This window comes from Zhongshania sp. (assembly GCF_029212375.1).
Lineage (GTDB): Bacteria > Pseudomonadota > Gammaproteobacteria > Pseudomonadales > Spongiibacteraceae > Spongiibacter.
Map to the genome: position 1 here is coordinate 51,545 of NZ_JARGNU010000013.1, position 57,671 is coordinate 109,215.

Annotated in this window: 49 protein-coding genes and 1 pseudogene (1 of these 50 cut by a window edge); 11 read left to right on the forward strand and 39 right to left on the reverse strand. The window is 52.4% G+C overall.

The features are described from left to right. The 6 genes from P1U47_RS13445 to leuC all read right to left on the reverse strand — a co-directional run. The coding region (locus P1U47_RS13445; RefSeq protein WP_301029577.1) for a FimV/HubP family polar landmark protein at positions 1 to 2,182 on the reverse strand (2,182 nt) is incomplete at its 3' end. A 138-nt stretch (positions 2,183 to 2,320) separates the two neighbouring features. Further along, entirely contained in the window at positions 2,321 to 3,286 is a 966-nt protein-coding gene (locus P1U47_RS13450; protein ID WP_301029579.1) for an Asd/ArgC dimerization domain-containing protein, read from the reverse strand. After that, positions 3,286 to 4,404, reverse strand: coding sequence for an aspartate-semialdehyde dehydrogenase (gene asd, locus P1U47_RS13455; protein ID WP_301029580.1), 1,119 nt, complete (start codon positions 4,402 to 4,404; stop codon positions 3,286 to 3,288). The genes P1U47_RS13450 and asd overlap by 1 nt, the downstream gene beginning before the upstream one ends. A gap of 73 nt (positions 4,405 to 4,477) precedes the next feature. Beyond that, positions 4,478 to 5,560, reverse strand: a complete 1,083-nt coding sequence (gene leuB, locus P1U47_RS13460; RefSeq protein ID WP_301029582.1) for a 3-isopropylmalate dehydrogenase — start codon at positions 5,558 to 5,560, stop codon at positions 4,478 to 4,480. Between the two features lie 46 nt (positions 5,561 to 5,606). After that, a complete protein-coding gene (gene leuD / locus P1U47_RS13465; protein WP_301029584.1) occupies positions 5,607 to 6,257 on the reverse strand; it encodes a 3-isopropylmalate dehydratase small subunit in 651 nt (216 codons plus the stop codon). Positions 6,258 to 6,267: 10 nt separating this feature from the next. Next, positions 6,268 to 7,704 (reverse strand): 3-isopropylmalate dehydratase large subunit, encoded by a 1,437-nt coding sequence (gene leuC / locus P1U47_RS13470; protein ID WP_301029585.1) that lies wholly within the window; start codon positions 7,702 to 7,704, stop codon positions 6,268 to 6,270. 127 nt (positions 7,705 to 7,831) lie between these two features. Between leuC and P1U47_RS13475 the strand changes: the two genes are divergently transcribed. Continuing rightward, complete coding sequence (locus P1U47_RS13475; RefSeq protein ID WP_301029587.1) at positions 7,832 to 8,710, forward strand: LysR family transcriptional regulator; 879 nt, start codon at positions 7,832 to 7,834, stop codon at positions 8,708 to 8,710. A 4-nt stretch (positions 8,711 to 8,714) separates the two neighbouring features. Here P1U47_RS13475 and P1U47_RS13480 read toward each other — a convergent pair whose 3' ends face one another. The 5 genes from P1U47_RS13480 to P1U47_RS13500 form a co-directional block, all read right to left on the reverse strand. Beyond that, positions 8,715 to 9,314, reverse strand: coding sequence for an NTP transferase domain-containing protein (locus P1U47_RS13480; protein WP_301029588.1), 600 nt, complete (start codon positions 9,312 to 9,314; stop codon positions 8,715 to 8,717). Beyond that, on the reverse strand, positions 9,314 to 10,294 hold the full coding sequence (locus tag P1U47_RS13485; RefSeq protein ID WP_301029589.1) for an XdhC family protein: 981 nt from the start codon (positions 10,292 to 10,294) through the stop codon (positions 9,314 to 9,316). The genes P1U47_RS13480 and P1U47_RS13485 overlap by 1 nt, the downstream gene beginning before the upstream one ends. 76 nt (positions 10,295 to 10,370) lie before the next feature. Next, the gene (locus P1U47_RS13490; protein ID WP_301029590.1) at positions 10,371 to 12,893 is read right to left on the reverse strand and encodes a TonB-dependent receptor; all 2,523 of its coding nucleotides are present in this window, start codon (positions 12,891 to 12,893) and stop codon (positions 10,371 to 10,373) included. A 342-nt stretch (positions 12,894 to 13,235) separates the two neighbouring features. Then, positions 13,236 to 15,614 carry a TonB-dependent receptor gene (locus P1U47_RS13495; RefSeq protein WP_301029592.1) on the reverse strand — a complete coding sequence of 793 codons (2,379 nt, stop codon included), beginning with the start codon at positions 15,612 to 15,614 and terminating at the stop codon, positions 13,236 to 13,238. Positions 15,615 to 15,820: 206 nt separating this feature from the next. Then, positions 15,821 to 16,294, reverse strand: coding sequence for an NAD(P)H-dependent oxidoreductase (locus P1U47_RS13500; protein ID WP_301029594.1), 474 nt, complete (start codon positions 16,292 to 16,294; stop codon positions 15,821 to 15,823). 91 nt (positions 16,295 to 16,385) lie between these two features. Between P1U47_RS13500 and P1U47_RS13505 the strand changes: the two genes are divergently transcribed. After that, a complete protein-coding gene (locus P1U47_RS13505) occupies positions 16,386 to 16,826 on the forward strand; it encodes a VOC family protein (protein ID WP_301029595.1) in 441 nt (146 codons plus the stop codon). A 31-nt stretch (positions 16,827 to 16,857) separates the two neighbouring features. On the opposite strand, the gene P1U47_RS13510 is transcribed toward P1U47_RS13505, so the two are convergent. The 23 genes from P1U47_RS13510 to ttcA all read right to left on the reverse strand — a co-directional run bounded on the left by P1U47_RS13510 (position 16,858) and on the right by ttcA (position 39,341). Beyond that, positions 16,858 to 17,463, reverse strand: a complete 606-nt coding sequence (locus P1U47_RS13510; RefSeq protein WP_301029597.1) for a transglycosylase SLT domain-containing protein — start codon at positions 17,461 to 17,463, stop codon at positions 16,858 to 16,860. Next, positions 17,463 to 19,487 (reverse strand): NAD-dependent DNA ligase LigA, encoded by a 2,025-nt coding sequence (gene ligA / locus P1U47_RS13515; protein ID WP_301029599.1) that lies wholly within the window; start codon positions 19,485 to 19,487, stop codon positions 17,463 to 17,465. Before ligA ends, P1U47_RS13510 begins: the two co-directional genes overlap by 1 nt. A 47-nt stretch (positions 19,488 to 19,534) precedes the next feature. Next, on the reverse strand, positions 19,535 to 20,503 hold the full coding sequence (gene zipA, locus P1U47_RS13520; protein WP_301029601.1) for a cell division protein ZipA: 969 nt from the start codon (positions 20,501 to 20,503) through the stop codon (positions 19,535 to 19,537). A gap of 154 nt (positions 20,504 to 20,657) precedes the next feature. Beyond that, positions 20,658 to 24,170, reverse strand: coding sequence for a chromosome segregation protein SMC (smc, locus tag P1U47_RS13525; RefSeq protein ID WP_301029603.1), 3,513 nt, complete (start codon positions 24,168 to 24,170; stop codon positions 20,658 to 20,660). A gap of 143 nt (positions 24,171 to 24,313) precedes the next feature. Continuing rightward, positions 24,314 to 25,537 carry a c-type cytochrome biogenesis protein CcmI gene (gene ccmI / locus P1U47_RS13530; protein ID WP_301029604.1) on the reverse strand — a complete coding sequence of 408 codons (1,224 nt, stop codon included), beginning with the start codon at positions 25,535 to 25,537 and terminating at the stop codon, positions 24,314 to 24,316. Then, a complete protein-coding gene (locus P1U47_RS13535) occupies positions 25,534 to 26,037 on the reverse strand; it encodes a cytochrome c-type biogenesis protein (protein WP_301029606.1) in 504 nt (167 codons plus the stop codon). Before P1U47_RS13535 ends, ccmI begins: the two co-directional genes overlap by 4 nt. Then, positions 26,034 to 26,591, reverse strand: a complete 558-nt coding sequence (locus tag P1U47_RS13540; protein ID WP_301029608.1) for a DsbE family thiol:disulfide interchange protein — start codon at positions 26,589 to 26,591, stop codon at positions 26,034 to 26,036. Before P1U47_RS13540 ends, P1U47_RS13535 begins: the two co-directional genes overlap by 4 nt. Beyond that, positions 26,578 to 28,566, reverse strand: coding sequence for a heme lyase CcmF/NrfE family subunit (locus tag P1U47_RS13545; RefSeq protein WP_301029609.1), 1,989 nt, complete (start codon positions 28,564 to 28,566; stop codon positions 26,578 to 26,580). Before P1U47_RS13545 ends, P1U47_RS13540 begins: the two co-directional genes overlap by 14 nt. Then, entirely contained in the window at positions 28,563 to 29,066 is a 504-nt protein-coding gene (gene ccmE, locus P1U47_RS13550; RefSeq protein WP_301029664.1) for a cytochrome c maturation protein CcmE, read from the reverse strand. The genes P1U47_RS13545 and ccmE overlap by 4 nt, the downstream gene beginning before the upstream one ends. Before the next feature lie 13 nt (positions 29,067 to 29,079). Then, entirely contained in the window at positions 29,080 to 29,268 is a 189-nt protein-coding gene (ccmD, locus tag P1U47_RS13555) for a heme exporter protein CcmD (RefSeq protein ID WP_301029611.1), read from the reverse strand. Between the two features lie 26 nt (positions 29,269 to 29,294). Further along, a complete protein-coding gene (locus P1U47_RS13560) occupies positions 29,295 to 30,050 on the reverse strand; it encodes a heme ABC transporter permease (protein WP_301029665.1) in 756 nt (251 codons plus the stop codon). Between the two features lie 88 nt (positions 30,051 to 30,138). Continuing rightward, the gene (ccmB, locus tag P1U47_RS13565) at positions 30,139 to 30,825 is read right to left on the reverse strand and encodes a heme exporter protein CcmB (RefSeq protein WP_301029612.1); all 687 of its coding nucleotides are present in this window, start codon (positions 30,823 to 30,825) and stop codon (positions 30,139 to 30,141) included. After that, complete coding sequence (ccmA, locus tag P1U47_RS13570) at positions 30,825 to 31,568, reverse strand: cytochrome c biogenesis heme-transporting ATPase CcmA (RefSeq protein ID WP_301029614.1); 744 nt, start codon at positions 31,566 to 31,568, stop codon at positions 30,825 to 30,827. The genes ccmB and ccmA overlap by 1 nt, the downstream gene beginning before the upstream one ends. 42 nt (positions 31,569 to 31,610) lie before the next feature. After that, on the reverse strand, positions 31,611 to 32,471 hold the full coding sequence (locus P1U47_RS13575; RefSeq protein ID WP_301029616.1) for an Hpt domain-containing protein: 861 nt from the start codon (positions 32,469 to 32,471) through the stop codon (positions 31,611 to 31,613). Between the two features lie 123 nt (positions 32,472 to 32,594). After that, positions 32,595 to 32,984 (reverse strand): response regulator, encoded by a 390-nt coding sequence (locus P1U47_RS13580; RefSeq protein WP_301029667.1) that lies wholly within the window; start codon positions 32,982 to 32,984, stop codon positions 32,595 to 32,597. Between the two features lie 86 nt (positions 32,985 to 33,070). Continuing rightward, positions 33,071 to 33,916, reverse strand: a complete 846-nt coding sequence (locus P1U47_RS13585) for a MinD/ParA family protein (protein ID WP_301029618.1) — start codon at positions 33,914 to 33,916, stop codon at positions 33,071 to 33,073. After that, complete coding sequence (locus P1U47_RS13590; protein ID WP_301029620.1) at positions 33,906 to 34,466, reverse strand: hypothetical protein; 561 nt, start codon at positions 34,464 to 34,466, stop codon at positions 33,906 to 33,908. The genes P1U47_RS13585 and P1U47_RS13590 overlap by 11 nt, the downstream gene beginning before the upstream one ends. A gap of 28 nt (positions 34,467 to 34,494) precedes the next feature. Next, a complete protein-coding gene (gene fliN, locus P1U47_RS13595) occupies positions 34,495 to 34,926 on the reverse strand; it encodes a flagellar motor switch protein FliN (protein WP_301029622.1) in 432 nt (143 codons plus the stop codon). A 42-nt stretch (positions 34,927 to 34,968) separates the two neighbouring features. Beyond that, a complete protein-coding gene (fliM, locus tag P1U47_RS13600) occupies positions 34,969 to 35,916 on the reverse strand; it encodes a flagellar motor switch protein FliM (protein ID WP_301029623.1) in 948 nt (315 codons plus the stop codon). 138 nt (positions 35,917 to 36,054) lie between these two features. Beyond that, entirely contained in the window at positions 36,055 to 36,396 is a 342-nt protein-coding gene (locus P1U47_RS13605; protein WP_301029624.1) for an Hpt domain-containing protein, read from the reverse strand. 62 nt (positions 36,397 to 36,458) lie between these two features. Then, on the reverse strand, positions 36,459 to 37,469 hold the full coding sequence (locus tag P1U47_RS13610; RefSeq protein ID WP_301029626.1) for a FliG C-terminal domain-containing protein: 1,011 nt from the start codon (positions 37,467 to 37,469) through the stop codon (positions 36,459 to 36,461). Further along, positions 37,469 to 38,119, reverse strand: a complete 651-nt coding sequence (locus tag P1U47_RS13615) for a hypothetical protein (protein ID WP_301029628.1) — start codon at positions 38,117 to 38,119, stop codon at positions 37,469 to 37,471. The genes P1U47_RS13610 and P1U47_RS13615 overlap by 1 nt, the downstream gene beginning before the upstream one ends. 319 nt (positions 38,120 to 38,438) lie before the next feature. Further along, entirely contained in the window at positions 38,439 to 39,341 is a 903-nt protein-coding gene (ttcA, locus tag P1U47_RS13620) for a tRNA 2-thiocytidine(32) synthetase TtcA (protein ID WP_301029629.1), read from the reverse strand. A 331-nt stretch (positions 39,342 to 39,672) separates the two neighbouring features. On the opposite strand from ttcA, the gene P1U47_RS13625 reads away from it, so the two are divergent. Both P1U47_RS13625 and P1U47_RS13630 read left to right on the forward strand, forming a co-directional pair. Then, complete coding sequence (locus tag P1U47_RS13625) at positions 39,673 to 40,653, forward strand: malate dehydrogenase (protein ID WP_301029630.1); 981 nt, start codon at positions 39,673 to 39,675, stop codon at positions 40,651 to 40,653. A gap of 193 nt (positions 40,654 to 40,846) precedes the next feature. Next, the gene (locus P1U47_RS13630; protein ID WP_301029631.1) at positions 40,847 to 41,512 is read left to right on the forward strand and encodes a nitroreductase; all 666 of its coding nucleotides are present in this window, start codon (positions 40,847 to 40,849) and stop codon (positions 41,510 to 41,512) included. 24 nt (positions 41,513 to 41,536) lie between these two features. Here P1U47_RS13630 and P1U47_RS13635 read toward each other — a convergent pair whose 3' ends face one another. The 3 genes from P1U47_RS13635 to P1U47_RS13645 all read right to left on the reverse strand — a co-directional run bounded on the left by P1U47_RS13635 (position 41,537) and on the right by P1U47_RS13645 (position 44,582). Beyond that, complete coding sequence (locus P1U47_RS13635; protein WP_301029633.1) at positions 41,537 to 42,016, reverse strand: response regulator; 480 nt, start codon at positions 42,014 to 42,016, stop codon at positions 41,537 to 41,539. Between the two features lie 247 nt (positions 42,017 to 42,263). Further along, positions 42,264 to 43,316 (reverse strand): aldo/keto reductase, encoded by a 1,053-nt coding sequence (locus P1U47_RS13640; protein ID WP_301029634.1) that lies wholly within the window; start codon positions 43,314 to 43,316, stop codon positions 42,264 to 42,266. A 51-nt stretch (positions 43,317 to 43,367) separates the two neighbouring features. Then, on the reverse strand, positions 43,368 to 44,582 hold the full coding sequence (locus P1U47_RS13645; protein ID WP_301029635.1) for an MFS transporter: 1,215 nt from the start codon (positions 44,580 to 44,582) through the stop codon (positions 43,368 to 43,370). Between the two features lie 109 nt (positions 44,583 to 44,691). Here P1U47_RS13645 and P1U47_RS13650 point away from each other — a divergent pair, with 109 nt between their 5' ends. Next, positions 44,692 to 45,594, forward strand: coding sequence for a LysR family transcriptional regulator (locus P1U47_RS13650; protein ID WP_301029636.1), 903 nt, complete (start codon positions 44,692 to 44,694; stop codon positions 45,592 to 45,594). A gap of 23 nt (positions 45,595 to 45,617) precedes the next feature. On the opposite strand, the gene P1U47_RS13655 is transcribed toward P1U47_RS13650, so the two are convergent. Then, positions 45,618 to 46,904 carry an MFS transporter gene (locus tag P1U47_RS13655; RefSeq protein ID WP_301029637.1) on the reverse strand — a complete coding sequence of 429 codons (1,287 nt, stop codon included), beginning with the start codon at positions 46,902 to 46,904 and terminating at the stop codon, positions 45,618 to 45,620. 262 nt (positions 46,905 to 47,166) lie between these two features. On the opposite strand from P1U47_RS13655, the gene P1U47_RS13660 reads away from it, so the two are divergent. Beyond that, entirely contained in the window at positions 47,167 to 49,014 is a 1,848-nt protein-coding gene (locus P1U47_RS13660) for an autotransporter assembly complex family protein (protein ID WP_301029639.1), read from the forward strand. Further along, positions 49,011 to 52,892, forward strand: coding sequence for a translocation/assembly module TamB domain-containing protein (locus P1U47_RS13665; RefSeq protein ID WP_301029641.1), 3,882 nt, complete (start codon positions 49,011 to 49,013; stop codon positions 52,890 to 52,892). Before P1U47_RS13660 ends, P1U47_RS13665 begins: the two co-directional genes overlap by 4 nt. Positions 52,893 to 52,898: 6 nt before the next feature. Here the strand turns inward: P1U47_RS13665 and P1U47_RS13670 are convergent. Beyond that, a pseudogene (locus tag P1U47_RS13670) lies at positions 52,899 to 53,690 on the reverse strand (SDR family oxidoreductase). Positions 53,691 to 53,816: 126 nt separating this feature from the next. On the opposite strand from P1U47_RS13670, the gene P1U47_RS13675 reads away from it, so the two are divergent. The 4 genes from P1U47_RS13675 to P1U47_RS13690 all read left to right on the forward strand — a co-directional run. Then, positions 53,817 to 54,743 carry a lysylphosphatidylglycerol synthase transmembrane domain-containing protein gene (locus tag P1U47_RS13675; RefSeq protein ID WP_301029643.1) on the forward strand — a complete coding sequence of 309 codons (927 nt, stop codon included), beginning with the start codon at positions 53,817 to 53,819 and terminating at the stop codon, positions 54,741 to 54,743. Positions 54,744 to 54,851: 108 nt separating this feature from the next. After that, a complete protein-coding gene (locus P1U47_RS13680) occupies positions 54,852 to 55,913 on the forward strand; it encodes a glycosyltransferase family 2 protein (protein ID WP_301029645.1) in 1,062 nt (353 codons plus the stop codon). Further along, on the forward strand, positions 55,910 to 57,481 hold the full coding sequence (locus P1U47_RS13685) for a glycosyltransferase family 39 protein (RefSeq protein ID WP_301029647.1): 1,572 nt from the start codon (positions 55,910 to 55,912) through the stop codon (positions 57,479 to 57,481). Before P1U47_RS13680 ends, P1U47_RS13685 begins: the two co-directional genes overlap by 4 nt. Further along, positions 57,478 to 57,671 carry the 5' end (the start) of a phosphatase PAP2 family protein gene (locus P1U47_RS13690; protein WP_301029649.1) on the forward strand. 694 nt of this gene lie beyond the right edge of the window, so only the first 194 of its 888 coding nucleotides appear in the window; the start codon lies at positions 57,478 to 57,480; its stop codon lies beyond the right edge, outside the window. Before P1U47_RS13685 ends, P1U47_RS13690 begins: the two co-directional genes overlap by 4 nt.

A 57,671-nucleotide genomic window follows, 5' to 3' on the forward strand; every position in this document is an offset into this window, starting at 1 on the left:
AGTCAAAATCGCCATCAAGTTCCAAATCCACAGTATTGACCGCGGGCTTATCGTCTTCAGCGTCTAGCCAATCGCTCACCCCATCAATTGCCGACATTGACTCTTTAACACGGGCAATCGCTGCAACATCGCCTAAGCTTTGCAGACCAGTATAGGCTTCGATAAAACTTTCGCGGTCGCGGGTATCTAAATAAATATCAGCCAGTTTTACCTGTAGGTCGGCGTTATCTGGATCTTGGCTAATTGCGGTTTTTAATAAGCTCGCCGCTTGATCGTAGCGGCCATAGGCCACATAAATATCTGCCTCAGCGACGATATCGCCGGTTTGCGGCTGCACGGCTTCACTGTCATCGCTTTCGGCGGCAAATAAATCGATATCGCTTTCGAGTTCTTCTGCCACCTCAACCTTGGTTTCAATGCCAGCACCGTCAACATCAGCGCTTTCAACATCGATATCGTCAAAGTCAAAATCATTGGCACTGAAAGTTGGTTCCTGTTCATCATTCAGTTCAGTGGCATCGGTATTTCCAATATCGAAATCAAGCGCCTCTGGCTCGGCGGCAAACACATCGCCCTCGGTCGCAGCTCCTGCAGCCAGACTTGCTTCAAACGCAGCCAAATCAGCTTCTTCGTCACTGTGAGCTGTCTTTCTACGAATAATCAGTACCAGCAACGCCAGTACCGCCAAACCAAGACCAATGTATTTCACCAAACCATTACTAAACCACTCCTGAGCGGTGGCAGCCATGGTGTCGGGCGTTACAGCCGCTGATTCTGGCTTGATTTCAGCTATAGGCTCAGCAGCCGCTTCCACGGAGCTGTTGGCAATCTCAGCCACACCCTTATCGGCGGCCAAGTTCGTGTCTGCAACCATTGCCGAGTTAGCCTCAGACGAAGGCGCCTCGGATTCAGGCGACGTCGCAATACTGGCGTCGTCGCTCTGCACATTCATATCTGCGCTTTGGTTAGGCACAGGCACTGCGTCTACACCTGCTACGCCGCCCTGCAAGGCGGCCAACTGGCTATTCTTGAGGGTAATCAGACTTTGCAAGGTGCGGATTTGCTTTTCCATCTCCACAACGCGAGTTTGCATGGCCTCGTTTTCTAGCAAGGTCTTATCGAGATTTTCTTGCTCTTCACGCACTTTTTGGCGCAATGCCTCTACATCATTGCTTGCAGAGGCATCACTTCCCGCACTGCCAACAGAAAATTTAACGGCCTGATCTTGCGCTGCAACAGGACTGCGACCAGATTTATCGGTGGCATCAAGTTGCGGGGCACTGGCCGAAGCCATCGTGGTTTTAGTTTCAGCAGGCGCTTTTTTATCTGGCGCCGAGCGTTTAACTTTTTCGCCGCGCCACTCCCGAGCTTGCGCTCTAATTTCATTAACCGCTTGGCTCTGATTAATTTCTTGAACTTCTGCTTCACTGGGGATACGCAACACATAGCCCGACTTTATACGGTTAACATTGCCGCCGACAAAAGCCTTGGGGTTTTTCTTTAATAGTGCCAGCATCGTTTGCTGGGTTGTTACATAGGCGCTGGGCCTCAGTTTTTGGGAAATTTTCCACATGGTATCGTGATGCTGAACACGGTATTCAGTGGCGTCCTTCGATTTTGGCAACATTTGCTGTTGGGCAACATCGCGAACTTGCGGCGCTTCGCGACTCGCTATGCCAATACTTCCGCCCTGCTCTCGCTGACTAGGCTCTGCCAGCGGTGTGGGCTTTGTGACTTTGGACGCGCTAGCAACACTTACACTAGACGCTGAGGATGTGGGCGCAAACACCGGCAAATCGAGTAGAACCGTGTATTCACGATTCATCTTTCCGTTCGGCCAGCGCACCTCCACAATAAAATCGAGATAGGGTTCTTGAACTGCTTTTTCGGTAGTGACAATAATTCGGCCGCGGCCACCGCGCTGCAATTCAACATGAAATTGCAGCGCGCTGAGAAATTGGCTGCGCTCAACACCGGCATTTTCGAATGCGCTAGCATCAGCTAGCGCAATCCGAATTTGCTCAACGTCGAGTTCACCGACATCTCGCAGGGGAATTTCGGCTCGAAAAGGCTGATTCAAGGCCGACTCAAGGCTTAGCTCCCCTACGCCGAGCGCGCTCGCAATGCCGCTGTGCAAGGCACCCGTTACCAGTACCGCAGTTGCAAGCCTCTTACTAACCATATCGTCACCGTCTGTGTCTTAGCGCTCAGTTCTCAGCGGCTAAACTGAAATACTGCCTTCATATTAAGTAAATCTACCTACCGAATACCACTGAGTGTGAAGATCTTTACATCTCCAAATCACATGCGTAGATATTAGCTAGATGTTGATTTTAATCAAGATTTTAAGCAGTTCAATAATGTTAAACACCGCACCTTTACGGAGATTATCACCGACAACAGTACAACGAAAGGCCGTTTCATCACGTCTATCGTAATAAAGTTGGTCTACATCGATACAATCGCTGCCTTGCAAGCACACTGGTGAGGCTTGCTCAGCGTCTTCGTTTGGAAATAAACGAAAGCGCGCATCCTCACTTAAGCAGCCGCGCAGTGCAGACAAATCAGGCCGCTCCTCACACGCCACGCGCAACATAATAGTGTGGCCATAAAACACTGGCACCATCATCACATTAGCAATTACATCAACGTCGGCGCCCAATAGCCGCATAAGATTGTGCTCTAACTCGGCGGCAGCGCGATCGGCAGACTGGGGCAGTACATTAAAGGCAATCTGCTGACCCAGCGCCGTTGTATCAGGGGTTTGGCCGCCGAGCAGGCGCGCAGTCTCAGCCGCTAGCGCTTCGATACCATCGCGGCCCGCCACCGAAACCGCCTGGGCAACGCTAATATCAACACGTTTAATGCTGGCCGGTGCCAATTGCTGCAGCAGCGCAGCCACATGACTGCTGGCAGCATCTGCAATTGCGAATAGCTTACCCACCGCAACCTCAGCACCCTCGCAGAACATAGCCACATCATCGCGCTGCGCCAAGGTATCGGTGGCATCTAGCACCACAATACCAGCGTCGCAGGCGGCGTCCACCAAAGCGGCATCGCTGCCAACCTCGGGGAGAAAAATGGCCAAATCTAGGGCGCTAAAATCAGCTGTGTCTGGCGCTTTTACCGCGACCGGACGACCGCGAAACATCGCAGTTTCGCCCTCGGCATCCGCCGCAAACACGCTTGCAGTTTCGATGCCAAGCTCCAAGCCAGATAAGGCTTCTAACAGCGACTCACCTTCAAGGCCAGTGGCACCAAAAATCGCAATGCGCTTAAACGCCATTACTTGATATCTCCAAGCAAAATTCGCAGCATACGGCGCAGCGGCTCGGCAGCGCCCCACAGCAACTGATCGCCAACGGTAAAGGCCGACAAATACTGATCGCCCATGTTCAATTTACGCAAACGGCCAACGGGCACATGAAGCTTGCCGGTGACTGCGGTCGGCGTCAGTTTGGCAAGGGTTTCAGCGCGGTCATTAGGCACAACCTGCACCCAATCATTGGCGCTGGCCAAAATGCTTTCCACTTCGCTAATCGCAACGTTTTTATTGAGTTTAATGGTCAGGGCCTGGCTGTGGCAGCGCATGGCGCCGATACGCACGCAGTTCCCGTCAATGGCGATAGGCGACTGCTCGCGACCAAGAATTTTATTGGTCTCGGCTTGGCCCTTCCACTCTTCGCGGCTCTGGCCGTTTTCTAGCTGAGTATCAATCCACGGCAGTAAGCTGCCCGCCAAGGCGTGACCAAACTGTTCTTTAGGAAAAGCATCGCTGCGCATCATCTCGGCAACTTTACGGTCGATATCGAGAATATTGGAGCGCGGATCGGCCAACTCGTCGGCAACGCAGTCCCGTACAGTGCCCATCTGGTTAATCAATTCACGCATATTTTGTGCGCCGGCGCCGCTAGCCGCCTGATATGTTTGAGCGCTAACCCACTCCACCAAGCCTTCACGGAATAAGCCGCCAACAGCCATCAGCATTAAGCTCACGGTACAGTTGCCGCCGATAAAGTTTTTAACGCCGCGGCTCAAACCGTCTTTAATCACGTCGAGGTTAACGGGGTCGAGGGTGATAATAGCGTCGTCTTTCATGCGCAGTGAAGAGGCCGCATCAATCCAGTAGCCGTCCCAACCGCCCTCACGCAGCGCAGGGAATACGGCTTTAGTGTAATCGCCGCCCTGACAGGAAATGATAATATCCATTTGCCGCAATTCAGCCACGTCATTGGCGTCTTTTAAGGCCTCGATGTCACGGCCAATCGCAGGGCCCTGACCGCCGACGTTGGAGGTAGTGAAAAATACCGGTTCAATGCTGTCAAAGTCTTTTTCATCTAGCATCCGACCCATCAATACTGAGCCAACCATACCGCGCCAACCTACAAATCCTACTTTTTTCATAATGACTCCAAAACTGTTTTGCAATCGACGACACCGCCGACGCTAATCTCTACCCAGAAACAGACCGTGCGTTTTAAAGCGCAGCGATAACGGCATCGCCCATTTCTACGGTGTTCACAAGGGTGCTGCCCGGCGAGAAGATATCACCAGTACGCAGCCCCTTGTCCAGCACTTTGCTCACGGCGTCTTCAATCGCTTGCGCCGCATCCGGCTCTGCCAGCGAATAACGCAACATCATCGCCACCGACAAAATCGTCGCCAATGGGTTTGCTTTATTTTGTCCTGCAATATCTGGCGCCGAACCGTGACAGGGCTCGTACATGCCGCGACCATTCACATCCAGCGAGGCAGACGGCAGCATGCCAATTGAACCGGTGAGCATGGCGGCGGCGTCAGACAAAATATCACCAAACATATTACCAGTAACCACTACATCAAACTGCTTGGGTTCGCGAATCAACTGCATGGCGGCATTGTCGACATACATATGACTCAGCTCAACATCGGGGTAGTCCTTGGCCATGTCGTCCATCACTTCTCGCCACAGCATGGTTACTTCCAAAACATTAGCCTTATCGACGGAGCACAGGCGACCACCGCGCTTTTGCGCCGCTTCAAAGGCCACCTTACCAATGCGCCGAATCTGCGACTCGTTATACACATAGGTGTTATAGCCTTCGCGTTCGCCATTTTCTAAAACCCGAATACCACGAGGCTGACCAAAATAAATACCGCCGGTCAGCTCTCGTACGATCAATATATCCAAACCAGCAACCAGCTCGGGCTTCAGCGACGAGGCATCCGCCAACTGCGGATACAAAATCGCGGGGCGCAAATTGCCAAACAAATCCAAACGCCGACGAATTTCTAACAGCCCGGCTTTCTCTGGGCGATCTGCCGGTGGCAGCTTATCCCACTTAGGACCACCCACTGCACCCAGTAGAATTGCATCAGCGCGGGCGCACAGTTCAAAGGTCGCCTCGGGCAACGCACTACCGTGGGCATCAATAGCAGAACCGCCCACTAAGGCGTGCTCTAAATTTAAACCCAACTCAAAACGGGCATTGACGTTTTCTAAGACCTTAACGGCTTCTGCCATGATTTCATGGCCAATCCCGTCGCCAGGTAATACTGCAATTGTTCTTTGTGTAGACACCTTATACTCCTTTTAAAATAGCTTTTACTGTTGCTAAACCAATTTATTAAGCGATGTGCTCACGAAACAACCACGGCGACGTCGTCATCAACTTGCTCTCATAGGCGCGAATGTCATCGGCGTCTTGCAGCGTTAAACCAATGTCGTCCAAACCGTTAACAAGGCAGTGCTTGCGAAACTCATCCACCTCAAAGGGAATGGATTCGCCTGCTGGCGTAATTACCGTCTGCGCTGGCAAGTCTATTTTGAGCTTATAGCCTTCATCGGCATACATTGCAGCAAACAGCTCAGCCACTTTGGCTGCGGGCAAAACAATCGGCAAAATGCCGTTTTTAAAGCAGTTATTGAAGAAAATATCGGCAAAGCTCGGCGCAATCACGCAGCTAAAGCCGTAATCTTCTAATGCCCAGGGCGCGTGCTCGCGACTTGAGCCGCAACCAAAATTTTCCCGCGCCAACAAAATTTCGGCGCCTTGATAGCGCGGCTGATTCAGGGGGAAGCTTGGATTTAGCGGGCGCTGACTATTGTCGCGACCAGGCTGGCCTTCATCAAGATAACGCAGCTCATCAAACAGATTAGGACCAAAACCACTGCGCTTGATCGACTTTAAAAACTGCTTGGGAATAATCATATCGGTATCTACATTGGCGCGATCCATTGGCGCTACAATACCGTCTAACACTGTAAATGCTTTCATAGCCAATTCCTCAAATCCAGTCCCGAACATCAACAAAATGACCTGCTACTGCGGCGGCTGCCGCCATGGCGGGGCTCACCAAATGGGTGCGACCGCCAAAGCCCTGACGGCCTTCAAAATTGCGGTTGGAGGTCGAGGCGCAGTGCTCGCCAGCGCCGAGCTTATCGGCATTCATGGCAAGGCACATTGAGCAGCCTGGCTCGCGCCATAACAAACCCGCCTCGATAAAGATTTTATCTAAACCTTCTGCCTCGGCCTGCTTTTTCACCAGACCGGAACCAGGTACAACCAAGGCCTCTTTCACATTGGCAGCCACTTTTTTACCGCGCACAACAGCGGCTGCTTCGCGCAGATCTTCGATACGCGAATTGGTACAAGAACCAATAAATACACGATCTAGCTTAATATCGGTAATCGCCTGGCCCGCTTTTAAGCCCATATACTCCAGCGCCCGCTCGCAGCCGCTGCGCTTGGCAGGGTCAGTGTAATCGTTGGGGCTAGGTACAATGCCATTGATCGGCAACACCATTTCTGGGCTAGTACCCCAGGTTACTTGGGGCAGAATATCGGCGCCATTAAGCACGACCGTGGCATCAAATACAGCGTCATCATCGCTGTGCAGGGTGCGCCAGTACTTAACCGCTTCATCCCACTCTGCAGCGCTGGGCGCAAAGGGGCGACCGTTAACGTAGTCGAGGGTAATATCGTCTACCGCAACCATACCGACACGGGCGCCGCCTTCAATCGCCATATTACAGATAGTCATACGACCTTCCATAGACAGCTTGCGAATCACCTCGCCACCAAACTCAATTGCATAGCCAGTGCCACCCGCCGTACCGATTTTACCAATAATGGCCAGCACCACGTCTTTTGCGGTTACGCCGGGACCCAATTCACCGTCGACCCGCACCAGCATGTTTTTGCTTTTCTTTTGAATCAGGCACTGGGTGGCAAGGACGTGTTCTACCTCTGAGGTACCAATGCCGTGGGCCAATGCCCCTAGCGCGCCATGAGTAGCCGTGTGGGAATCGCCACACACCACGGTCATGCCTGGCAGAGTTGCGCCCTGCTCGGGACCAACCACGTGCACAATGCCTTGGCGCACGTCATTTATTGAAAATTCGGTGATGCCAAATTCGCTGCAATTCTCATCTAAGGTGCGCACTTGGATACGCGACACTTCGTCGGCAATGGCCTCTACCCCGCCGCTGCGCTCAACCGCTTCGGTGGGCACATTGTGGTCTGGCGTTGCCAAATTTGCCGTTACCCGCCACGGGCTACGCCCAGCTAAACGCAGGCCTTCAAACGCCTGTGGCGAGGTAACTTCGTGTACCAAATGACGGTCGATATACAGCAGCGCCGTGCCATCGTCGCGCTCTTTGACCAAGTGAGCCGCCCACAATTTGTCGTAAAGTGTTTGTCCTTTCTTATCCTGACCAGCCATATCCTGTCCCGCCGTACTGACTAAAAGAGTAATTTCAGAGCTGCAATATTACGCAGGCACATCAAATAACACAAATTCATATTTTTCATTATTTGCATTCCATACGGGAATGCAAATACAATTCGGCATGGATACCGAATCTCTCAAAGCCTTTCTCGCTGTAGCCGAGCAGCAGTCATTCTCGCTGGCCGCGGAGCAGCTGCACATTACCCAACCCGCCGTGAGCAAGCGCATTGCCGCGCTAGAGCGGCAATTAAGCTGCAAATTATTCGACCGCATTGGCCGCAACATCCATTTAACCGAGGCCGGTCGCGCGCTCATGCCCCAGAGTCGGCGCATACTGCAAGACATTAAGGAGGCGGTGCGCAGCATTCACGACCTGCGCGGCTCCGTTAGTGGCCGCCTGTCGATGGGCATAAGCCACCACATAGGCTTACACCGCCTGCCGCCAGTATTGCGCGAGTTCAGCCAGCGCTATCCCGAGGTAAAACTCGATATCGACTTTATGGATTCGGAACTCGCCCACCAGCGCATTTTGCATGGCGAGATGGATTTAGCGGTAATCACCCTGTCACCGAGCGACGACCAACAATTGCAGTCGATCCCGATATGGGAAGATCCGCTGTCTGTTACCGTGGCCAAGGATCACCCTCTGGCCAAGTTCAACACCGTGAGCGCCGACATGCTCAGCCAACACACCGCGCTACCGCCGGGCTTAAACACCTACACGGGGCAAATTATTAAGGACTTGTTCGACCAGCAAGGCCTGAGCATGAACATTGGCATGTCGACCAATTATTTGGAAACCATCAAGGTGATGGTCAGCATTGGCTTGGGTTGGAGTATTCTGCCCCTCACCCTACTCGACGACACCGTAGTGGCGCTGCAATGGCAGGGCCAGGCTTTGTCGCGCACTCTGGGCTGCGTACACCACCGCAGCCGCAGCTTATCGAATGCCGCCGACGCTTTCATTGAGCTACTGCTGGCAGAGCGCGCACCAAAATAAGGACTTATTCCGGCCGCAAGCGCGGCTTCAGGCTGAGTAATAGCTCCGCCATTTGCGCTGGGGTATCCGCGTCTTGGTAAATCCCTTTGTCGCCCACAGCGACTTCTTCAACAAATTTAGCCTGACTTGTTAATACCGACTTTGCGCCAACATCGCCACGCAACTCGCACAATTGCGGCCAGAAGTTGCGACCAAAACCAACTGGGTGGCCCCGCCGCCCCGCGCACACCGGCATCACAATATTGTTTGGCTTAAGGATTTTTGCGACTGCAAGCAGTGACTCTATACGCAACAGCGGCAAATCCACCGGCAGAACTAATACGCCCAGCGCCGACGACGTTAAACGTAAATGGGTAAGCCCATCGGCAATGCTATGGCCCATGCCCAAACTGGCATTGACCGATAAAATGCAGGGCGCATCGATACGATCAGAAACATCGTCACCCGCGTCAATGACCACCGAAACATCGAGACCCGCTTTGCGCGCCCGCCGCACCAAAGCGTTAACCAATACCCCGCCGTGGGGCAGCGGTGCAAAACGTTTATCTGCCTCGCCAAAGCGTCGGCTTTTTCCCGCCGCCAGAATCAGTATGGGCAAACTCATTAGCTTATTGGTGCCTCGAGGTCAGCCCGCCTCTTCAGCGCCCGCAATTGCGTTAACTCGGCCATAATCGCCAAGGCGATTTCCATGGCAGATTTACTGCCAATTGGCAGCCCAACAGGAGCATGTAATTGCTGCAATTGCTGATCACTAATATCTAAAGCCTTTAAACGTACACGGCGTTTATCGGATGTGCGCTGCGAGCCTAAGGCGCCCACATAAAACAAGCGCTGGGTTAGCGCCTGCATCAGCGCCATATCGTCGATGCGCGGGTCGTGAGTTAAGGTCACGACAGCCGTAAAACTGTCGCCATGCTGACTAACCGCATCGTCGGGCATATCGGCCAATAACTCTGCACCGCTAACCGACCACTGACTGCGACGATCTTCACGTGGATCGCAGACCATAACGCGGTAATCCATCGCCAAGGCAATTTCCGCAATGCAACGAGCTAATTCATTCGCGCCGATTAGCAATAACTGAAACCGCGGACCAAAATCTTGCTGCAGGCTATTGCTATCAATTTGCAATGCTTGGCAACTATTTATCGTCATTAGCTGCCAGTCACCCGTCATTAAAGTCACCACACGACGAATGGGCTGCCGTGCAGCCAAGGCATTATTTAATTCCGCAAGCTGCTCGCAGCGAATTTTATCGGGCGACAAGGGCTCCAATAAAATATGCATGCGCCCACCGCAGGGCAAACCAAAACGCTCGTTTTCTTCGGGGCTCACGCCGTATTCCAATAGCTCTGGCCCTGCGCTGGCCAACTCGCCGGCTTGTAATTTGGCGAGTAACTCATCTTCTATGCAACCACCAGAAAGCGAGCCATGCACATTACCATCCACGTCTAAGGCCATCATTGATCCCAGCGGCCGAGGGGAAGCACCGAAGGTTTTAACCACGGTACACAACCAGCCAGACTCACCTCGTTGCAAGAATGCTGATGCCGCCGCAAGTACTAATTGATCTATTGTTTTCACTAAGTAAAACCTGTTTGTAAAGGCAAAAAAAACGCCGCTTGCGCGGCGTTATATTCTTTCATCCCTTAGGACAAAATCAATACCAGCGGTAAGTCGCTTGCAAAGCTATAGTACGCGGTGCGTCGATAAAGCCGTAATGGCCTATCGAGCCAAAAGTACTATAGGACAACGGCGTGTCATTTGAATAAGAAATGGTCGTTTCATCGGTCACATTCTTAACCAATATCGCCGCATCCCATCCTGCAGTAACATCAGCCAAAGAGAAACGTAAATTCGATTTTACGTAGGCGTCCTGCTCCTGACTAGGATCTAAATTCTGTGAAGAATTATAGGCGCCAGTGAAAACAAAGTCTGCACCGCCACGGAACTCAATATCCTTCGACACCATTGTGGTATAAACAAAGGTTAAGTTTCCAGAGTAATCGGCGACATACTGATTCGTTTGCCCCTTGTAATTACAGTAGCCCCTATCCTCCTCCATGCTGTCTGCAACTTGTCCCTGATAGCATTGACCATTTTTGAAGTCGGTAAATTCAAAGTCTAGAAACGCTAGCGCCCCCGTCATCATTAAGTTTTCAGTTAGCGCCATACGGCCGTCGAGCTCAAGCCCCATAGTCGTTGCAGCACCCGCATTGCCAACGTTGAAACCCAAAGTGCCGTCAAAGATACTCACCTGAAGATCGTCATACTGAGTGTAAAACGCAGCAACATTCAGCTCTGCAGCACCGTCAAGTAAGGTGGTTTTGGCACCGGCCTCAAAGCTGGTCGCCTGCTCATCGTCATACTCAAAACTACCCTTGATGACCAAGGTTTCACCGCCGGTGTTTTGAAGAGGGCGAATTACATTAAGCTCTGGCGATGCATTTGAACGCGCATCGAAACCACCAGACTTGTAACCGACACTCGCGGTGGCATAGAGCATTACGTCGTCGCTCCAGTCATGTTGTATATTCAACGAGGGCGCCAAGTTACCACCAGAACGTTCACCACTTAGATCATGACGCTCGGCTGAGAAGTTCTTTGCTACAACCGTATCAACTTCACCTTCGGCACGAATTTCACCCGTGGTGATATCCGTAAAATTGAGCGAACGCGAACCATCTTTTTCTTCATAGGAATAGCGCAGACCCAAGGTTGCACGGGTCAAATCAGTCATATTCCAAGTCGCTTGAATAAAGCCGGACAAAAGTTTGGTGTCTGAGGTGAAGTTACGCGGTGTACCTAAGTTTCTAATTTCATCGCCCGCATCACCAATACCACCGGCAGGTAAATTGACATTGATTAAACTTAGATCCGGGCCACCAAGAACGTCAAATGGCGGCCGTTCGCCTCGGGCGCCGCCTTCTAGCACATCGGCGCCATTTAACAATTTGGGCAAAATATCGCTTTCAACACGAATACTGTCGAAGAAATCCAAGGAACTCTGCTGGTAAAAAGCACCGGCTATAAATTCAAAGTTTTCGCCCACTGGTGATACCCAGCGAATTTCTTGGCTAAATTGCGAGTATTCTTCTTCGGCAGCAACGCTAAACACCGACGCACCGGTAAAGTCACAATCGCACAATTCTGCCGTTTCATAACCCAGAATACCGGTGATGAAGGTAAAGGTGTGTTCGCCCCAAGCGTAATCAACATTTAACGTCACATTATGGGTGTCGTTGTAGCTAAAATCGCCGTTTGAAGAGCGCTTGTAGTCTTGATAGTTATTGAGCACTGATGAGTCTGCGTCAACCGTACCTAAAAGCCCGCCTGGGCCGATTTCGAAGTTATCTAGGATCTGAGCGTAGGTCTTGCCGTCAAAGGTTGAATCTGTAGACGGATTATCGTTGATGATCTCAATCTGGCGACCATTTACGTCAAACTGGCCAACTTCCAGCTTCAGCGCAGCGGTCAAATTTGCGGTCGCGTCCCACTCAAAAATAGCGCGAATGGTTTGCTCGTCGCGCTCGGGCTCATCCCGGTTTAGCGTGAGATTTTCCATGTAACCGTCGGTAAGACGCTTTCGAACTGCCAAACGCGCACCCACAGAGTCAGTCAGTGAGCCAGAAAGCACCAAGTCTAGCACTTGCTCATTAGTCTCAACCTCGTAAGTGCCCGAAACCATTCCCTCAAATTCTTGGCTGGGACGCGCTGAAATTAAGCTTAATGCCCCTGCAATACTGTTTTTACCAAATAGAATATTTTGTGGTCCGCGCAGTACTTCAACCCGCGCCAAATCCAAGAAAGGCGCTCGACTCAATTGCGCACGCCCATAACTCACACCATCGAAATACATACCAACAGACTGTTCAAAGCCTGGGTTGATACCAGAACCGATACCGCGAATATAAATATTGGTACCAATGCCAGTTTCCGACATGGTCAAGTTGGGGACATAGGCTTGTAGATCTTCTACTTTGCCGATCCCCGCCTCCATCATTTTCTCACCCGACACCGCATTAACCGATACCGGAACATCTTGTAGGCTTTCGGCGCGCAAAGTGGCCGTAACGATTACCTCTTCGAGCACTCCTGCCGCCTGAGTTTGCGCAGAGCACAAGACGACAGCGGCCGCCAAGGCAGATAAACGGAAGTCAAAAATGGTGTTTTTCAAGGTCATAAGACCTCCAGATGCAGTGGGTTTTTTTTATATGTCGCCGCCTGATATTCGACCAAGCAAGCTACCTTCTTTTCAAAGTAGTCGACATTATACGATTATGCCAAAATGTTTGCATTGAAAACATATCGCATTTTGGCATTTGGTTCAATCAATTAGAATTTTTAATCCATATAGCGACCATAAACACGAAAAATAATCACCTCACTCGCCTATTCAAACTAGACATCGAAGGCATGGAGCCAAATAAAGGGTATCCACAAAAGGGGCAAAAAAAATGCCGCATGTGCGGCATAAAAACGGTGAGATGTTGTAGCTAGCACTAAGCGCTAGCTACATTGCCGATTACCAGCGATAGCTCGCTTGAACAGCCACGCTGCGGGGACGCTCAATAAATGCATAATGACCAATGCTACCAAAACTACTATTGGCTAAGGGCACATCATTCGAGTAAGAGATGACGTTTTCATCCGTCAGGTTTTTACCCACCAAGGCTAGCTCCCAACCCGATTTTACATCTGCAATCGCCAAGCGCGCATTCACCTTCACATAGGCATCTTGCTCTTGGCTAGGGTCCAAGTTCTGCGAGGAGTTATAGCTGTCTGTAAAGACAAAATCGGTGCCAGCCCTTAACTCCATAGCATCACCAAATTCACGGGTATACGTGAAGGTCACATTACCTGAGTAGTCAGCTACGTACTGGTTGCTTTTACCAGTGTAGTCGCAATAGATACCGTTATCCGGCGTCTGCCCTTGGTAGCACTGACCGTTTTTAAAATCAGTAAATTCAAAGTCGAGGAATGCTAGCGCTGCACCCATCATCAAGCGGTCGGTAAGTGCAAAGCGGCCATCAAGCTCGATACCCTTGATCTCTGCTGCACCGGCGTTGCCCACATTAAAGCCCAAAGTACCATCAAAAATACTTACCTGAAGATCGTCGTACTTAGTGAAAAAGCCGGCAATATTTAATTCGCCGCGACCATCCATAAAGCTGGTCTTAGCACCAACTTCAAAGCTAGTTGCCTTTTCCTCATCGTATTCAAAGGAACCATCGAGCGTGCCACCTGGCGAGGCATTGGAGCGCGCATCAAAACCGCCTGATTTATGCCCAATACTCAAGGTTGCATAGGCCATCACATCATCATTAACGTCATATTGAACATTTAAAGACGGCGCTAGATTGCCCCCACTTTGCTTACCTTTGAGATCGTGACGTTCAACCTTAAACACGCTGGCGAGCACAGAATCGACCGTACCCACAGCACGCTCATTGCCGCTCAAGTCGGCAACGGTCAGACTTCTGCTACCCTCTTTGTCTTCGTAAGAATATCGAAGACCGAGAGTGGCTCTCAAGCGATCCGAGGCATTCCACGTAGTTTGCCAAAACACCGACCACAACTCTGCGTCGCTGGTAAAATAACGAGGTGTCGTGGTATTTGAAATTGCCGCCATCGACGCCCCCGCCGCGCCAGAAGAGGTCGGCTCGCCAGCTGCCCCCCCATAAAGATCGTAAACTTTTGAATACACAGCCTTAGGAATAATATCGCTGTCAATCACTATCGCATCGTAGAAATCTAGCTCACTTTTTTGATAATACATACCGCCGATATGCTCAAAGGTGCCGCCAGCGGCAGAAACCCAACGAATTTCCTGACTGTATTGATCGTAGTCTTCTTCAAACGGCACGCTAAATACTGGCGCGCCAGTAAAATCACAATCGCAAAGTTCAGCAAACTCGTAATGCAATAAGCCTGTAATAAAGGTAAGCGTACTCTCACCCAAGGCGTAATCCACATTTAAGGTTAGGTTTTTAGTGCGGTTATTACTGTAATCGCCGTTCGAAGAACGCTTGTAATCCTGCTTGGTATTTAATACCGACGAATCCGCACCAAAGGACGCGTTCAATGCCTGCCCGTACGTCGCCCCACCAAGTAGCGCAGAGGGCTGATCGTTTACAATTTCCACTTGACGACCCAGAACGTCAAATTTACCCAGTTCAAATTTAAGCATCGCGGTTAAATTTTCGGTGGCGTCCCAATCAAGAATCGCTCGAATAGTCCCTTCATCTCGCTGCGGTTCATCACGATTCAAAGTCAGGTTTTCAATATAGCCGTCCATCTCGCGCTTGCGCAGCGCTAATCGACCGCCAAGGGTGTCGGTGATCGGGCCAGACACCATAAAATCGACAACTTTTTCGCCGTGATCGGGCTCATACAAACCGGAAATCATGCCCTCATTTTCTTGCCCAGGGCGGGCAGATATCAAACTCAAAGCACCGGCGATACTGTTTTTGCCGTAAAGAATATTTTGCGGACCGCGCAACACCTCAACCCGCGCTAAATCAAGAAACGGCGCGCGGGTAAGCTGACCACGGCCATAGGAGATACCATCAAAATACATACCTACCGACTGTTCAAAGCCTGGGTTAATACCCGAGCCAATACCACGGATATAAATATTGGTGCCGATACCTGTTTCTGACATGGATAAATTAGGTACATAGGCTTGTAAGTCTTCAATCTTATCAATGCCCGCCTCGGCCATTTTTTCGCCAGACACGGCATTTACTGAAACCGGCACGTCTTGCAGGCTTTCAGTACGCAGGGTCGCGGTAACTAGGACTTCCTCCAAAGCGGGTGCAGCCATCGCCGCGGTGTTTGCACACAAACCCACAGCCATTGCCAAGGGCATAAAATGACGGTTTGATTTGGAATGATTTCTCATCAAAGACTCTCCCAAAGAGATTTATTTTAATAATTTCAGCTCAAATAGCATCGCATTAATAGCGAGCACATTGGGGCTAATACACAGTCTAGTCTGGAATCTGAGAATGTAAAATGTGAATAACCCCTATAACCCCCCATGAATGGCACAAGACATGCTACGAATAGTAGGTCGTTTTAGATCAAGCAGATAATTAGTGAGTTGTCTTAGAAAATTCCGAGTTCGAGGCCCGCAGCAAAACCGGCGCCGAGCTCTTCAGCTTGCTCAAATGCCCTAGGTCCAGGCTCGCCGCAACAGATAACGGGCTCGCTAACACAGCGCCAAGCGTAGCCCTTGGCAATTTTTTCAAATTGGCGCAGGGCATTGCTCCCATCATTACCCGTACACATAAATACGCCATAGGGACGGTGAAGCTCGCGGGCAATTACGGGGTAAAACGTGCGATCATAAAAATCTTTCATGCCCCCCGCTAAGCTGCCAAAATTTTCGGGCATAAAAAATAAAATACCATCACACCACATTATGTCGCGGGTGCCCGCCTCCGCCGCACGCAGCAAGCGCAGCTGCACACTTGGCTCGGCTGCGAGCGCAGCGGCTTGGGCCGCATAAGCTAGACGCTCGTTTCTACCCGACTGGCTGTGGTATACAATTAATAAATGTTTTGATTCAGAATCCGACACAAAGCACACTCGCTAGCCCAAACAAGGGCAATGAAAACACAGCCGCCGTCAATTTACACCTAGACATAAGCAAAGCCACGGAAGCGATACCATGAAATATTTACACACTATGGTTCGGGTAAAAGACCTCCCGCAATCCATGCACTTTTACTGCGATTTACTGGGGCTAAAAGAAATTCGCCGCTACGAAAGCGAAAAAGGTCGATTTAGCCTCATTTATTTGGCCGCAGCCCAAGACGTCGAAACTGCGCAGAGCGCTGAGGCGCCAATGATTGAATTAACCTACAACTGGGATCCAGAAGAGTACGACGGTGGCCGCAACTTTGGCCATCTCGCGTTTTTAGTTGACGATATTTACGCCAGTTGCCAAACCCTGCAAGACGGCGGCGTGTGCATAAACCGGCCGCCCCGCGACGGCCACATGGCTTTTGTGCGTTCTCCCGACAATATATCTATTGAATTATTACAACGCGGCGAGGCGCTCGCCCCGCAAGAACCTTGGCTCTCAATGCCAAATACCGGCGAGTGGTAAAACCAATTAAAGGAAAATGACGCACTAGGGATTAAAAAATCCCGAAGAACCAGCCCCCGCTTTTCAAATCCTTTTCGCAGCGGGCGAGCTGGGCAGTGTAAGTTTGGGCGCGGGACGTCACTTTGCCAGCCACCCGCTTCAACCACGGTTTATTATTGAAGCTGCGTTTTTTGAAGCCACCATGACCTTCATGATATGCCATATACAAGCTATAACTGTCGTTTGGATTAATACCGACCATTTTATTACTGACATTGTTATACCAGCCAATAAAGTCGATGGCATCGCTAAAATCGTCGCGATCCGCGCCCCAATTCCCAGATTTATCCACATACCACGCCCAAGTTGAATCCTTGGCTTGGGCGTAGCCGTAGGCGTCAGACATACGGCCAGCAGGAATAAAACCCAGCCAGTATTTCTTGGGCGGCTTGGCTTTGGCAACAAAGCCCGATTCCTGGTACATGATCGACATCATGATAGGAATCGGTGAATTCCACTTTTTAGACGCCGATTTTGCATCGCCATACCAATCGTCTTTTTCGCGAAAAATAGCGCAAATATCACCGGGATTACGCGGTGGCGAAGTACTGCATGCGGTCACCGACAACAGCAGTAATGCCACTAAAATAGCCTTCATTACTGCTCACCATTATCAGCAAACACTTGCAGCAATTGCTGTTCATCAATTACCTTCACACCCAGCGCTTCAGCCTTAGCGAGCTTGGAGCCCGCGCTAGTGCCCGCAGCAACGCAATCGGTTTTAGCCGAAACACTGCCCGCAACCTTGGCACCCAAGGCTTGCAATTTTTCCTTGGCCTCACCTCGCGTCATCGACTCAAGATTGCCGGTCAGCACCCAAGTTTGCCCCGCCAAAGGCTGAGCGCCGCCCTCGCGCCGCGCCGCCGGCCAATTCACACCGCGCTCCTGCAACAGCGCGATTACCTCGCGATTATAGTCGCTGGCAAGAAATGCATGGAGGTGACTGGCGACAATTGGGCCAACATCGGCCACCGCAATTAAGTCTTCTTCACTCGCTGCCATCAAGGCTGGCAACTCACCAAAGTGATTTGCCAAATTAAGCGCGGTGGCCTCTCCCACTTCGCGAATACCTAAGGAATACAAAAAGCGTGGCAGCGTTGTTGCGCGCGCTTTAAGCAGTGCGGCGAGTAAATTCTCTGCGGATTTTTGGCCCATGCGCTCTAGGCCCGCTAACTGCTCGGCCGTTAATACGAATAAATCAGCTACCGTTTCCACGATGCCGGCATCGACCAATTGTTCAACGAGCTTGTCGCCCAAGCCTTCGATATCCATGGCTTTACGGCTGGCAAAATGTTTTATAGCCTCTTTGCGCTGCGCGCCACACACCAAACCGCCACTGCAGCGCAGCACCGCCTCGCCAGGCGCACGTTCCAAGGCACTCGCGCACACGGGGCAAAGGTCCGGCGCAATAATAGCCCGCGCAGTCGCTGGACGACGCTCCACCACCACTTGCACAATTTGGGGAATTACGTCACCGGCGCGACGCACCACCACGTGGTCGCCAATCATTACCCCTAAACGAGCGACCTCATCAAAATTATGCAGCGAGGCATTGCTCACCGTAACGCCACCAACAAAAACCGGTTCCAGCTTAGCGACTGGCGTCACCGCGCCGGTACGGCCAACTTGAAACTCCACATCGCGCAGTTGCGTAATTTCTTCTTGAGCTGGAAATTTATGAGCAATCGCCCAGCGCGGCGCTCTCGACACAAAGCCCAAATGTTCTTGCAGGGCGAGTGAGTCGACTTTAAAAACAATACCGTCAATATCGTAGGCTAGGCCATCACGCCGCGCTAAAAGGTCTTGATAATAGGCAACACAGCCTTGTATCGAATCCACCACCCGCAATTCTGGACTAACTAAAAACCCCCAGTCGCGCAGCGTTGCAAGCCCTTCACTATGGCTGTGAAACCAAGCTTCACCGTCACCGAGGGCAATGCCGTAGCAACTCATTTCCAGCGGACGAGTAGCAGTAATACGGCTATCTAACTGGCGTAAACTTCCCGCCGCGGCATTGCGCGGATTAACAAACACCTTGCCATCACTGCTGCGGGCCGCGTCGTTGATTCGTGCAAAACCCGCGCGAGGCATATAAATTTCACCCCGCACTTCCAATTCTTCAGGCCAGCCAGTTCCGCGTAATTTAAGCGGGATTGACGCGATGGTTTTGACATTTTGAGTAATATCCTCACCCACTCGACCATCACCGCGAGTTGCGCCCCTAACTAACACCCCATCAACATAAAGCAAGCTCACTGCGATGCCGTCTAATTTAGGTTCACAGGCATAGCTGAGTTCGGCGCTATCTTTTAAGCGGGTTTTAATACGCTGATCGAAGTCGAGCAATTCCGCCTCAGAAAACACATTATCCAAAGACAGCATGGGCGTTTCGTGGCGAACCTGACTAAACGCCGCCAGTGGTTCAGCACCAACCCGCTGACTTGGCGAGTCGGCGCTTTGCCATTCAGGATGGGCTGCTTCTATTTCTTGCAGCTCCCGAAATAAGCGATCGTACTCCGCGTCTGGGATAGTGGATTCGTTGAGAACGTAATAGTGGTAGCTATAACTATGAAGTTGTTCGCGAAGCGCATTTAAGCGCTCGCGCAGGGAGGGTTCAGCCATTCAAGACGCCGTTGTTATAGTGGATTGTATACAGCGCCCGCCGGCCCTTACATCAAGGTTAGTTGGCGGCGCTCAAAATCACGGATTCGCTGTTTATAGTGCTCTAGTGTTTGCTTGGTCGCGACACTGTGGGTTTGATCACGCAGCTCGCCTTCTAAATTATTTACCAAACAACGCGCAGTTTCGGCCATGGCTTCATAGGCCTTCATGCTGTCTTTGGGGCCAGGCAGATGCATAAAGAAAACCACACCTGGAGTGGTGAATTCATCAATCTCATCTAGATCAAAATTGCCAGGCTCAACCAAATTAGCCACACTGAATTGAATTTCACCGGTGCCGTCGGCATTTTCGTAACGATGAAAAATATTCATCTTGCCGTAGCGAACATCGCAGGCCATTAAAATTTGTAATAAATCATTGCCCTTAAAAGGCTTTTCGGCAGGCGACATTACATTGAGCACTATCAATTCCTGATGCGCGGCTGGCGTTGCTTGTGCAGACTTTAAGGACTTAGCATCCCCCTCCGCTCGACGACTGCCGCTGCTGCTGCTGCTCTTAGATGTTGACGTCGTTTCGCTTACGCTAGAAGAGCTAGGCAGAATTTCGTCATGGCCATCGAGTTCGCCTTCCCAGCCAGCGGCAACATTATGTAGCTCTTCGCGGTCTGACGCAGGCTTAGCGGAATACTCTTCGGCTGGATCGCGAAATAGTATATCGTCGTCTGCGTCGTCTAACTCATCAAGCTTAGCAACCGGCTTGCGCGCCGCCGCCAAACTACTCGGTGCGCGCTTAACATGCAGGCTCGGCGAGACTTGCTCACGCACAGCAATAACCCGCGCCGAGCCACCTGGCAACTCTGGGTTAACAAGATCGTCGTCTACTTCACGACGGTTTTTAGGTGTTAAACGGATGGTATCACTACGGTCTTTGTGCATCCGCCGATAGCCATCGAGCAACACTGCCAGTGCTAGCAGCGCGCCAATTATAATTAACCAATCTCTGACACTGAGGTCCATTACCTAGCCCTTTTTGGCCTTTACGACCGAATCCCCGACAATAACTCGCTGTGGCGTTAGATAAAATTCTGTCGCTATTGTTCCACGCGGTTTACTAAATTTCCAGATTTTCGCAGTTTAAGCCCGCAAGCATAGCGCCAAGTGCCGCGCCAAACTACATTGCAGCCATTTCTGCTGCTTTTTCTAAGTCTACCGAAACCAAGCGTGACACACCTGGCTCGTGCATGGTTACCCCCATCAATTGGTGGGCCATTTCCATCGCAATTTTATTGTGGCTAATATAAATAAACTGCACTTCAGAAGACATCTCTTTCACCATCCGCGAATAGCGACCAACGTTGGCGTCATCAAGTGGCGCATCAACCTCGTCAAGCATACAGAACGGTGCGGGATTCAATCTGAAAATGGAGAATACCAAAGCAATGGCTGTTAGTGCTTTCTCGCCACCCGACAGCAAATGAATGGTGCTGTTCCGCTTGCCTGGCGGCCGCGCCATAATCGAAATACCGGTGTTGAGCAGATCATCGCCGGTCATTTCCAAGGAGGCGCTACCGCCACCAAACACCTTTGGAAAGAGGTCTTGTAAACCGGCATTCACGCGATCAAAAGTATCTTTAAAGCGATTGCGGGTTTCCTTATCAATCCTGCGAATTGCAGCCTCTAAGGTTTCTAGCGCTTGGACCAAATCGGCGTTCTGGGCATCTAAATAGTTTTTGCGCTCAGACTGCTGCTTATACTCTTCTATTGCCGCGAGGTTAATCGGCCCCAAACGGGCAATGCGACGCCCGACTTGTTCTAAAGACTCTAGCCATGCCGCCTCATTTGCGGCTTCAGGTAAACTATCAAGCACAGCCTGCAAGTCGAACTGGGCTTCTTGCAGCTGATCTTGCAAGCCTTTGCGGCGCACTTGCAGGCCCTGATTATCGACCCGCGCCTGTTCTAAGCGGCTTCGCACTGCTTGTAAGCGCTGCTCAATACCATGGCGCTTTTGCTCGTTTTCGCGCAGCTGATGGTCTACCACTTCCAGCGCTCGGCGCGCCTCCGCCAGCTCTTCTTCCACTGCGAGACGCTGTTCAAGCCGCGCCTCCAGCTCAATTTTTAAATCATCGATGGGCGCATCGTTATCTTCCATGCTCAGCGCCAATTGCTCACGGCGCTCCTGCAATTGGGCAAGCTGCTCTTCGGTGCGACCAATGTTTTGCAGTATTGAGTCGCGCTGGGTGCGCAGCGACTGGTGACGCATCGCCAATTGATGGGAGTGATCCTTAGACTGACGCGCGGTTTGCCGCGCCGCATCGAGTGCACTGCGGTTATTATCGCGCTCGCCAAGTAGCAGTTCACGCTTGCCGGAGTCTTGCTCCATGGCTTCGATGGCCTCTTGCAAGGTCATTCGCGCCTCGGCAACAGACTCCTGCTCCATGGCAAATTGGTTGCGCAACTCTCGGCCATCGCCCTCTAGCTGCTGGCGCCGCGCGCTTAACTGCTCTACTCGCGCTTGCTGTGCGCCAAGTTTAGAGCGCAATTCACTAAGCTGGCGGTTGAACTGCTGCACTGCGCGGTTAACGGCTTCCCGCTCTTGCTCGAGGGTTTTTAATAACTCGCGGTCGCTGTCGAGGTTACCAACAATTTCGCCAACTCGGGCCTCACTCGCAGACATTGCCTCACGCAGTTCCTGCAAGTCTTGCTGGCGCTGTAACACCCCGCCTTGCGCGGTATTGCCGCGACTTACCCGCAGCCAGTTGCCACCCAACCACAAACCATCGGGGGTAATCACCGATTCATGGGCCGCTAAGCTGGCGCGCAGGGCCAATGCTTCATTTAGGTCGCCAGCCAATTTAACGGTCGCCAAAACACCAGACAGCAACTCGTTACCACTGACCTTATCGGCCAACGAGGCTACCGAACTGACCGGTGAAGTTTTATGGGCTCCGCCCTGAGTTTCAACAAAGGCAACACTGCCCTCGGCAAAGCCGCTGAGCAAATCAGCAACACCATCGAGGGACTCGACGCATAGCGCTTGCAGCTGGTCTGCCAACACGGTTTCTACCGCCAGCTGCCAGCCGTCTTCCACCTGCAACTGCTCAGCCAAACGCGCTTTAGTATCAAGGCCGTGACTCGCCAGCCACTGACTCGTGGCTTTGTCGCCCTGGCCCAGCGCCGCTTGTTGCAACGCTTCTAGCGACGCTGTGCGGCCGCGCATGCTCTGCAGCTCGCTGCGACCGCGATCCAGCTCATCATTGGCCTGTTTAATCCGGTCGCGGCATTCACTAATTTGCGGCAAAAGCTGGGCGTGGCGCTCTTGGGCAGCCGACTCCTCCAGCTCCACTTCAGCGACTTCCTGCTGGAGCAGCTCAATGTCTTCGTCAACATCCGCTACCGTCAAGCTCTTGCGCTCATGGTCGAGCTTTTCTACCCGCTCCTGCAAACGCTGCAAACTGAGTTCCAGATGCTGAATTCGCGACTGCTCTACCTCGGCGCGCTGGCGTGGCCCGGCCGCAGTGTGGTTAAACTCATCCCAGCGCTGCTGCCAAGATTGCATGGCCTCTTCGGCGGCGGCCAAGGCCTCGCTGGCACTCTCTTCGGCGGCCTCAGTCAATTCTAGTTCTGGCTCTATCTCGCCGATTTCTTCTTCCCACAGGGCAATTTTTTCGCGATCACTGTCAAGATGACGAGTGGTTTCCAAAACATTGCCAGCCACCTGCTGAAGGTCGGCGTCTAATTGCCGACGGCGCTCCTGCTGGTGCTGAATTGTCTGCTCGGCGCGAGCGATTTCAGTACCAATGCTGTAAAAACGGCCCTGCACTTCATTGAAGGTGTCATTTAGCTGGCTGTGCTGATCACGGGCCTGTTCAATCCCCGTATTTAAACCCACCTGTTCGGTGACAATGGCTTCGCGGTCGAGCTCTAAGCGGTTTATTTCCTGCTCTTTTCCACTAACTTGGATGTCGAGCGCCTTCCACTGCAAAACCTGCAGCTGGGCTTTAAGCAGCCGCTCTTCTTGTTTAAATTCGGTGTATTTTTCCGCCGAGGCCGCCTGACGCTGCAAATGCTGCAACTGGCGCTCTAATTCATCGCGTAAATCAGTGAGGCGCTCTAAGTTTTCTTGGGTGCGGCGCATGCGACTTTCGGTTTCACGGCGGCGCTCCTTGTATTTAGAAATGCCGGCCGCTTCTTCGATAAACACCCGCAGTTCTTCCGGCTTGGACTCAATCAGCCGCGAGATCATGCCCTGTTCAATAATTGCGTAACTGCGCGGGCCAAGGCCGGTGCCCAAGAAAATATCGGTAATATCGCGGCGCCGGCATTTACTGCCGTTTAGGTAGTATTCCGACACCGCTTCGCGGGTCACTTTACGGCGAATAGCAATTTCATTGTAAGCCGCGTATTCGCCGCCTAATTTTTTGTCGGTGTTGTCAAAAACCAGCTCTATAGTGGCTTGTCCAACCGGTTTGCGATTGACCGAGCCATTGAAGATAACGTCGGTCATCGATTCGCCGCGGAGATTTTTGGCCGAACTTTCGCCCATTACCCAGCGCACGGCATCAATAATATTCGATTTTCCACAGCCATTGGGGCCGACAACCGCCGACAAATTGGTGGGAAAATGAACGGTTGTCGGGTCTACAAAAGATTTAAACCCCGCCAACTTAATACTTTTAAGACGCATAAACCAATAACCAAGCCATATTGCCCTTGCCGATTAGGGTGTTGTTATCGTTTTGTGGCAAGCGCAGGATAAATTTGCGCAAAGCGCGATTATAGCTGTCGCAGCGGGGACTAACAGTAGAAATTCCGACTTTAGCGCAATTTCTACTTGGCGCCCTGAATCCCATTGATATTTAACTCTATTTGCCGCGATTTATCGCCGCTCTGGGTTATTTGAATGGGTTCGGCCAGCCAGTCTCCGGCACGACGGATCGCAGTGCCCGCCAAACTAATATGTGCCGACACAATTAACTCTGGAAAATCCGCTAGCACCTTGCCTTGGCGAATCACATCGCTGTCGGTTAAATACAGGGTCAGCGGCCACGCCGGCCCATCACTGCCCCCCGACAGCGGTAAACGCGTTGCCGCCACGGGCATAGGAGTGCCATCGCTACTCTTGGCCACCACAAATAGTACGCCATCAGGCACTTCACCCAAATCGGAATTCATCGTGACGGTCACCGCCAAACCCTGGAGATCACCCGCTGTGATAGCACGGCGCTTCGCCTCCGCAACACCGCCGGCAATGATTCCAGCTTCCGCAGAGTTAGGCGGCAGCCCAGTTAATAAGCGCTGCCAATAGCCCAAAGCCTCAACATAGCGCGCAGCAGCAAAGGCGTTAATGCCCAACACCCCCAAAGCGGTGGCCTGCTGAGGGTTTATTGCCAGCGCGCGATCCAACAATAGCTGCGTTTCTGCATCGACCACACGGTCATTCACAAGATAGCGTGCCTGTGCCAGCTGGCCCAGCACATCGGCATCATCGGGATAGACAGTTGCTAGACGCTCGTAATAAGGCAGCGCCCCCGCAAAATCACCCTGCTGGCGGAACAACGTGGCCATCATGACCAAGTGCTCGCCACTGCTTGGGCGCTGCGCCAGAATATCGGCAACGATGTCTTGGTAACGCCGCCAGCGCGCCTCGGTCATCCCCTCTTCAATAATCTCGCTTTGTAAATTGCGCAGCTGTAAATCTTGGCGATAACCGAATTGGCTGTATAAAAATAGCGCCACCAGCGGAATCGCAAGCCCGAGAGCCAAGATCAACCAGTAATTTCGACGTCCTTGCTTGCCCTCGGCGTTGGTCGCTGACTCGGCCATCAACTGCCGATCTAATTCCCGCTCCAGCTCCACATACTGCTCGCTATCGATCAAACCCGCATCGCGATCGGCGCTTAATTCTGTTTGACGCTGCTGATAAAAACGGCGCTGGGCACCGCGATGCAGCTGGCTGTCGGCCGGCCGCTGGGGCTGACGGCGGGCGGGCAGGTATAAAAACAACAGCGCAATCGTTAGCAATAGCGCAATGCCCAAGTACAAATCACTCACTGGCTGCGCCCCTCACTGTCTGTCTTGGTATCGAGTTCATCTCGCTCGCTGAGCAAGTCCTGCAATTGCTGTTGCTCTGCCGGTGTTAGCTCAGCTGATGCAGTCGCGCTTGGCCGCGCGCGCTTGCTCCACATTCGCCACCACACCAATAAGCCAATCAACAGCAAGGCGATTGGCGACAGCCACAATACCGCTGTAGAGGAATTAAACTGAGGCCGGTAGAGAATAAAGTCACCGTAGCGCGCCACCATATACTGGGTGATTTCAATGTCTGATTTATCATCCATAATCATGCGGTGAATCTGGCGGCGTAAGTCTTCGGCAATGGCCGAATCGGAACCAGAAAGATTCTGGTTCTGGCATTTAGGACAGCGCAGCTCCTCAATAAAATGCTGGTAGCGGGCACGTTGAACGTCGGTATCAAACTGATAAGTTTCAATCACCGCATTGGCGCTGAGGCTCATCAAAAATAAACAGCTTATTAGAAATAGATTCCTCATTGGCCCGCCCCAAGCACCGGCAATTTGGCAATCAACGGCGCAAAATTCCGATCCCAAACCTTTTGTTCCAGCGCACCTTGATAGCGAAACCGAACAATGCCTTCGCCGTCGACCAAATAGGTTTCTGGCGCACCAGTCACCCCTAAATCGAGGCCAAAGCTGCCAGCCGCATCAAATATTGTCGCTTTATAGGGGTTGCCCTTCTCTGCCAACCAGCGCCTAGCGGCGGCGGCCTCATCTTTGTAGTCCACGCTATAAATAGTCACACCCTGCTCGGCGAGGCTTACAAGAAAGGGATGTTCGTAATGACAGGTCGGACACCACGTTGCCCACACATTGAGCAAAAACCACTCGCCTTGAATATCGCTATTGGTGAGTATTCTGCCATCGTCTAAGGCTGGCAAAGAGAATACTGGCAAGGGCTGATTCAGCAGCGCAGAGGGCAAATCGGTGGGCGCGTAATCACCACCTTGAATTTTACGCTCTACCCCAAAGAACACGGCCGCAAGGGCAACAAATACCAGTAGTGGAATAAATAATTTAAACCTTTGCATCATTCACTCCTACCTCATTCACCCCAGCATCGCGGGGCGCGGCGCCGCGATAGCGTTTATCGCAGATTGCCAACAAACCGCCCAGCGCCATTAAAATAGCACCCAGCCAAATAAAGCGGATAAAGGGCTTAACATGAATACGCACCGCCCACGCATCGCTGCCCACCGGCTCGCCCAGAGCGATATACACATCGCGAAGCAAGCTGGCATCAATTGCCGCCTCAGTCATAACTTGGCTACTGCGCGCGTGATACCGGCGCTTTTCAGGGTGCATTTCGGCAATAACTTCGCCATTTTCCCACAGCGAAAAACTGCCTCGCTGGCCCTGGTAATTTGGTCCGGTAATGGCTTGCACGCCATCAAAGCTCACTTCATAGCCTGAGCCCCCAGCGGCACGCTCGCCAACATGCATGCGAATATCGCGCTCGTCATTAAAGCTCACCACCATTGCCACGCCCAGCACACTGGCGGCAAAACCAATATGGGCGAGCAACATACCGTAATAGGACGGGGTCAAGCGCCGTAAGCCTTTTAGCAACGACGGTGCATTGCGGGTTTTATTACGTAAATTGGCGAGACTGCTCAGCACGATCCACGCGGTGAGCAACACCCCAATGGTGGCGCTGAACTGAAAATGACCGGCAAACCACGTTGGCAAAATCAGTGCGATTAGCACGCTGCTAAGAAAGGCCCCAAGCAGTGCCCGCCACCAGCGTTGGGCGCTGGTGCGCTTCCACTGTGACGAGGGGCCAATGCCAACCAACAGCGCTAACAAACACATTAGCGGCACAAATATCGCGTTGAAATACGGCGGCCCCACCGAGTATTTGCCAAGGCCCGCAAAGTCCATAATGAGCGGGAACAAGGTACCCAAGAGCACGGTCATTGCCGCGACTAAAAGCACAATATTATTGGCTAGTAGTAGCGCTTCCCGCGACAGCCAACCAAAGCTCGGCGCAGAGCGGTTGGCGGGGGCCTTCAGGGCATATAAAGTGAGTGAGCCGCCCACCACCAAAAACAAGAATGCCAGTATGAACATGCCCCGCGTGGGGTCGGCAGCAAACGCGTGTACCGAGGTTAATACCCCCGAGCGAACCAAGAATGTGCCGAGTAAACTCAGAGAGAAAGCAAAAATCGCCAACAATAAAGTCCAGCTTTTAAATACGCCGCGCTTCTCTGTTACGGCAAGCGAATGAATTAGCGCGGTGCCGACCAGCCACGGCATAAACGAGGCGTTTTCCACTGGGTCCCAAAACCACCAACCGCCCCAGCCCAGCTCGTAATACGCCCACCAACTGCCCAGCGCGATACCCACGGTTAAAAACAACCACGCGGTGTTCGTCCATGGCCGCGACCAGCGCGCCCAGCTGGCATCCATACGACCACTGAGCAACGCCGCAATAGCAAAGGCGAAGGCCACTGAAAAGCCAACATAGCCCACATAGAGCATCGGCGGATGAATCACCATGCCAGGGTCTTGCAAAAGGGGATTTAAATCTTGGCCGTCGCTGGGAATATTAAGTAAATGCCGAGCAAAGGGGTTTGAGGTAAACAGCGAGAAGCTAAAAAAGCCCACCGCAATCATGCCCATTACCGCCAATACGCGGGCGAGAATATCGCGGGGCAGTTGCCGAGAGAAAATTGCGACGGCCACCGTCCACAGGGTAAGGATTTCTAGCCACAGCAGCAGCGAACCTTCATGACCGCCCCACAGCGCGCTAAATTTATAGGCGGGCGGAAGCAGTGAATTAGACTGGGCCGCAACAATATCCACCGAAAAATCATCAGTCATAAAAGCGTAAACCAAGCAACCGGTTGCAATAGTGGTAAACACACACTGAGCAAAGCTGAGATGGCGCGCTGCGGCCATCGCCAATTGATCGCCTCGCTGCACGCCCCACAGCGGCAAAATAGCGAGTACTAAAGCAAAACAAAAACCCAGTATTAATGAAAAATGCCCTAGTTCGACTATCACAGGCCGGCCTTCTCTGCTGGTGCAGGGTCGTTTATGTTTTGCTCAGCAGTGCTCGCGCCCTCCATGTCACGCTTGGCGGCAGAGTCTTCTAAGGCCGCGCTCACCTCCGGTGGCATATACTTTTCATCGTGTTTAGCCAAGACTTCGGTGGCGTAAAAAACGCCGTCTTCAGCCAATTTACCCGACACCACCACGCCCTCGCCCTCGGCAAACAAGTCGGGCAGAATGCCCTCGTATTCAACAGTCACTACCGCCGAGTAATCCGTTACCACAAAACGAATTTTCAAACTGTCGCTGGCCCGCTGCACGCTGCCTTTCTGCACCATACCGCCGGCGCGAATCGCTTTACCCACCGGCGCTTTGCCAGACACAATCTCGGCTGGGGGGTAGAACAAATTGATGTTTTCTTTCAGCGCATAGCCGAGTAAGCCGGCGGCTAAACCCGCGACCACCAAAATAAAAACAATAATCAAAAGACGCTGTTTGCGCTGGGGATGCATAGCCATAATTTTTTTACTCTTTACCAGTACTTGCCTGCTTGCGACGCACCACAGTACGCACGGCTTGTTCGGCACTTTGGCGGCGACGGCGCGCCTCCCAAAGCAAGCCACCTAAGACCACAGCGGTCACGCCGTAGCAAAACCACACATAGGGTCCGTGGCCATCCATGGCCAAAAAATCGCCAAGGCTGTCAAAATACATAATTTGTCTCCGTCACTTGTTCGCCATCACTTTACACCCTGTTCCTGCACGCCACACACAAGGTCTTGCACCCAGCGGGTATTGCGTTCGCGGTCGAGAATTTCGGCGCGGGTAAACAACAGCATTGCCCAGGCAAAGAACAAGTACATCCCCGACAGCGTCGCCATCAGCGGCCGCAACATGCTCGGGTGAATTGTAGACTCACCTATAAAACGGATACTCGCGGGCTGGTGCAGGCTATACCACCATTCTACCGACCAATAAATAATCGGAATATTCACTGCGCCAACAATCACTAATACCGCACAGGCCTTAGCCGCCGCGTCGCGATTATCAAAGGCTTGGTGCAGGGCCATTACACCCAAATACAAAAAAAATAAAATGAGTACTGAGGTAATTCGTGCGTCCCACACCCACCACGTACCCCAGGTAGGTTTGCCCCACACCGCGCCAGTAAGCAGCGCAAGAAACGTTAGCGAGGCGCCGATTGGCGCGATGGCCTTCATTACCATGGCCGCCAATTTCATGCGCCAAATCAAATGAATCGCGCCGGCTATGGCCATGGTCATATACGCGCCCATGGCCACTGCCGAGGCCGGCACATGAATATAAATAATCCGGAAGCTATTACCCTGTTTATAATCGGCGGGCACCAAGGCCAAGCCCCACACCGCCCCACCAATTAATAACAGCAGCGACAAGCCGGCCAAATACGGCAGCAAGCGACCACTAAACTGGTAAAACCAACGCGGCGAGCCCCATTTGTGAAACGTAGTCCAAATCGACAAAACTCTTCTCTCTCTTCGCTAAAGCCAAGTGGCTGCCAGCTAAATAATCACCGCGCGGCAGTATATCAGAAGCCCTGCGCAACTATTGGTCGACACTAATCCGCAGCGCGCCGCATATTGCCAGCGGCGCCAGCGCCAGTGCCAGTAGAAAAAACACACCTAACATTGCCAACTGAGGAAGGTATGGCCCAGCCTCAACTGCGGCCTTAACGGCGCTACTGCCAAAGATCAGCACCGGAATATACAGGGGTAAAATGATCAGTGACAATAATAAACCGCCTTTGCGCAGCCCCACCGTTAATGCCGCGCCAATCGCGCCAATAAAACTCAGCACCGCGCTGCCCAACGCCAAGCTCGCCATCAGCGCGCCCATCCCCGCCATCGGCAAATGCAGGAGCACGCCTAATAATGGCGACAACAAACTGAGGGGCAAGCCGCTTAATAGCCAATGCGCAATGGTTTTGGCAATAACTTGGGGGTAGAGAGGCTGATGACTTAACAACATTTGCTCGAGGGTCGCATCGTCGTAATCGCCGCGAAACACACTGTCGCTGGCCAATAGCGAAGCCAATAGCGCAACTACCCATAAAATACCTGGCGCCAATTCGGCCAAACGCTCGGGCTGGGGGCCAATGCCGAGTGGGAACAGCGCGCAGACCATGATGAAGAATACCAGCGGATTAGACCACTCACTGCCGCGCCGCGCCGCCGCACTCAGGTCTCTGCGCAAAACCGCTACAACTAAACTAGACACGCCTGCAGAGGCCATCAAAACGCCCCCAAATCGATGACCCGCAGCGGACGCTGCATTGCCAAGGGGTGGTGGGTGGTTAATAACACCGCGCCACCAGCGTTGGCAAAATCACTGATCCAAAGCTCGATTTCAGCCACGCCGCGCTGATCAATGGCAGTAAAGGGTTCATCTAAGATCCACAATTGCGCGGGAATACAGAATAATCGCGCCAAATTAACCCGGCGCTGCTGGCCGGCAGACAGGCTGTAGCAAGGCTGCTGCTCAAACCCCTGCAAACCCACCTTGGTCAAGGCCTGAAAAATGGTTTCATCGCTTTGTTTTAGGCCGCGCAGCGCGCAGGACCAGCGTAAATTTTCAAGGGGGCTCAACGCCGCTTTAATACCTGCGCCGTGGCCAATATAGAGTAATTGCTCCAGATAGGCGGCGCGCTGCTGATCTAAGGAGTGCGACTGCCAAAAAATATCACCCTCATAACGACTGGAGAGACCGGCTAAAATTCTGAGTAGGCTGGTTTTACCACTGCCATTGGGGCCGGCAATTTGCAGCACGTCCCCAGCATTTAATGTAAAGCACAGGTCGGCAAACAGCACGCGGTCATCCCGCTCACTGTAGAGCTGCCTTACCTCCAACCCCTGTTCTGCCAAAATCACTCCCGTTAGCGACTGCCAATAGCCAGCCTCAGCATCAATTAAAACGCCGCCAAGTATATACGAAGCAGAGGGGAAATTAGCGTCAAAAAGTAGATTAGCCCGACTCAAAATGCAGTTATTAGCCGGTGGCGCGCACTGGTTTTAGCTGACCTACTTGCGCCCAGCCAGCCAAGCTTCCATATCTTGGGTAACCAAATCGAGGTACGACAGCGCTTTGTCCAACTCGGCACTTTGCTCAAGCCCTTGGAAACGCAGCAAACGATTGCGCACCCAGCTCAGCTCCTGAACCAAATTATCAATATTGCCTTCGTCATTGCTAGACCGCGCCACAGCACTGCGCTGCAGCGGACGCACTACCGCCTCAAGAGCAAGTTCGCCGGCATCTGCCGAGTGCACCCTGCTATCCGGCCGCGGCGTTGGCCCGCGGCCCTTGCCGTAGAGGCTGTCGAGTAGGTTTTCAAATTCGTCATCTGTAATCTGCCCGTCGGCCTCAGGCTTAGCCCCCGCAAGGTCTCGATCAGCTACACGCTCAGGCTTACGCGGCTGTAAACGGCCGTCGAAAAACAGCCCCATTGAATCTACCGACGGGCGTGTCGCTGGCGCCGCATTATCTGCTTTATAGCCCTCTTCTGCCGCGCGCATAAGCCGCAACTTTAAATTGGCACTGAGCGGCTCGGGGGGCTGGTGATTTATCCGCCGCGCCAGCATTACCTCAATAACTTCAACTGCGCTTAAGATTAAGGAAACCGCGCTGGGGCTCAAGGACAAGCGCCGAGTTCGCAGGCGCTCCATTAACCGTTCAGACAGCTGGGCACACTCTGCCAGCTCGCTTAACTCAAGTACCGCAGCGCCGCCATATAAGGTGTGGAAACCGCGATGAATGTCGTCGAGGATGCGCTGACCGTCATAGCCATAATGCAATTCAGCCAATTGCTCGGAAAGGCGCTGGACAATTTCTTCGGCTTCCGCCAAAAAAATCGCCAAAATCCCTTCATGTTCGTTTCTGTTCACCGAGTTCTCACTACTGATTGCGCCACGCAGGCACTGGGAATATATTTTTATTATTATCTGAAAATACCGGCATCGGTACTGCAAGCTCGGTCACAAACCCAACAGATAGCGACTAAATTGTGCTTATTCGCCGCCAAGCCGGCTAAATATTCGCAGTATTTTACTTTCTAGCATCGCCGCGGTAAAAGGCTTAACAATATAGCCATTCACCCCCGCCTGAGCGGCTTCGATGATTTGCTCGCGTTTAGCGTCGGCAGTAATAATCAAAACCGGAATATGACAAAGCTTGCGGTCGGCACGAATGGCGCGCAGCAGCTCCAAACCCGACATATGAGGCATTAATAAATCGGTAATAACAAAATCAAAGTGCTGGTTATGTAGCATTGGCAAAGCAGCCAAGCCATCGTCGGCTTCGCTAATATAGCGATAACCCAAATCACCCAGCAAATTGCGGATAATACGCCGCATGGTCGAAAAGTCCTCTACCACCAATATCCGCATCTCACTGCGCACGAACGTGTGGGTCGATACGGGGTCCTGCGCGTCGTGGCTATGATTAAACGGGTTGGGGGAGGATAAACCGTCTTTAAATTGATCGCTCACGAATCCTGCTCCGCAGCGGCTGGCCGTAACGTATTGGCCGCCAGCAATTGCTCAACAAAAAACAATAAATGACCTTCAAGCCGATTAGGTAGTGGCCAGTCCAGAACTTTGGCGCTTAACTCGCGCAAAGCGCGTGCAGAACGGCTACTCGGCGCTGCGACCATAACCGGTGTGCGCTGGCGCACCGCATCGCGCAACTGTTGATCAAAGGGAATCGCGCCGGCATAAATAAGCGCCACGTTAATAAACTGTCGGCACACGGTATTCAAGGACTCAAACAACTGTCGGCCCTCGCGCTCGTCGGCCACCATATTAGCTAAAACCCGAAAGCGGGTGCGACCAAAATCACGATTCAATAATTTAATCATCGCGTAGGCATCGGTCATCGACGTTGGCTCATTGCACACCACCAGCAACACCTCGTGCGCCGCGCTTACAAAATTAACAACAGAATCCGATATTCCCGCCGCGGTATCGACTATCAGCACATCAAGCTGATCGGCAATATCACTAAACGCGTGAATTAATCCGGCGTGCTCCAAACTCGTCAGTTTGGTGAGCCGACGGGTACCCGACGAAGCGGGAATTACTTTAATACCCGCTGGCCCCGTTAACATTACATCCTGCAGTGAACAACTGCCCGCCAGTACATCTTCTATCGTTTTAGTGGTGTTTAATCCCAGTAACACATCAATATTAGCCAAACCAAAGTCGGCATCCAGTATTACTACCCGCTTGCCCGCCTCGGCAAGGGCAACACTAAGGTTAATCGAAACATTGCTCTTGCCCACGCCGCCCTTGCCACCGCTTACCGCAATGACTTGTATCGCCTTAGTGCTCACCCGAATGCGCCCCAGCGAGGTCGCGCTGCCGCCAAGGAAAGCCCGGCAATAATCGCGAATAATCGGCAATTTGTTCTGCGTTGCACATACCCATAATTTTTTTGACCAAGCGCTGATCGATATCGTGTACATCTACGAGCAATACCAAGCGGCCGTCGTCTACATAAGACTGAAAGGCGCAGAGATCTGGGTTATCTTCGGTCAAACCCACAAAGCCGCCTTCCCATGCACCAAAACACAAAAAACTGATTGGCAGCGAAAAATTGAGAATCGACCGCGCCAAGCCGTCTTCCAAGCCAAACGCAGAGGTAAAGATCAAAACTAATAAGCAGCCCAACATCAAGCCCCAAAAGCCACCACGCCACGCCCGACCCCACAAATTACTGAGCAGCAATGCCGACGCTACCGGCACCCCCAAGCGCTGCACATCGGCAATATGTTTACTCACCACACGCCAGCGCCAACCGCTCAAGTGGGGCTGGTCTAACATATCGGCAATTTCACGCAATTGCGCCGGTGTTTTGCTGAGAAAAACCAAGCGATGCTTCACGTCATTAACTCCGCACTCGTCCCTGCATTCATCGCAATGACTGCAGCCGTTCAGCTGGGCTAACCACTTCGGTTAAACGGATACCGAGTTTATCTTCTACCACCACAACCTCGCCCCGCGCAATTAATGTCCCATTAACTAAAACATCGAGGGGATCGCCCGCCTGGCGATCCAGCTCGACAATTGCGCCCTGGTGCAATTGCAGCAGTTCTCTAATCGGCATATCGGTGCCGCCCACCTCAAGGGTAATGCGCACAGGAATATCCAGCACCATTTCCAAATCCGGCGCGGCGGGACTGCGATCGCGTAACCGCCCGCTTGCATCTTGAAACGCCTCACGCTCCTGAAAAGCGCCGCTCTCTTTAAAAACACCAGCATCTTGAAAGGCATTGCGATCCGCGGCTTCTATCTCTTCCTTCAACGCACGACGCTGGCGACGCAGCTCTTCTTGATTATCCATAACACCTGTCCCTACCCCAATCACGCACTGCTCGTCGTGTCATCATTCGATTATTTTCAATGCTAACTGACCATTGGTTACACCTAGGCTCGCCTTGGCCATTGCAACGCCACCCGCTTTAAGCACCGAGCGCTGGGCGACACCCAAAGGAATAATGTCGCCCACCTTCATACTTGCCACGTCTCGCAGGCTAACGGTCGGCTCGGCAATCGTGCAACGCGTAGGCACCCGCAAATCCAGCACCGACTCTCGCAATGCCGCCTGCCAAACGGGATCGTCTACGCCCTGGCCTGCCGACTCACTGTTAGCCAATATATCGCGCATCGGCTCGAGCATTGTTTGCGGCAGAGTAATATGAAACTCACCGCCACCGCCGCCTTCTAGCTCTATTTGAAAGCGGCACAATACGACGGTTTCGGCCTGCGCGGCAATCGCCGCCATCGCGGGATTAACTTCTACCCCAATAGCCTCGCACTGCACTTCTGCCGCCAGCTGCCACGCCTTTTGATAATCACTGTGCGCGCGGTGAACCAAGCGCCCAATCACACGACGCTCCACCGGACTAAATTCGCGACCATCTGCACTTCCCTGCGCACCGCTACCACCAAAAAACATATCAACCAAGCGAAACACCAAACGCGCATCAAACACCAACATAGCGGCGCCTTTAAAAGGATGCACACGCATTAAATTTAAACTGGTGGGTACGTAGAGGGAATGCAGGTATTCACTATAAGGTAAAAATTGCAGCTCTAGCGCAACAACATCTACGCCCTGCCCAAGAACATCAGAAATACTGTCGCGAAAGCGCTCAGCAAAGCGTTTATTAATTTGTTCTAAACCGGGTAAACGGCGCTTTTTAATTTGCTGGCGGCTAGCCAAATCAAAGCGTCGAGCTGGCACCACATCGCTGTCAGGACGCAAATCCTGAGTTTGGACATTAGCCAACAAGGCATCGATCTCGGCCTGTGAGAGTAAATCTTTCACCATCTGTAAGCGCACCGCGTAGCACTGAATGTGACTATTCGCTTATACAATGCAAGGCCTGCGCCAATATTTATTTTATAATAATCAGTCACTTACAAAATAAAACGCTGTCAAAAAAATGACGCGCTCCATTTTTTGCGGTCAGGGCTGCGCCAACCATTTATTAAGCGACGCCATCGCCTCTTCAAAACTGCGCACGGTATTACTCAGGTCCTGCTCAATACCAGAAAAACTGGCATCCCGACCCCGCAACTCCAAACCGCGAAACTGTTGGGACAAACTCACCGCGCCAAGCGTCGCCGCACCACCTTTTAAGCTGTGAGCCGCCAATCGCAGGGTTTCCGTGTCGCGATCATCTATCGCCCTTGCAAGAAGCTGTAGACGCTCCCGAGTATCAACCTCAAATTCATGAATCAGAATATGAACATCAGATTCCATAAATTCGCGCAGCTCATCCAATAAACTTAAGTCTAATGCTTCCATTGTTATGACGTCCTTGTAAATATCGGCTTAACGCGGCGCACTCCGGTAACGGACGGTCTACGCTAGAACACATCTATTTTACGCGCATCCAGAATTATTTCACCCACGGCTGCCATCTGTTTGGCTACGCTCACAATTTCTGCGCGGGCAGACTCTCGCTCGGCGGGAGTGAAGCGCGGCTCAATTCCCGCAAGTGCCGCGCGTTTGTCGGCAGCCAAGCTCGCGAGCAAACGCGCACGCAAACCAGACTGCACGCCCAGCAACGCCGGCGCCAAAACCTCTGGCGCAAGCTGGCGCACCAATACCGCCACATCGCGATCGGCCATGTTCATAATTTGCGCAAAGCCAAACATCAACTCCTCTACTCTGGCCGCACTTTCTGGCTGACTTGCCCGCAAGCCGTTAAGCAAAGCGCTCTCAGCACCCACATCCATCTCATTTAATAAATTCGCGGCCATCGTATCGCCCGATAACGCACGACCAACCGGGCGACCCAAATCATTAAAATATTGCTCTAACAGCCAATCTAGCTCTTCAAGCGCCGCAGGCGTCAGCGATTTAAGGCCCGACAAACGCCCTAATAAATCGACACGCTTTGCCTCATCAAATTCCAGCAACACTTCGCTGGCCAACAGAGATTCAAGACACGCAATAACCACTGTTTGGATTTGCGGGTGCTCACGGCGAATTATGCCCGCTATGGTTGCCGCATCTAGCCACTTTAATTTAACAATATGCTTAGCCTGACCATGAAAGGCGAGACGGTCGCTTAACAGCTTCGCCCGCTCCTCGCCAAGCGCTTCTTCCAACAGCCCCAATACCGCATCGCTGGCGCTGGCCTTAACCCCCGAATAACGCTTAACGTCATTGTGAAAACGCTGCAGGATTGCTGCAAACTCGCGGCTATCGGGCGCCGACATGGTGGTCATCACCGCCGCCAAACGGTGTAAATCTCGCGGCGGCAAGGCCCGCATTACCGCCGCCGCATCGCGCTTATCTAACGACATTAATAATGCTGCCGCCTGCTCGGCATTCGATAGCTCTGTTTCTGGCCCTGTTGCTAATGCTGTCATTACTGCGTTTCACCATTTAACCAATCACTCAACACCCCAGCTATGCGCACTGGCTCCTCGTTGGCAATGGTTTTCAAGGCCCGTAATTGCTCACGATAATCCTCAAACTGCTGGGCTTTGGCACGCCGGCGCCGACGCCCTGCGCGAGCAATCAGCAGTCCTATCGTCGCCAAAACCACCAAACCCAACCCCATAGCCGCCCGCCAAAACATCGACTGTTTAACGAGCATCGCCATGCCTATAGGGGCGCGGCTAAAGCTCCGAAACTGCAAAGTTACACGGTCGCCACGAGACTCTCGCAAGGCCAAGCCAGTCCATACCATCTCATGCAAGGCCTGACTAAGCGCCGCATCCACTTCGCCGCGGTTGATGAGTAAAAGCACATGCCGCGCCTGTGCAGCCGCCTCGTCAATAACCACCGATACTTTTAAATCGCGCTCGGCAAGCAGGCTCGAGGCCAAATTAAGGGTTTGATCTTGAAGATAGGCCTCACGCTGACTTTGGTTATCTATTGGCTTAGTACGAAAGTAGTCGCCGCCCCCACTCAACTGCCACTGCCAGAGCGCCTGGCCAATCAAACCGGCGCCAAGCAAAAGCAGCGCGGTAAACACCGCGAACCACGGTTTGTTAGTCGATAAATTCTCACTCACTACACAGTCTCAACAGCGCAACCTCAAATCAGCGCGAACGAGCACGCCATAAGTCAAATAAATGACACATCAACTGCATCGCATCGCTAGCACTCGCAAAGAAGTCATTTTTTTGACAAAACACCCAACACAAAGTTGAATTTCATCAATCTACTGTAGCCTTTGCAGAATTTAGGCCAGCCAATAGCGCATGCTAGGCATTAAAGCAAAGAAGGAGAGAAAGGAGAGAACGGAGACGCAAAAAGGAAATCAAGCCGCCGGCAAGATACCGGCAGCGGCAATACAACTTTGGCGAGGAATGCCCTCCCCGCCGCCAGCACTAATTTATTTGAGTTACTTCAATAAAGTCGCTGCGCGACGACAGCGGCTCAGGCACACCACCAGAATCAATGGTCTGGCTAGAATCAAAGCCATACTCTTTGCGCTCGCCAGTGCGGTCAATAGTGAGGTTGGCAAAATCGAATAATTCGGTATCCGCCATTTGTGATGGGGCAATGTTTTGCATAGACGAGAAAATTTTCTCAATGCGGCTGCCGTCAGCCTTTTCCCAATCCAGCAGCATTTTGCGTATATTCTGGCGCTGCAAATTCTCCTGTGAGCCACAGAGGTTACAGGGAATAATGGGGAATTCCTTGTACTCAGAAAAAGCTTCGATATCTGACTCGCGGCAGTAAGCTAGCGGCCGAATCACAATATTGCGTTTGTCGTCTGACAGCAGTTTGGGGGGCATACCCGACAGCCGCGAGCCGTAGAACATGTTCAAAAACAGGGTTTGCACAATATCGTCTTTGTGGTGACCCAGTGCAATTTTAGTCGCGCCGATTTCTTCCGCAAAGGCATACAAAGTGCCACGCCGCAAACGCGAACACAGCCCGCAGGTGGTTTTACCTTCAGGAATCTTTTGCTTAACAATCGAGTAGGTGTCTTTATTGACGATGTAATACTCAATGCCCAGCGCGTCAAGGTACTCAGGCAGAATATGCTCGGGATAGAACGGCTGTTTCTGATCCATATTGACCGCCACCAGTTCAAACTTTACCGGCGCGCTCTTTTGCAGATTCATTAAAATATCCAGCATGGTATAGCTGTCCTTGCCACCAGACAGGCACACCATCACCCGATCGCCCTCTTCGATCATTTTATAGTCTTCAATCGCCTGTCCCGCATGGCGGCGCAGGCGTTTTTGCAATTTATTGAACTCTAGCTTTGGCAAATTGGACATAGCACTTAAAATCAATCGGGGCTGGGGCTGCGCATTATATAGAAACCATGGATATGCGGCTACAAAGTAGCCAATGGAAAGACCAAGAAACCATATACACTACTCAGCGCGCCAATTAAAATCAGCCGAAAACCGGCGTTTTTAGCACTCACCACGGCTCAGCACTGGCATTCCGTGGCTGAGATGACTATCATTAGGCCGCCAAAATCTGCTGGCACGAGGTGTATTGGACACGGCCAGACCCCGGCACGGGTGCATGTCGGACTGTGTAATCCACATCCGATCGCACCCGCTCAAAAATTCAGCCACTCATCACAAAGGGAATCGCCCCATGAAACAAGCAGTTCGCGTCACCGTTACCGGTGCAGCCGGCCAAATTGGCTACGCTCTTCTTTTCCGTATCGCTTCTGGCGCTATGCTGGGCGACGATCAGCCCGTAATTCTGCACCTGTTAGACATCACTCCAGCGATGGACGCCCTGCAAGGCGTGCGCATGGAACTTGAAGACTGTGCATTCCCACTATTGGCCGGTGTTGTTTGCACCGACGATCCAAATGTTGGCTTTAAAGATGCCGACTACGCCCTGCTGGTTGGCGCACGTCCACGTGGCCCAGGCATGGAGCGTAAAGACCTGCTCGAAGCTAACGCGGCAATCTTCTCTGTTCAAGGCAAGGCCATTGACCAGAACGCCAGCAAAAACATCAAAGTATTGGTTGTTGGCAACCCAGCTAACACCAACGCCCTGATCGCCCAGCGCAATGCGCCGTCGATCAGCCCGCGCAACTTCACTGCCATGACCCGCTTGGATCACAACCGCGCCATGACTCAGATTGCCATCAAAACCGGCAAAACTGTGAACGACGTGACCAACATGACCATTTGGGGCAACCACTCTGCCACTCAGTACCCAGACCTGTTTAACGCCAAGGTTTCTGGCCAGACTGCAAGTGATTTGGTTGACCAAGCATGGCTCGAAGGCGACTTCATCCCGACTGTTCAGCAGCGCGGTGCAGCCATCATCAAAGCCCGTGGCGCGTCTTCTGCCGCTTCTGCTGCAAACGCCGCTATCGGCCACGTGCGCAGCTGGGCACTGGGCACCGAAGGCGACGACTGGGTTTCTATGGGTGTTTACAGCGACGGCAGCTACGGCATTGCCGAAGGCCTGATCTACTCTTTCCCTTGCCGCTGCAAAAATGGCGAGTGGGAAATTGTTCAAGGTGTTGAAGTTAACGACTTTAGCCGCGCAAAAATGCAAGCTTCTGAGCAAGAACTGGCTGAAGAGCGCGACGGCGTAAAACACTTACTGCCATAACAGCTTGTTATAACTTACTATTATTAGTAAGGCAGATAAAAAAGGCGGCCTCTCGGGGCCGCCTTTTTTGCATTAAACCGCACAACAAACACAATCTCGCTAACGCGCAATAATGACTCTTCGGTTAAAACGCGTTACCGTTTTACTTTTGTTTACAGCCAACACGTAAACTACCGTCACAGGACTCACACCAATGAATGTCTCCGATGCCATTGCCGCACGTCGCTCGATTCGTGGCTTTAAACCTGACGCCATTGCGCCAGAATTGCTGGAAAAAATATTTGCCACCGCCAGCTTAGCGCCGTCCAACTGCAATACCCAGCCATGGCACACCGTTGTGGTTTCTGGCCAAGCCAGAAAAGATTTGCAGGCGGCGATTTTTGCCGAAATCAATGCTGGAAAAATGCCCACCCCCGAGTTCACGCCTGGCGATCAAAATTTAGCCGGCGCCTACAAAGATCGCCAGTACCAATGTGCGTTTACTTATTACGGCACCATGGGCATTGAGCGTCACGAAAAAGACAAACGCCATGCCCTGATGCTAAAAAACTTCGAGTTCTTTGATGCTCCCCACGTTGCTTTTATCTCCATGCCAAAAACCATGGGCGCAGTCAACGCAGTGGATATTGGGATTTATCTGCAAACCCTAATGCTGGTTTTAGTAGAGCACGGTTTGGCGAGCTGCGCCCAGGGTGCGCTGGCCCTCTACCCAGACGAAGTTCAAAAAATTGCCAACATCCCCGAAGGTAATGCCATTCTTTGTGGCTTATCATTTGGTTACGAAGACGTTGGTGCCCGCATCAATGACGCAATTATGGACCGCGCGCCACTTGCCGAAACAGTGCAGTTTATTAGCTAAACCCAATCAGGTTACACATCGTTGCTATGCTTTGGTTGATACCCGAGTAAAACCTGTTGCAAAATTCGCAGCAGGTTTATCCGGCTGCTGGCGCTGCAAGCTCCGAATACCAGCTTGCAGCCTCACCCGCAACTCCTCACGCCAGGCAGGTTTGGCTATAAAATCATCTGCACCGGAATCCATTGCTGCAATGAAATCCGCGCCAGCACTTTGGCCTGTTAGCATTATAAAATAAGGCCGCCCAAAGGTGGGGTCAGCGGCAATCCGCTGACACAAATCGAGACCATTCACACCGGGCATACGCCAGTCGCTTAGTACAATATCGACAAAATTCTTTTTGAGAAATCGTAGCGCCTCAGTCGCATTTTCGGCAGTAATAACGGCTAAACCCATGCCCTGCAATACTGCATGTAAGCGCATACGCTCTACTTTGTTATCTTCTACAACCAAAACTTTGACCGCCCTGCCGTCAAGATGCATCGCTGTTTTCTCAAAAAACTCCATACATCACCTATCACGTCTAATTTACTTTCTTAAGTTAAGTAAAAGAGAGCAAGCTTTAAGCCACTGCATACCATTATCGTAACCATCTGAATTAAAAAGGAAAATCGAAATAAAATTTATAAGTCCCCCCATTTAAATATACGAAACACCTATTGCTTAGCACTTTGCGATGCAAATTACACATAGCTTCAGTTTAAGCATGCCTAATTTGCGCGACGGTATTCCGCCAACGCCTACGCCCACTCTGTTAACACGCCATACAAGGTGGTCGATTGCGCTCGGTAAACTGCCCATTCCAATAGGGGTAATACGGGTATGGCACAGCGACTTTACTCACCTCATTCAAGGCGGCTAACTGCGCGCTATTCAGCGACCAGCCCACCGCGCCGATATTATCCAGCAGCTGCTGTTCATTTCTTGCGCCAATTAACACCGACGACACACTGGGCCGGCTGAGCACCCAATTAAGCGCAATTTGCGGAATGGTTTTACCCGTTTCTGAGGCGATCTGTTCCAGCACGTCCACCACGTCATAAACATGTTCGTCCGCCACCGGCGGCGCAAACTGCTTGGTTTCATGGAGGCGACTTTGCTCGGGCAAGGCCTGGCCACGGCGCATTTTGCCGGTGAGTCGGCCCCAGCCTAGCGGGCTCCACACAATGGCCCCCAAGCCTTGATCTAAGCCAAGAGGCATCAGCTCCCATTCGTAATCACGCCCAACAAGAGAGTAATAAGCTTGGTTGGCAACAAAGCGCTGATAGCCGTAGCGATCTGCCACCGCTTGGGATTTCATGATTTGCCAGCCAGAGAAATTAGACACGCCGATATAGCCGACCTTGCCGCTTTGCACCAAGTCATTCAGGGTTTTCATTACGCTTTCTACAGGGGTGTGGGCGTCAAAATGATGAAGCTGAAGGATGTCAATATGATCGGTATTCAAACGTTGCAGAGCTTGCTCGGTGGCTTTAATCAGGTGATGGCGTGAGGCACCAACTTCATTGGCGCCATCCCCCACGCGCAAACTCATTTTGGTCGAGATAATCGCCTTATCTCGCTTACCCGCCAAGGCTTTGCCAAGAATGCGCTCCGACTCCCCGTCTGAATACACATCTGCGGTGTCGAATAAATTCACGCCGTGCTCAAGGCAAAGATCCACTATTCTGGTGGCCTCTTGCACTTGGGAATTACCCCAAGCGCTAAACAATGGCCCCTGCCCGCCAAACGTACCAGCGCCGAATCCCAATACCGGCACTTTAAAACCAGAGTGACCTAAAAACCGCTGTTCTATCGATATACTCATCACTTTCTCCTATTGCACTTATCAAACTCACATTTTGCATGGCGCATGGATTCAAATACGCAAACACTCAAGCGGAGCGTCATCTGGCCCGCTCACTGTTTGAACTGACGCTCTGCTATCAAATACCGCGAGCACCATCGCCACGAGCACTAACACCGCCGCCACCCATGGCAAGTAAGCAACACTGAGGTACTGGCTCATCACGACTCCACCGAGCCACGCGCCAAAGGCATTGCCCAAATTAAAGGCCGCAATATTCAGGCTAGACACCATGGTCGGTGGCAGGCCCTGCGCGGCATTCAGCATATTCATTTGCAGGGGCGCCACGGTGGCAAATGCCCCCGCACCCAGTAGCCCAAAAAGCACTACCGTCAAAATCGGCTGATTCAGCGTGAGCGGCAAAATCAACAGCGACAGCAGTAAAATAGACAGGGTAATGAGATTGGCCCAGCGCGGCTGGCGATCGGCAATGCGGCCGCCAAAAGTATTGCCAATCACAATACCCAGCCCTACCACCAATAAAATGGCCGACACCGCATCTAGGCTAAACCCCGACACCTCGGTCAGCAGGGTTTGCACATAGGTGAACACGGTAAAGAAACCAGCAAAGGCCAGTACCGTCATCAGCAATTTGGATAAAATATTCGGGTTCAATAAACCCATTAAGGACGCATTTTCGCCGACTTGGGGCTGATCATTTTTCGTCGCTGGCAAAAACAAATACAAAATAAGCATGGCGACAAGGCCAATCAGGGCGATCACCGCAAAAGGCGTGCGCCAGCTAAAATTCTGCCCCAGCCACGCACCGGCGGGCACCCCCAAAATAGTCGCCAAGGTTAAACCGCTAAATATAAACGCAATGGCGCTGGCCTTTTGGGAGGGCGCCACAACTTTGGTGGCAACCACCGAGCCCACCCCAAAAAAGGTGCCGTGGGCGAAGGCGGTAATGATTCTGGCCGTCAAAATTAGCTCGTAATTGGGTGCCCACCAGCACACCAAATTGCCCACGGTAAAAATCAACATCATCAACATCAAAGTGCGCTTATGGGCCAGTTGCGCACTTAAATAGGTAAATATTGGCGCACCAACCACAACCCCAAGGGCGTAGCCCGAAATAAGAAAGCCCGCCGCCTGCAGACTTACCTGCATGTCGCTGGCGACCTGTTCCAACAAACCCATAATCACAAACTCGGTGGAGCCAATACCAAAAGCCCCCACCGCCAGCGCATAAAGCGCCGGATTTTTGATATACCGCGAAATAGCCATCAATGCATTACTCAACAAGAAATAGAATGCAGCAAGCTTAGAGCCCTTGTATTAGATGCACTAGCGGTGTAAATATTGTTTTACTTTCAATGAAACGTTGATAATTAATATGGATACCCTGAGCGACATCGCCATCTTTATTCGGGTTTTAGACACTGGCAATATCAGCGCCGCCGCGCGCAGCTTGGGCCTTAGCCCAGCGGTGGCCAGTAAACGGCTGATTAGTTTAGAAAAATACTTGGGTGTGCGCTTATTGCACCGCACCACGCGGCGGGTCAGCGCCACCCCCGAAGGCGTGGAGCTGGCCACCCAAGGTCGCCCGTTAATCGAAGATTTAGAAGCCCTCACCAGTGGTTTAAGCCAGTCAGGTAAAGAAGTGAGCGGTACTTTGCGCATTACCGCCGCAGTGTCTTTTGGCCACCATTATATTTCGCCCTTGCTGCCGCGCTTTTTAGCCCAACATCCGCGCCTGCACGTGCAGTTGAATTTAACCGATGAAAAGCGCGACCTGATTAACGACGGTTTTGACTTGGCGATTCGCATTACCAGCACACTGCAAGACTCCGGTTTGGTGGCAAGGCGTTTGGCCCGCAATCGCCGCATTATGTGTGCCTCGCCGGCGTATTTGGCTCGCCTTGGCGCGCCGCAAACCTTGGCCGAGTTGAGTCAGCACCAATGCTTGCTACTTGCGGGATTTAACGGTGTAGAAGACCGCTGGCAACTCACCGACAAGCACGGCGAGAAACACAGCGTTAAGGTGAAAGGTCGGTTAGAAAGTAATCTGGGCGATGCCCTGCGCGACGCGGCGCTATCGGGTTTGGGAATTTCGCTGCACTCCAGCTGGCACATCAATAAAGACCTCAACGACGGCAAACTGCAGGTGGTCCTTCCGGACTACCACATGGACACGGCGATCTTTGCGGTAATGCCCCAGCGCCGTCTTGTTCCCCCGCGCGTTAAAGCCTTTATCCAATTTTTAGAAGAGCAAGTGGCCGAAGAGAACTGGGCTTAACGCCGCCGTTACGCGATGAAATGCTAAACCACAGGCCCGTCTGGCGGCATATCGCCACCGGAGTCTGTCTCTGAGCCAGCCAAGGCATCTTCATCCATACGCGGGTCTAGTTCAAAAATTACCGGCGAGGTCACCGACACGGGGCGGAAGGGTTCGGTTTCATCGACAATCGGCATCGCGTGGGATTTGCGCCGAATAGCAATACCCAAGGTAAAGCCAAGCAAACTGAGTGCAGAGAACACAAACAAACCCTGTGGGCCAAGCAGCGACATTAACAGTGAGGCCAGTGGCGCACCCAGCGCCGAGCTAACGCCAAAGATAAACAGAATGCCGCTGCCGATTAACACAAAATCGCTGGGTTCGGCGTTGTCTGAGGTATGGGCTAAACAGATGGAATACATGGTCATCGCCGACGCGCCCCACAGCACCGCGAGTAGCAAGAGAAAATTGCCGCTAGCGGGAATAAAGGCCAGTATCAGTGATACCACGGCGCCAAAAATGCTGGTAAAAAACAAGACCAGCCGCCGGTCGTAGCGGTCAGACAATCGCCCCAGCGGCAGCTGAAACAAGGCGCCGCCCAATACCGCGCCGCTCATAAATAAGGTCAGTTGCGCAGTATCTAATCCCAAACCCCGCGCATACACCGGCCCCAAGGCCCAAAATGCGCCGGTTATTAAACCGCTGCACACCGCGCCTTCCATACCGACATGAGATAGCTGCCATAAACGCCGAAAATTCAGTTTCACTACTTGCATCGGCGCGGGCGCCAAGGTCAGGGTCAGCGACACTGGCACAATGGCCAGCGACAAAAGTATCCCCGCAAGGCCAAACAGCATTGGCCCCGACGGCTCAGCAAAGTTAATCATTTGCTGGCCCAAAATAATCATACTTAAATTAATTACGGTGTAGGTCGACAACAAGGTGCCCCGCGTCTCGCGGGTGGCGCGGTCATTCAGCCAGCTCTCAATCACCATATACAAACCGGAAATGCAAAAACCCAGCACAAAGCGCAGCACCAGCCACACCTCAACCACTGGCAGAGCGTGGAATAGAAATACAATGGCAGAAAAAATCGAACCCAGCACCGCAAAACTGCGAATATGACCCACCCTGCGCACGATATGCGGGGTCATCAAGCTGCTAACCACAAAGCCAACAAAATAGCAGGAGGCGGTAAAACCAATCTCGGTTGGGCTAAATTGCTCAATTTCAGCCCGCAGTGGCAATAGGGTTAGCATCATGCCGTGGGCAAGTAGCAGTAAGGCGTCAGACAGTAACAGTGCCGTTAACGGCAATAACAAACGTCTCATTCATCGTCCATCTTAGGAGCTATAACCGCGATGCTATATGGCGGCCCAGAGTTTCTATATGCTATAGCATGCTGGACGCCCATTAATAGTCCAACACCAACTAAACACTTGCCGTAGTGACAAACTGCCCGTCATAAATGCGGCTTTCTCGGCAATAGCTGCCATAGTTAACACAGCGCAGTAAAGGCTGATAAGCACTACACCACTATCAGAATAATCCCAGCAATAGCTGGGCAATACATAACAGGCAATCTCAGAATTTATGTCAAAAGCCTCAAGCTTAAACACTCGTCACTCAAGCATTGCGCATTTTTTAATATTACTGTGTTCAGTATTCGCGGCCTCCTCAGCTTGGTCCGCAAATGACGTCAGTTTAGAGATACTAGGCGGAAAAACTGAGCTGCAAGATAATATTCGCGCCCATCTCGACCTTAGCGACATTCACTGCAATAGCTCGGAATTAAGGCTGCGCAGTCGCCTACGGGGCAGCGATCAAAAAATTTCTGATGCAATGCGAGCACTGGGCTATTACCACGGCAGCTGGACGCTGCGACGTGAACAACGGGCGCTAAAAACCAGCTTGCTCAAAAGCAACCCCTTGAGCAAGGCCGTTAAAAAAATTGCGGCCAGCACATCTGCCACCCCCGACACCGAAGTCGATAGCTGTTGGGTGCTAAGCCTTGATCTCACACCAGGCCCCCAAACCCTAATTACCCAATTAGATGTACGGGTTATTGGCGAAGGCCAAAACGACCCCGTGTTCACCAAATACCTCGCCAAACTTCCAGTCGCCGTTGGCGACCCTGTGCAACACGATGTTTACGAAGCCACCAAAAACGCCATTAATCAGCGCGCCCGCAATGCTGGGTATATCGACGGCCAACTTCAAGAGCACCGATTAGAAGTTAATACCGATACCCATAGCGCCACTATTGCGCTGGTATTTAATAGCGGCAGTCGCTATCGGTTTGGCGAAGTGGCATTTGGGCCCTCGCTCATCAGCACTGAACTTATGCAGCGCTACGTACCATTCAAGAGTGGCGACCCCTTTGACTCGAGCAAAATAGTGCAATTGCAAAACAATCTGATTAGCAGTAATTATTTTGCGTCAGTCAATATTGACCAAGAAAACCAAAACGCCGAGCAACAGCGTATTGACCTTAACGTGCAAACAGCAGAAAAACGCAAATACGAAACCACTGCCGGTATTGGCGCCTCTACCGATACCGGCCCGCGTGTTAGCTACGGTCTGCGCAACCGCCGCATCAACGCCGCCGGTCACACCTATCAAGTGGCCAGCCAATACTCGCCGGTGCTCTCTAACCTGAGCTTTCAGTACACTGTGCCGGGCAGCAAACCCCTTACCGACAAAATCCAACTTTCAACTGGTGTCGAACGCAAAGATACCGACACCACCGAGAGCCTGAGCTACCGCGCTGAAATTGCGCAAATTTCCCTGCAAAGTAATAACTGGATTCAAACCCTGAGCCTGAAATTTTTGCGCGAAAACTACGACATTGCCGACGAGCACAACACCTCCACCCTACTCATGCCAGGCATAGCGTGGGCGCGCAGCGAGGCCAATGATCGCCGCTACCCCACTAAGGGCTGGCGCATCAATGCGGCAGCGCGGGGCGCGCTACAAGGCGTGATATCCGACGTAAGTCTGGCTCAGGCAGAACTCGACAGTAAATTAATCTTCCCGCTGTGGGGTGGCCGCGTAATCAGTCGTGGGGGTTTAGGCTTAACGATATTAGATGATTTTTCAGAACTGCCAGCCTCGCTGCGTTTCTTTGCGGGCGGCGACAATAGCGTGCGCGGTTTTGGCTACGAAACCCTCGGCCCCGAAAATGCCTTGGGCGAAGTGGTTGGCGGTAAACATCGCATCACGGGCAGCATTGAATACGATCACCGCGTGTGGGGCGACTTTGCGCTGGCCACTTTTTTCGATGCCGGTAACGCCTTCGACACCAATACCTTCACCCTTTATGAAAGTGCGGGCCTTGGCCTGCGCTGGCTGTCCCCCATTGGCCCAGTGCGGGTTGATTTTGCCTTTCCCCTGAAAGACGGTGGATTCCAATTTCATCTGTCGATGGGGCCAGACCTATGAAACGCCTCGTTCGTATCATACTGCGCAGCGTACTACTGCTCGCCGCCATCGCCCTACTCGGTGTAGCGAGCATCTACCTGATACTCGACACCCAGCGCGGCAGCGACTGGTTACTCAAACAGAGCTTGGCCTTGGTATCGCCTAACGCCAGTTTCGACGCTTACAGTGGCAGCCTCGCAAAGGGTGTGCAAATTGAAGGCTTAACGCTACCCCTTGCGGGCCTCACCATTGAACTAGGCAGCGTGCAGAGCAGCTGGAATTTATGGGGGGTATTGGCTGGCCGGCTGCCTATTGAGACCCTCTACCTTAAAGAGCTGAGTATCACCCTAGCCGAGACAGACGCGGCAGCACCAAGCTCGAATACCGAAGCCCTAGGGCCATGGCCCCATTTAAGCCTGCCTATCGCCATTAATCTTGCCGATCTGCGCATCGACGGCCTGCATATTATTCGTGTCGACAGCCGCCAAGACATAGAACGGATCCGCCTCAGCGGCAATCTTGGCCTGCTTAATACCACCATCAAAAACTTTAGCGTTGTTACCGCCAAGCAACAGATCAGCCTAGAAGGCAAAATTAAAAACCGGCCGCCCTACGCCATGAATATGGCAATTCGCTGGGCAGCGAATATTGACGACATGCCACCCTTGAGTGGTAGCGCAACGCTCAAAGGCGACTTAACTAAGCTGCGGCTCAAACACCAATTAATTCAACCCAGCGTCATCGACAGCCGGTTAAGCGTAGCGCTGCCCTTTGACCCCGAGCATTTAACAATTGATGCCAAGGCCATTACCGTTGCCCTCAGCAGCCAATGGCAGGATCTCATCATCCCATTACCCAGTGCCGAATCGGTCGCGAATCAAAATCCAGCGCCTAGCGTAAATTTCATCAGCGCCGGAAAAATACGCTTCGACGGTCGCTGGCAAGACTACCAGCTCACCTTAAACACTGAACTCAGCGCGCCCCTTAACAAAACCGCCGAGGTTTCGAGTGCGGCACAACAAAGCCAAAGCCCAACTCAAAATCCAACGCCAAGCCCAGCGCAAAACCAAGCACCAAGCCCAGAAGCTAGCAATGCGGTGGAAATGCTAAGCACCTTATTGCAGCAGCCTGGCCAGCTCGACGCCAAAATCAGCGGCAATCAATTAGAGGTGGCGATTGCCCATATCAGGCTAAAAACCAGTTCCGGCACCCTACTCTTATCTGGCAACGTAGACGCAAACAGCTTGCTCGGTGGCAACAGCCAAGCGGCGGCAAGTACAACTAACACTGCAACAAATACAAAAGCCGAGGCCGTGCAATGGCAGCTCGCACTAACCACCACCGACCTCAGCACCAATACCCTATTACCAAAATGGCCAGCGACCCTCACCAGTCAACTCAGCAGCCGTGGCCGCTGGCAGGCCAATCACTACCAAGCCAGCCTCAATATCAAGGCACTTAATGGCGAGTTTTTAGGGCGGCCAATTAAGGGCAGCGGCGCGCTTCAGCTCAGCGATGAACATCAAGAATTCAAAAATCTTAGTTTGCAGCTCGGCGACAACCAGCTCCAAGTTAATGGCCGCCTCGCCGACACCAGCAGCCTAGACTGGATGCTAGACGCCAAAGACCTCAATCAGTTACTGCCCGAGCTCGGCGGCGCGCTGCACAGCACAGGTAGCTTACGCGGTGGCCCGCTCAGCACCTTGCTGCAAGCCCCAGCGGCTAAAAACCCCAATTTTCCGCAAATTAGCACTGCGCTCAGCGCAAGCAAACTGCGTTACCAAGGCTACGCCATTGCGAGCGCCGAGCTGGACCTAAAGCTCAAGGCCAATCAAAACATCGTATTAAATGCCAGCGCCACTGGCCTAAGCGCCGCGCCCTTAAACAATGCCACATTAAGCTTACAGGCCAGCGGCAGCGTTGAGCACCACCAACTTGCGCTAGACCTAAAAGATGCAGAGAGTCAGCTACGGCTAGCCCTAGACGGCGGCCTAAACCGCGAGTTCAAACCCAGCAAGTCGGCCGCAGCAAGGCCAGCATGGCAGGGCCAAATTCAAGAATTTGCTGTAAACCACCCCCAGCTCGGCCCTTGGCTACTTGGCGAACCAGCCGCGCTCGTGGCCGCCAGTGGCGCAGTGCAACTCAAGGGCTTTTGCTTAAATCAGGAACAAGACACCACCCCCGCCGAGCTGTGTAGCGATCTTGGCCTAAACGACAAAGACATCAAACTAACGGGGCATATCCACGCCCTGTCACTGAATCGTATCAGCGCCAGTCTGCCACCGGGTTCCTCATTACAGGGCGAGCTGAACAGCGAATTTAATGTCGCCGGTGCCCTCACCGGCAATATCGCCGACTTAAAAGGCCAATTTGCGCTGAATGCCGACCCAATCCTAATTCGCTATCAAGCCGGTGTTAACGAAGACATTCTCGAACATCACGCCAGCCTTAGCGCCAGCGCCACACTCAGCGACCAGCAGCTAAACAGCCAACTCAATTTTGATATTGCAGAAGTCGGCAGTTTACGCGCCAATGTCAGCACGGCTAATCCGCAGTCAAACGCCAATATTAATTTAGGCCCAAACAGCAAAATTAAAGGTGAGATCACCAGCCAATTTGACAATTTACAATGGCTGGGCGGCTTTTTTCCTGCCCTTGAAAAGCTCGATGGCCAGCTCAACGCGGCAATGGCGGTTGCCGGCACCTTGCAAGCACCGTTGATTAGCGGTGAGGCAAAGCTCAACGAGGTAACCATGCAGCTACCCGCCATTGGCCTTGCCCTTAAGACCGGCACGGCCCAGCTCAATTTAGCCGACAATGGCAACTGGCAATTAGACGCAGGCATTACCTCCGGCACCGGCCGCCTCAAACTTCTTGGTCAAGGTTCGCTGGGGCAGGGTTCGCTGGAAAGTGCGAAGCAAAACGCCCAAGTCGCGCATAGCGGCCCCAGCGGCAATATTAGTATTAGTGGCGAGAACATCACCGCCGTCGATCTCCCCGATGCCTCGGTCATCATCTCGCCGGACATTAATATCGGCATTGCGCCCGAGCTAATTAAAATTCGTGGCAGTTTGAAGATTCCCAAGGGCAAATTTGTTCTTAAATCCCTGCCCGAGCAAGCCACCTCGGTGTCGGCCGACGAGGTCATTAATAGCAGCACGAGCCAAGCTAGCGCCAGTGCTGGCACATTAATAGATACGCAGATCACCATCACCCTAGACGACAGCTTTGAATTTGCCGGCTACGGCCTGAGCACCCGCCTAGGCGGCAAACTTCGCATCGCGCAAAAATCCCAATCAGCGGTGCAGGCCTTTGGCAGCCTTGCCCTGTATGACGGCGTTTACAAAGCTTATGGCCAAGACCTATCGATTCAGCGCGGCTTATTATTATTTCAAGGCCCTGTAGACAACCCAGGCTTAAATATTAGCGCGGTGCGCGAGGTTAAAACCTATACCGTTGGCATTAATATCGGCGGCTTCGCCCAAGATATTCGCAGCGAATTATTCTCTGATCCCGCCATGCCGCCCACCGATGTTATCTCCATGCTCATTACCGGCAAGGTGCCCGGTGAAATGAGCCAGTCGGATGCCAACCAAGTGATGAATGCCGCCACCGCCTTGGGTATTTCGCAGAGCAAGGGCATCACCAGTACCCTGCAAAACACCTTTGGCATGGATGTATTGAATTTACAGGGTGGCGACAGCTACGAAGACAGCTCGCTGGTGGTGGGCAAATACCTTAGCCCCGATCTGTTTATTAGCTATGTGCAAAACTTGTTCACCCCCGCTGGCAGTATTCAGCTGGACTACACCCTGAGCAAATCGCTGGGTTTAAAAGCCCAATCGGGCAAAACGCAAAGTGTGGATTTGCTCTACCGCATCGAACACGGCAAGGATTAAGGGCAGCTACCACACAGTTTTCATAGTGCCGCCGTCAACCACCAATGTTGAACCGGTAATATAACTGGCCGCGGGCGACAGTAAAAAAGCGCCGGCCTTGCCAAACTCCTGCGCCTCGCCGTAGCGGCCAAGAGGAATTGCCCGTTCATTAGCGCTGCGCTGCTCAGCAGCGCTAATGCCCTTGGTGGCCGCTTGGCTGCTATCTAAATTTTGCATGCGGTCGGTGGCAATAGTGCCCGGCACCAAATTATTTACTCGAATATTTTCCCCCGCCAACTGCTTAGACAAACTCTTGGCCAAACTCGTTACCCCAGCGCGCATCACATTCGACAGCAATAAATAGTCGATGGGTTCTTTCACCGACGACGAGGTTAAAGTCAGAATCGCGCCGCCACCGGCTTTGCGCAAATGGGGCAGGGTTTCTCGCACCATACGCACCGCGCTCATTAGGGTGAGATTAAAGGCCGCCTGTCAGTCTTCGTCGCTGAACACATCAAACTGCCCCGCCGGAGGGCCACCGGCATTCACCAACAAACCGTCTAAGCGGCCAAAGTCCGCCGCAGCCATGGCGATTGCCGCCGCGATACTCGGCTCGGAACTTGCGTCCATTGTGTAGCCTCGCGCAAGTCCCTGCCCGCAAGTATTGAGTTTTTCGGCTGCCGCCTGCACAGCGGCGCGGTCGCGACTGGCAATTGCAACTGACGCGCCGTTACAAATTAATTCTTCAGCAATGGCGTAGCCCAAGCCACGACTCGCCCCGGCAACAAAATAAACCTTATCTGCAATTTGCAATTCCACTCACTACACTCCTATTGCGCTGTTGTTGCTGTTAGGCACCGATGCCCGCGCACAGCTTACATTTGACTGTCATATATTACCGTTAAGCTGCACGCCTATTAACGCCACCACGCCTAACGAGCCATTATGCCTAAATCTCTGCGCTGGTTTCTCGCCAGCGCAATTCTCATTGCGGGCCTGTTTTGGGTAGAGCACACACTGGGCTGGCAACAGGTTTTACGCCCGTGGCTAAGCATTTCGTCATGGTATATTTTTGCCTTAAGCCTACTCACCTTAATAAGCTATGCCCTGCGCGCCCAACGCGTATTTGACTATTTTGGCAAAGCCAAACACCACCGCTTCACCCCGTATTTGCGCATTAGTTTACTGCATAATGCCCTCAATAATTTTTTACCGATGCGCCTTGGCGAGGCCAGTTTTCCGCTGCTAATGAAACGAGAGTTTTCGCTCAGCATGCTGCACAGCAGCAGCGGCTTATTGTTTATTCGGCTGTGTGATCTGCATTTTCTGCTCTGTTTGCTCACTATTTCACTCGGTTTTAGCCTTAGTATTAGTCGGCACCTCGTTGTTTATAGCGCCATTACTGCGCTACTCGGCCTGCCGCTGCTGCTATTCCGGTTTAGCCGCCCCCTGCTAAATTTATTGCCAGTAAACTGGCAAACTTGGCTACGCCAAATACGGCCGTTCTTTCCCAGCACCAGCCGCCAGTGTTTGCGAATATACGCCCACACCATCGCCATTTGGTGCAGCAAACTGCTCGCCCTCGCTATGGTGATGCGCTGCTTTATCGACATTCCCTTGCAACAGGCCCTGCTCGCGGTCGTCAGCGCCGACCTCAGCAGTGTTTTGCCGGTGCATGGCTTGGCGGGTAGCGGCACCTTTGAAGCCGCAATACTGCTCGCCCTCGCGCCCTTTGAACTCAGCCACGATGCGACGCTGCTAGCGGCGCTCAATGTTCACCTATACCTATTGGCAAGCAGCCTGCTGCCGCTGCCATTGGCCCTACTGCTGCGCAGGCTGCCAACTGGCAATAAAAGCGCCATGCAACCGTAACAAATACGTCTTCTCTGCCGATTATTCTTGCTTAGCATTAGCGCTGTCACATTGCCGACATCTCGCCGCCGCATTCCTGCCGCAAATTGCCAATGGATTTAAATATTGATGAGCCCAAGCCGCCCGCCAAATCACATTCCAAAGCCAGACCCAAGCCTCTCGCCTAACCATTACCCGAGCCTCTCGGTTGTTATTCCCATGTACCGCGAACAAGACAGTGTCGCGCCACTAATTGAGTGTATTCACCAAGGCTTGCGTGACTACCCTGGCCGCTGGGAATTGATCTGTGTAGACGATGGCAGCCCAGACCACACCGTGGCGGAACTGCGCCACGCCCGCGAGCAATACGGCCCGCATATTCACATAATTGAACTACAGCGCAACTTTGGCCAAACCGCCGCCATGCAAGCGGGTATCGACGCCTCGCGGGCGGAGCTGATTGCCACCCTAGATGGCGACCTGCAAAACGACCCAGCAGATATCCCGCGCATGGTCAGCGAGCTACTCGCCCGCGATCTCGATTTGCTGCAAGGTTGGCGGCAAGACCGCCAAGACGCGGCCATCAGCCGCAAGCTGCCCTCCCGCTTTGCCAATGCGCTTATTGCCAAAGTTACCGGTATTGCCCTGCACGATTACGGCTGCAGCCTAAAAATTTACCGCACCGCTATTATTCGCCAGGTTCGCCTCTACGGCGATATGCATCGTTTTATTCCCGTGTGGATGGCTGGCGTAACCCTACCCAGCCGCATCGGCGAAACCGTGGTTAGTCATCACGCCCGCCAGTTCGGCCAGTCTAACTACGGTATTGGCCGCACTATTTTGGTTATTATCGATTTAATCTCGGCGTTTTTTTTCCTGCGTTACCGCGCGCGGCCCGGCCATTTCTTTGGCAGTATTGGCCTCGCCACCGGCAGCCTTGGCGGCGTAATGCTGAGCTGGCTACTGGCGGTAAAATTTCTATTAGGTGAAGACATTGGCCATCGGCCCATGTTGATGATGGCGGTCTTACTCATATTGGTGGGCATGCAGTTAATCACCACTGGCGTGATCGCCGAAATGCTCAGCCGAATATTTTTTCAAGGCAATAACGGCCGCAACTTTGTTACCCGCCCCTACTCCTCCCCCCAATCCGACGACGGCTGGCATAGCAATAAGGAGTCGCCATTGTGAGCCCCTCACCAGAACGCCTATTCAGCCGCAAACTACTGCCATTGTGGCTACTGCTATTTTTGTGTTGCGGCTTTGTGCTCAACTCCGGCAATGTGCCGCTATTTGATTTAGACGAAGGCGCATTTTCGGAAGCCAGCCGCGAAATTATCGAGTCTGGTGTTTGGTCGGCCACCTATTTAGACGGCCAACCCCGCTACGACAAACCGATTTTAACTTACTGGCTACAAGCCACCTCCGTTACCTTATTTGGCCTAAATGAATTTGCCCTGCGCCTGCATTCAATGGTTTTTGCCCTGCTGTGGGCGGTCGCCGTAGGCCTATTTTGCCGCCAATTTATTAACCGGCGCAGCGCTGCCGTTGCAGTGATGATATTCAGCTCCACCCTGCTCATTACCATGATCGGCCGCGCCGCCACTGCCGACGCCGTGTTAAATTGCTTTATTGCCCTAACCTTGTTTGATATTTATCGCTATCAACGCAGCGATCAGCGCCAGTACTTATGGCGCAGCTGGCTTTGGCTTAGCTTGGGCATGCTCACCAAGGGGCCAGTGGCGGCGGGTATTCCACTGCTGGTTAGCGGCATTTGGTTTTTTAGCCTTGGCGAACAACAGCGCTGGTTTAAAGCCATATTCAACCCCAAGGGCTGGGCCATATTATTAATGATCCTCAGTCCTTGGCTCTATTTTATTTGGCAGGAACAGGGCAGCGGCTTTTTCTACGGCTTTTTGGTAGACCATAATTTTAATCGCTTTACCGAAACCCGCGAGGGCCACGGCGGCCAGTGGTTCTATTACTTTGTACTGCTCCCCATTGGCCTGCTGCCCTACTCCGGCATCTTACTCACCCTCGCCACACGGCTCCGGCAATTGTGGTCGCGGCCATTTGAACGCCTATTGCTAATCTGGTTTGTAGTGGTGTTTGTACTGGTGTCGATGTCGCGCACCCAATTACCCCACTATGTTTTATACGGTGTTACTCCACTCATCATCCTATTCGCCAAATACCGTCAACTTATCCGCGGCCAATTCTGGCAGCTGATATTCCCAGCCAGTTTTATTGCCCTGCAAATTGGCCTGTATATTTACAGCCGCCAACTCCCCGATCCCAGTGCCAATGCGTATATGCAAGAAATGCTCGCCAATGCCAGCGCGGTGTTTAACACCCCATTTTTGTTGGCGATAATAGCCCTGAGCGCCGCGCTGCTATTTTTAAGTTTTTACCCCTGTTTAATGTGGAAAAAGCTTGTTGCCGCTGGGCTATTACAAATGCTATTTTGCTATTTCTTGCTGATTCCAGCCATTGGCCAACTGCAACAACAGCCCGTTAAAAATGCTGGCCTGCTAGCCCGCGACATTAATCCCGACTTTGTCGCCCACAAAATTAATATGCCCAGCTTTAGCGTTTACCATCGCGCAATTACCGAGCGCCGCGCCGCCAACCACGGCGACTATGTGTTTACCCGCAGCGACAAGCTGGCCGATTTACGCGCGCAATTTGGCCCCGAGCAAGTGCAGTTACTCTATCGCCAAGGCGGTATTGTGTTACTCAAAATAGGAGACGCAAAATGACCGGCATTGCGCCACACCTAGCCCGCCTAACGCGCATGACGTGGAGCGACATTTGCCAACTGCGGCCCATACCACGCCGGCACTCCAGACCCTCGCAACTGCGCCAATCGCGGTCGCTCTTATTTGCACTCTGTATTATTGCCTGCGCTGGCGCGCTTTTACTGTATGTTGTTGCGGGCTACCACGGCGC

What these genes read in the sequence shown, in the direction of transcription:
- P1U47_RS13665 (WP_301029641.1), top strand. Translation starts at nt 49,011, where the DNA reads ATGAAACGCCTCGTTCGTATCATACTGCGCAGCGTACTACTGCTCGCC.
- P1U47_RS13675 (WP_301029643.1), top strand. Translation starts at nt 53,817, where the DNA reads ATGCCTAAATCTCTGCGCTGGTTTCTCGCCAGCGCAATTCTCATTGCG.
- P1U47_RS13635 (WP_301029633.1), bottom strand. Translation starts at nt 42,016, where the DNA reads ATGGAGTTTTTTGAGAAAACAGCGATGCATCTTGACGGCAGGGCGGTC.
- P1U47_RS13495 (WP_301029592.1), bottom strand. Translation starts at nt 15,614, where the DNA reads ATGAGAAATCATTCCAAATCAAACCGTCATTTTATGCCCTTGGCAATG.
- P1U47_RS13650 (WP_301029636.1), top strand. Translation starts at nt 44,692, where the DNA reads ATGGATACCCTGAGCGACATCGCCATCTTTATTCGGGTTTTAGACACT.
- leuD (WP_301029584.1), bottom strand. Translation starts at nt 6,257, where the DNA reads ATGAAAGCATTTACAGTGTTAGACGGTATTGTAGCGCCAATGGATCGC.
- asd (WP_301029580.1), bottom strand. Translation starts at nt 4,404, where the DNA reads ATGAAAAAAGTAGGATTTGTAGGTTGGCGCGGTATGGTTGGCTCAGTA.
- P1U47_RS13660 (WP_301029639.1), top strand. Translation starts at nt 47,167, where the DNA reads ATGTCAAAAGCCTCAAGCTTAAACACTCGTCACTCAAGCATTGCGCAT.
- ccmE (WP_301029664.1), bottom strand. Translation starts at nt 29,066, where the DNA reads ATGCATCCCCAGCGCAAACAGCGTCTTTTGATTATTGTTTTTATTTTG.
- zipA (WP_301029601.1), bottom strand. Translation starts at nt 20,503, where the DNA reads ATGGACCTCAGTGTCAGAGATTGGTTAATTATAATTGGCGCGCTGCTA.
- P1U47_RS13680 (WP_301029645.1), top strand. Translation starts at nt 54,852, where the DNA reads ATGAGCCCAAGCCGCCCGCCAAATCACATTCCAAAGCCAGACCCAAGC.
- fliN (WP_301029622.1), bottom strand. Translation starts at nt 34,926, where the DNA reads ATGGATAATCAAGAAGAGCTGCGTCGCCAGCGTCGTGCGTTGAAGGAA.
- P1U47_RS13605 (WP_301029624.1), bottom strand. Translation starts at nt 36,396, where the DNA reads ATGGAAGCATTAGACTTAAGTTTATTGGATGAGCTGCGCGAATTTATG.
- P1U47_RS13475 (WP_301029587.1), top strand. Translation starts at nt 7,832, where the DNA reads ATGGATACCGAATCTCTCAAAGCCTTTCTCGCTGTAGCCGAGCAGCAG.
- P1U47_RS13510 (WP_301029597.1), bottom strand. Translation starts at nt 17,463, where the DNA reads ATGAAGGCTATTTTAGTGGCATTACTGCTGTTGTCGGTGACCGCATGC.
- P1U47_RS13630 (WP_301029631.1), top strand. Translation starts at nt 40,847, where the DNA reads ATGAATGTCTCCGATGCCATTGCCGCACGTCGCTCGATTCGTGGCTTT.
- P1U47_RS13505 (WP_301029595.1), top strand. Translation starts at nt 16,386, where the DNA reads ATGAAATATTTACACACTATGGTTCGGGTAAAAGACCTCCCGCAATCC.
- P1U47_RS13490 (WP_301029590.1), bottom strand. Translation starts at nt 12,893, where the DNA reads ATGACCTTGAAAAACACCATTTTTGACTTCCGTTTATCTGCCTTGGCG.
- P1U47_RS13625 (WP_301029630.1), top strand. Translation starts at nt 39,673, where the DNA reads ATGAAACAAGCAGTTCGCGTCACCGTTACCGGTGCAGCCGGCCAAATT.
- fliM (WP_301029623.1), bottom strand. Translation starts at nt 35,916, where the DNA reads ATGGTGAAAGATTTACTCTCACAGGCCGAGATCGATGCCTTGTTGGCT.
- P1U47_RS13450 (WP_301029579.1), bottom strand. Translation starts at nt 3,286, where the DNA reads ATGGCGTTTAAGCGCATTGCGATTTTTGGTGCCACTGGCCTTGAAGGT.
- P1U47_RS13655 (WP_301029637.1), bottom strand. Translation starts at nt 46,904, where the DNA reads ATGAGACGTTTGTTATTGCCGTTAACGGCACTGTTACTGTCTGACGCC.
- ttcA (WP_301029629.1), bottom strand. Translation starts at nt 39,341, where the DNA reads ATGTCCAATTTGCCAAAGCTAGAGTTCAATAAATTGCAAAAACGCCTG.
- P1U47_RS13535 (WP_301029606.1), bottom strand. Translation starts at nt 26,037, where the DNA reads ATGAGGAATCTATTTCTAATAAGCTGTTTATTTTTGATGAGCCTCAGC.
- ccmD (WP_301029611.1), bottom strand. Translation starts at nt 29,268, where the DNA reads ATGTATTTTGACAGCCTTGGCGATTTTTTGGCCATGGATGGCCACGGA.
- ligA (WP_301029599.1), bottom strand. Translation starts at nt 19,487, where the DNA reads ATGGCTGAACCCTCCCTGCGCGAGCGCTTAAATGCGCTTCGCGAACAA.
- P1U47_RS13645 (WP_301029635.1), bottom strand. Translation starts at nt 44,582, where the DNA reads ATGGCTATTTCGCGGTATATCAAAAATCCGGCGCTTTATGCGCTGGCG.
- leuC (WP_301029585.1), bottom strand. Translation starts at nt 7,704, where the DNA reads ATGGCTGGTCAGGATAAGAAAGGACAAACACTTTACGACAAATTGTGG.
- P1U47_RS13640 (WP_301029634.1), bottom strand. Translation starts at nt 43,316, where the DNA reads ATGAGTATATCGATAGAACAGCGGTTTTTAGGTCACTCTGGTTTTAAA.
- P1U47_RS13610 (WP_301029626.1), bottom strand. Translation starts at nt 37,469, where the DNA reads ATGACAGCATTAGCAACAGGGCCAGAAACAGAGCTATCGAATGCCGAG.
- smc (WP_301029603.1), bottom strand. Translation starts at nt 24,170, where the DNA reads ATGCGTCTTAAAAGTATTAAGTTGGCGGGGTTTAAATCTTTTGTAGAC.
- P1U47_RS13480 (WP_301029588.1), bottom strand. Translation starts at nt 9,314, where the DNA reads ATGAGTTTGCCCATACTGATTCTGGCGGCGGGAAAAAGCCGACGCTTT.
- ccmB (WP_301029612.1), bottom strand. Translation starts at nt 30,825, where the DNA reads ATGGCCTCTGCAGGCGTGTCTAGTTTAGTTGTAGCGGTTTTGCGCAGA.
- P1U47_RS13540 (WP_301029608.1), bottom strand. Translation starts at nt 26,591, where the DNA reads ATGCAAAGGTTTAAATTATTTATTCCACTACTGGTATTTGTTGCCCTT.